This is a genomic window from Salinisphaera orenii subsp. orenii MK-B5, assembly GCF_003788635.1.
GTDB lineage: Bacteria > Pseudomonadota > Gammaproteobacteria > Nevskiales > Salinisphaeraceae > Salinisphaera > Salinisphaera orenii.
The window spans coordinates 1-56,071 of sequence record NZ_AYKH01000007.1; the positions used below are offsets into that span (position 1 = coordinate 1).

The 56,071-nt window shown below is 67.3% G+C and carries 51 protein-coding genes and 1 pseudogene (1 of these 52 cut by a window edge); 28 read left to right on the top strand and 24 right to left on the bottom strand.

Going from position 1 to position 56,071, the window contains the following annotated elements; genetic code table 11:
- Window positions 1–220 precede the first annotated feature (220 nt).
- From guaA to SAOR_RS04810, 5 genes and pseudogenes are all read left to right on the top strand, one after another.
- Complete coding sequence (gene guaA, locus SAOR_RS04790; protein ID WP_123630439.1) at window positions 221–1,798, top strand: glutamine-hydrolyzing GMP synthase; 1,578 nt, start codon at window positions 221–223, stop codon at window positions 1,796–1,798.
- A gap of 91 nt (window positions 1,799–1,889) precedes the next feature.
- A pseudogene (locus SAOR_RS17275) lies at window positions 1,890–2,192 on the top strand (hypothetical protein).
- Window positions 2,143–2,664 carry a DNA-binding protein gene (locus SAOR_RS04800; protein ID WP_123630440.1) on the top strand — a complete coding sequence of 174 codons (522 nt, stop codon included), beginning with the start codon at window positions 2,143–2,145 and terminating at the stop codon, window positions 2,662–2,664. Before SAOR_RS17275 ends, SAOR_RS04800 begins: the two are co-directional and overlap by 50 nt.
- A 184-nt stretch (window positions 2,665–2,848) precedes the next feature.
- On the top strand, window positions 2,849–3,043 hold the full coding sequence (locus SAOR_RS04805) for a hypothetical protein (protein ID WP_123630441.1): 195 nt from the start codon (window positions 2,849–2,851) through the stop codon (window positions 3,041–3,043).
- 145 nt (window positions 3,044–3,188) lie between these two features.
- Window positions 3,189–3,434, top strand: coding sequence for a DUF6364 family protein (locus tag SAOR_RS04810; RefSeq protein WP_123630442.1), 246 nt, complete (start codon window positions 3,189–3,191; stop codon window positions 3,432–3,434).
- 108 nt (window positions 3,435–3,542) lie between these two features.
- On the opposite strand, the gene SAOR_RS04815 is transcribed toward SAOR_RS04810, so the two are convergent.
- Both SAOR_RS04815 and SAOR_RS04820 read right to left on the bottom strand, forming a co-directional pair.
- Entirely contained in the window at window positions 3,543–6,965 is a 3,423-nt protein-coding gene (locus SAOR_RS04815; RefSeq protein ID WP_185015554.1) for an SIR2 family NAD-dependent protein deacylase, read from the bottom strand.
- A 417-nt stretch (window positions 6,966–7,382) separates the two neighbouring features.
- Window positions 7,383–8,132: a helix-turn-helix transcriptional regulator gene (locus tag SAOR_RS04820; protein WP_185015555.1), complete on the bottom strand. Its 750-nt coding sequence runs from the start codon at window positions 8,130–8,132 to the stop codon at window positions 7,383–7,385.
- A gap of 182 nt (window positions 8,133–8,314) precedes the next feature.
- Between SAOR_RS04820 and SAOR_RS04825 the strand changes: the two genes are divergently transcribed.
- Window positions 8,315–9,364 (top strand): MBL fold metallo-hydrolase, encoded by a 1,050-nt coding sequence (locus SAOR_RS04825; protein WP_123630444.1) that lies wholly within the window; start codon window positions 8,315–8,317, stop codon window positions 9,362–9,364.
- A gap of 315 nt (window positions 9,365–9,679) precedes the next feature.
- Window positions 9,680–10,297 (top strand): trimeric intracellular cation channel family protein, encoded by a 618-nt coding sequence (locus SAOR_RS04830; RefSeq protein WP_123630445.1) that lies wholly within the window; start codon window positions 9,680–9,682, stop codon window positions 10,295–10,297.
- A gap of 259 nt (window positions 10,298–10,556) precedes the next feature.
- Here SAOR_RS04830 and SAOR_RS04835 read toward each other — a convergent pair whose 3' ends face one another.
- The 3 genes from SAOR_RS04835 to rsgA all read right to left on the bottom strand — a co-directional run bounded on the left by SAOR_RS04835 (window position 10,557) and on the right by rsgA (window position 14,065).
- Complete coding sequence (locus SAOR_RS04835) at window positions 10,557–11,936, bottom strand: PQQ-dependent sugar dehydrogenase (RefSeq protein WP_123630446.1); 1,380 nt, start codon at window positions 11,934–11,936, stop codon at window positions 10,557–10,559.
- Window positions 11,933–12,355, bottom strand: coding sequence for a DUF2231 domain-containing protein (locus SAOR_RS04840; RefSeq protein WP_123630447.1), 423 nt, complete (start codon window positions 12,353–12,355; stop codon window positions 11,933–11,935). The genes SAOR_RS04835 and SAOR_RS04840 overlap by 4 nt, the downstream gene beginning before the upstream one ends.
- A gap of 594 nt (window positions 12,356–12,949) precedes the next feature.
- Window positions 12,950–14,065: a ribosome small subunit-dependent GTPase A gene (gene rsgA / locus SAOR_RS04845; RefSeq protein WP_221179877.1), complete on the bottom strand. Its 1,116-nt coding sequence runs from the start codon at window positions 14,063–14,065 to the stop codon at window positions 12,950–12,952.
- Between the two features lie 152 nt (window positions 14,066–14,217).
- On the opposite strand from rsgA, the gene SAOR_RS04850 reads away from it, so the two are divergent.
- The gene (locus tag SAOR_RS04850; RefSeq protein ID WP_123630449.1) at window positions 14,218–15,186 is read left to right on the top strand and encodes a zinc-binding metallopeptidase family protein; all 969 of its coding nucleotides are present in this window, start codon (window positions 14,218–14,220) and stop codon (window positions 15,184–15,186) included.
- 314 nt (window positions 15,187–15,500) lie between these two features.
- On the opposite strand, the gene SAOR_RS04855 is transcribed toward SAOR_RS04850, so the two are convergent.
- Together SAOR_RS04855 and SAOR_RS04860 are read right to left on the bottom strand one after the other, a co-directional pair.
- Complete coding sequence (locus tag SAOR_RS04855) at window positions 15,501–17,117, bottom strand: BCCT family transporter (RefSeq protein WP_123630450.1); 1,617 nt, start codon at window positions 17,115–17,117, stop codon at window positions 15,501–15,503.
- Between the two features lie 339 nt (window positions 17,118–17,456).
- A complete protein-coding gene (locus SAOR_RS04860) occupies window positions 17,457–18,167 on the bottom strand; it encodes a GGDEF domain-containing protein (protein WP_185015556.1) in 711 nt (236 codons plus the stop codon).
- 506 nt (window positions 18,168–18,673) lie between these two features.
- Between SAOR_RS04860 and SAOR_RS04865 the strand changes: the two genes are divergently transcribed.
- The 10 genes from SAOR_RS04865 to SAOR_RS04905 all read left to right on the top strand — a co-directional run bounded on the left by SAOR_RS04865 (window position 18,674) and on the right by SAOR_RS04905 (window position 28,249).
- Complete coding sequence (locus SAOR_RS04865; RefSeq protein ID WP_123630452.1) at window positions 18,674–20,167, top strand: DUF2252 domain-containing protein; 1,494 nt, start codon at window positions 18,674–18,676, stop codon at window positions 20,165–20,167.
- Between the two features lie 207 nt (window positions 20,168–20,374).
- Window positions 20,375–20,692 carry a DUF1244 domain-containing protein gene (locus SAOR_RS04870; protein WP_123591174.1) on the top strand — a complete coding sequence of 106 codons (318 nt, stop codon included), beginning with the start codon at window positions 20,375–20,377 and terminating at the stop codon, window positions 20,690–20,692.
- Window positions 20,693–21,243: 551 nt separating this feature from the next.
- Window positions 21,244–21,630, top strand: a complete 387-nt coding sequence (locus tag SAOR_RS04875) for a hypothetical protein (protein ID WP_123630453.1) — start codon at window positions 21,244–21,246, stop codon at window positions 21,628–21,630.
- A 161-nt stretch (window positions 21,631–21,791) separates the two neighbouring features.
- Window positions 21,792–22,172: a DUF2784 domain-containing protein gene (locus tag SAOR_RS04880; protein WP_123591172.1), complete on the top strand. Its 381-nt coding sequence runs from the start codon at window positions 21,792–21,794 to the stop codon at window positions 22,170–22,172.
- A 289-nt stretch (window positions 22,173–22,461) separates the two neighbouring features.
- On the top strand, window positions 22,462–22,623 hold the full coding sequence (locus SAOR_RS16765) for a hypothetical protein (RefSeq protein ID WP_185015557.1): 162 nt from the start codon (window positions 22,462–22,464) through the stop codon (window positions 22,621–22,623).
- A gap of 45 nt (window positions 22,624–22,668) precedes the next feature.
- The gene (locus SAOR_RS04885; protein ID WP_123630454.1) at window positions 22,669–23,445 is read left to right on the top strand and encodes a hypothetical protein; all 777 of its coding nucleotides are present in this window, start codon (window positions 22,669–22,671) and stop codon (window positions 23,443–23,445) included.
- A 243-nt stretch (window positions 23,446–23,688) separates the two neighbouring features.
- Window positions 23,689–24,681 (top strand): sulfotransferase, encoded by a 993-nt coding sequence (locus SAOR_RS04890; protein WP_185015558.1) that lies wholly within the window; start codon window positions 23,689–23,691, stop codon window positions 24,679–24,681.
- On the top strand, window positions 24,678–25,658 hold the full coding sequence (locus SAOR_RS04895) for a glycosyltransferase family protein (RefSeq protein ID WP_123630456.1): 981 nt from the start codon (window positions 24,678–24,680) through the stop codon (window positions 25,656–25,658). Before SAOR_RS04890 ends, SAOR_RS04895 begins: the two co-directional genes overlap by 4 nt.
- Window positions 25,655–26,821, top strand: coding sequence for a TolB-like translocation protein (locus SAOR_RS04900; RefSeq protein ID WP_123630457.1), 1,167 nt, complete (start codon window positions 25,655–25,657; stop codon window positions 26,819–26,821). The genes SAOR_RS04895 and SAOR_RS04900 overlap by 4 nt, the downstream gene beginning before the upstream one ends.
- A 216-nt stretch (window positions 26,822–27,037) precedes the next feature.
- Window positions 27,038–28,249, top strand: a complete 1,212-nt coding sequence (locus SAOR_RS04905) for a glycosyltransferase family 2 protein (RefSeq protein ID WP_123630458.1) — start codon at window positions 27,038–27,040, stop codon at window positions 28,247–28,249.
- Between the two features lie 164 nt (window positions 28,250–28,413).
- On the opposite strand, the gene SAOR_RS04910 is transcribed toward SAOR_RS04905, so the two are convergent.
- The gene (locus SAOR_RS04910) at window positions 28,414–29,688 is read right to left on the bottom strand and encodes a cytochrome b/b6 domain-containing protein (protein ID WP_123630459.1); all 1,275 of its coding nucleotides are present in this window, start codon (window positions 29,686–29,688) and stop codon (window positions 28,414–28,416) included.
- A 201-nt stretch (window positions 29,689–29,889) separates the two neighbouring features.
- Between SAOR_RS04910 and SAOR_RS04915 the strand changes: the two genes are divergently transcribed.
- Window positions 29,890–30,138 (top strand): DUF5062 family protein, encoded by a 249-nt coding sequence (locus SAOR_RS04915; protein WP_123630460.1) that lies wholly within the window; start codon window positions 29,890–29,892, stop codon window positions 30,136–30,138.
- A 59-nt stretch (window positions 30,139–30,197) separates the two neighbouring features.
- On the opposite strand, the gene SAOR_RS04920 is transcribed toward SAOR_RS04915, so the two are convergent.
- From SAOR_RS04920 to SAOR_RS04935, 4 genes are all read right to left on the bottom strand, one after another.
- Complete coding sequence (locus tag SAOR_RS04920; RefSeq protein ID WP_123630461.1) at window positions 30,198–31,184, bottom strand: calcium/sodium antiporter; 987 nt, start codon at window positions 31,182–31,184, stop codon at window positions 30,198–30,200.
- Window positions 31,185–31,305: 121 nt separating this feature from the next.
- A complete protein-coding gene (locus SAOR_RS04925; protein ID WP_123630462.1) occupies window positions 31,306–32,094 on the bottom strand; it encodes an acyl-CoA thioesterase domain-containing protein in 789 nt (262 codons plus the stop codon).
- Window positions 32,095–32,474: 380 nt separating this feature from the next.
- Entirely contained in the window at window positions 32,475–33,944 is a 1,470-nt protein-coding gene (locus SAOR_RS04930) for a hypothetical protein (protein ID WP_123630463.1), read from the bottom strand.
- Window positions 33,945–34,866: 922 nt separating this feature from the next.
- Complete coding sequence (locus tag SAOR_RS04935; protein WP_123630464.1) at window positions 34,867–35,280, bottom strand: hypothetical protein; 414 nt, start codon at window positions 35,278–35,280, stop codon at window positions 34,867–34,869.
- Window positions 35,281–35,542: 262 nt separating this feature from the next.
- Here SAOR_RS04935 and SAOR_RS04940 point away from each other — a divergent pair, with 262 nt between their 5' ends.
- Window positions 35,543–36,292, top strand: a complete 750-nt coding sequence (locus SAOR_RS04940) for an MBL fold metallo-hydrolase (protein ID WP_123630465.1) — start codon at window positions 35,543–35,545, stop codon at window positions 36,290–36,292.
- Window positions 36,293–36,405: 113 nt separating this feature from the next.
- On the opposite strand, the gene SAOR_RS04945 is transcribed toward SAOR_RS04940, so the two are convergent.
- From SAOR_RS04945 to SAOR_RS04955, 3 genes are all read right to left on the bottom strand, one after another.
- Entirely contained in the window at window positions 36,406–37,197 is a 792-nt protein-coding gene (locus SAOR_RS04945; RefSeq protein WP_123591159.1) for an OBAP family protein, read from the bottom strand.
- A 107-nt stretch (window positions 37,198–37,304) separates the two neighbouring features.
- The gene (locus tag SAOR_RS04950; protein ID WP_123630466.1) at window positions 37,305–38,534 is read right to left on the bottom strand and encodes an EAL domain-containing protein; all 1,230 of its coding nucleotides are present in this window, start codon (window positions 38,532–38,534) and stop codon (window positions 37,305–37,307) included.
- 498 nt (window positions 38,535–39,032) lie between these two features.
- Window positions 39,033–39,659, bottom strand: a complete 627-nt coding sequence (locus SAOR_RS04955) for a DUF6655 family protein (RefSeq protein WP_123630467.1) — start codon at window positions 39,657–39,659, stop codon at window positions 39,033–39,035.
- A gap of 198 nt (window positions 39,660–39,857) precedes the next feature.
- Between SAOR_RS04955 and SAOR_RS04960 the strand changes: the two genes are divergently transcribed.
- Window positions 39,858–40,451 carry a DUF421 domain-containing protein gene (locus tag SAOR_RS04960; protein WP_123630468.1) on the top strand — a complete coding sequence of 198 codons (594 nt, stop codon included), beginning with the start codon at window positions 39,858–39,860 and terminating at the stop codon, window positions 40,449–40,451.
- Between the two features lie 65 nt (window positions 40,452–40,516).
- On the top strand, window positions 40,517–41,386 hold the full coding sequence (gene htpX, locus SAOR_RS04965) for a zinc metalloprotease HtpX (RefSeq protein WP_123630469.1): 870 nt from the start codon (window positions 40,517–40,519) through the stop codon (window positions 41,384–41,386).
- Window positions 41,387–41,691: 305 nt separating this feature from the next.
- On the opposite strand, the gene SAOR_RS04970 is transcribed toward htpX, so the two are convergent.
- The 4 genes from SAOR_RS04970 to SAOR_RS04985 all read right to left on the bottom strand — a co-directional run bounded on the left by SAOR_RS04970 (window position 41,692) and on the right by SAOR_RS04985 (window position 44,760).
- Entirely contained in the window at window positions 41,692–41,997 is a 306-nt protein-coding gene (locus tag SAOR_RS04970; RefSeq protein WP_123630470.1) for a hypothetical protein, read from the bottom strand.
- A 108-nt stretch (window positions 41,998–42,105) separates the two neighbouring features.
- Entirely contained in the window at window positions 42,106–42,537 is a 432-nt protein-coding gene (locus SAOR_RS04975; RefSeq protein WP_123630471.1) for a CBS domain-containing protein, read from the bottom strand.
- Window positions 42,538–42,711: 174 nt separating this feature from the next.
- Window positions 42,712–43,392 (bottom strand): OmpA family protein, encoded by a 681-nt coding sequence (locus tag SAOR_RS04980; RefSeq protein ID WP_221179878.1) that lies wholly within the window; start codon window positions 43,390–43,392, stop codon window positions 42,712–42,714.
- A 186-nt stretch (window positions 43,393–43,578) separates the two neighbouring features.
- Entirely contained in the window at window positions 43,579–44,760 is a 1,182-nt protein-coding gene (locus SAOR_RS04985; protein WP_123630472.1) for an MFS transporter, read from the bottom strand.
- Window positions 44,761–45,021: 261 nt separating this feature from the next.
- Here SAOR_RS04985 and SAOR_RS04990 point away from each other — a divergent pair, with 261 nt between their 5' ends.
- Window positions 45,022–45,891, top strand: a complete 870-nt coding sequence (locus tag SAOR_RS04990) for a TraB/GumN family protein (RefSeq protein WP_185015559.1) — start codon at window positions 45,022–45,024, stop codon at window positions 45,889–45,891.
- Here SAOR_RS04990 and SAOR_RS17385 read toward each other — a convergent pair.
- Both SAOR_RS17385 and SAOR_RS04995 read right to left on the bottom strand, forming a co-directional pair.
- On the bottom strand, window positions 45,819–46,307 hold the full coding sequence (locus tag SAOR_RS17385) for a DUF4442 domain-containing protein (protein ID WP_425472095.1): 489 nt from the start codon (window positions 46,305–46,307) through the stop codon (window positions 45,819–45,821). The genes SAOR_RS04990 and SAOR_RS17385 overlap by 73 nt on opposite strands.
- 69 nt (window positions 46,308–46,376) lie before the next feature.
- Entirely contained in the window at window positions 46,377–47,615 is a 1,239-nt protein-coding gene (locus SAOR_RS04995; protein ID WP_123630474.1) for an MFS transporter, read from the bottom strand.
- Between the two features lie 415 nt (window positions 47,616–48,030).
- On the opposite strand from SAOR_RS04995, the gene SAOR_RS05000 reads away from it, so the two are divergent.
- The 3 genes from SAOR_RS05000 to SAOR_RS05010 all read left to right on the top strand — a co-directional run bounded on the left by SAOR_RS05000 (window position 48,031) and on the right by SAOR_RS05010 (window position 49,364).
- On the top strand, window positions 48,031–48,537 hold the full coding sequence (locus SAOR_RS05000) for a retropepsin-like aspartic protease family protein (RefSeq protein ID WP_123630475.1): 507 nt from the start codon (window positions 48,031–48,033) through the stop codon (window positions 48,535–48,537).
- Window positions 48,538–48,858: 321 nt separating this feature from the next.
- Window positions 48,859–49,128: a DksA/TraR family C4-type zinc finger protein gene (locus SAOR_RS05005; RefSeq protein WP_123630476.1), complete on the top strand. Its 270-nt coding sequence runs from the start codon at window positions 48,859–48,861 to the stop codon at window positions 49,126–49,128.
- Complete coding sequence (locus SAOR_RS05010) at window positions 49,125–49,364, top strand: hypothetical protein (protein ID WP_123630477.1); 240 nt, start codon at window positions 49,125–49,127, stop codon at window positions 49,362–49,364. Before SAOR_RS05005 ends, SAOR_RS05010 begins: the two co-directional genes overlap by 4 nt.
- A gap of 36 nt (window positions 49,365–49,400) precedes the next feature.
- On the opposite strand, the gene bhcB is transcribed toward SAOR_RS05010, so the two are convergent.
- On the bottom strand, window positions 49,401–50,345 hold the full coding sequence (gene bhcB, locus SAOR_RS05015) for a beta-hydroxyaspartate dehydratase BhcB (protein WP_123630478.1): 945 nt from the start codon (window positions 50,343–50,345) through the stop codon (window positions 49,401–49,403).
- A gap of 200 nt (window positions 50,346–50,545) precedes the next feature.
- Between bhcB and SAOR_RS05020 the strand changes: the two genes are divergently transcribed.
- Complete coding sequence (locus SAOR_RS05020; protein WP_123630479.1) at window positions 50,546–51,730, top strand: magnesium transporter; 1,185 nt, start codon at window positions 50,546–50,548, stop codon at window positions 51,728–51,730.
- Window positions 51,731–52,125: 395 nt separating this feature from the next.
- A complete protein-coding gene (locus SAOR_RS05025; protein WP_123630480.1) occupies window positions 52,126–53,184 on the top strand; it encodes an alpha/beta hydrolase in 1,059 nt (352 codons plus the stop codon).
- A 386-nt stretch (window positions 53,185–53,570) separates the two neighbouring features.
- Here SAOR_RS05025 and SAOR_RS05030 read toward each other — a convergent pair whose 3' ends face one another.
- Together SAOR_RS05030 and SAOR_RS05035 are read right to left on the bottom strand one after the other, a co-directional pair.
- Window positions 53,571–54,887, bottom strand: a complete 1,317-nt coding sequence (locus tag SAOR_RS05030) for a DUF2252 domain-containing protein (protein ID WP_123630481.1) — start codon at window positions 54,885–54,887, stop codon at window positions 53,571–53,573.
- Between the two features lie 400 nt (window positions 54,888–55,287).
- Window positions 55,288–56,071: the 3' portion of an SDR family NAD(P)-dependent oxidoreductase gene (locus tag SAOR_RS05035; protein ID WP_123630482.1), read on the bottom strand. 11 nt of this gene lie beyond the right edge of the window; 784 of the gene's 795 nt are visible here — the last part of the coding sequence; the start codon falls outside the window, past its right edge — the gene reads right to left on this strand; it ends in the stop codon at window positions 55,288–55,290.

Genomic DNA, 56,071 nt, shown 5'->3' on the forward strand with positions numbered 1-56,071 from the left:
CTAGCGGCGCGCGACCGGTGCAGGCCAACGCCTGTCGTGACAGCCGGGGCGATTCGGTATCCTTGCGCCTTCGGTTCGGCGTCGGCCGACCGTGGCCAGCGGCACCGGCCGGCCTGTATGTCGGCGCGAGCCGCGTACCGCCGGCCCCGCCCGAGCCGACGACCGCAAGCCGTCACATCGCGCCACGCGCCTCATTCCTCCCCAGAACGCCGCGAACACCATGGCCCAGGACATCCACGCCGAAAAGATCCTCATCCTCGACTTCGGCAGCCAGTACACCCAGCTCATCGCCCGCCGCGTGCGCGAGGCGAATGTCTATTGCGAGATCTACGCCTGGGACGTGGCCGATCACCACGTGCGCGACTTCGATCCCGACGGCGTCATCCTCTCCGGCGGGCCGGAATCGGTGACGGCGGAAGAGGGCCCGCGCGCACCCAAGACTGTGTTCGATCTGGGCGTGCCGGTGCTGGGCATCTGCTACGGCATGCAGACGATGGCCGCCCAGCTCGGGGGCGAAGTGGAAACCTCCGAGGTCAAGGAATTCGGTTACGCCCGCGTGCGTGCCCGCGGCCACTCGAAGCTGTTCACCGATATCCAGGACCACGTCAACGAACAAGGCCACGGCCTGCTCGACGTGTGGATGAGCCACGGCGACCGCGTGAAATCGCTGCCCGAGGGTTTCAAGGCCATCGCCACCACCGACAGCGCGCCGCTGGCCGGTATGGCCGATGAGGACCGCGGCTACTACGGCATCCAGTTCCACCCGGAAGTCACCCATACGCCGCAGGGCAAGCGCATCCTGTCGCGGTTCGTGCACGAGATCTGCGGCTGCGGCGGCCTCTGGACCAGCGAACACATCATCGAGGATCTGGTCGCGCGTATCCGCGAACAGGTGGGCGACCAGCGCGTGCTGCTCGGCCTGTCCGGTGGAGTGGACAGCTCCGTTACGGCCGCGCTCATTCACGAAGCGGTCGGCGACAATCTCATCTGCGTGTTCGTCGACAACGGCCTGCTGCGGCTCCACGAGGGCGACGAAGTCATGGCCACCTTTGCCGACCATAAGGGCCTGAACGTCATCCGCGCGGACGCGGAAGACCAATTCATGGATGCCCTCAAAGGCGAGGCGGACCCGGAGAAAAAACGCAAGATCATCGGCAACACCTTCATCGACGTCTTCGACGCCCACGCCGCCGAACTTACGAATATCGACTGGCTCGCCCAGGGCACCATCTACCCGGACGTCATCGAATCGGCGGGCTCGGCCACCGGCAAGGCGCATGTCATCAAGAGCCACCACAACGTCGGCGGCCTGCCGGCAGACATGAAGCTCGGCCTCGTCGAACCGCTACGCGAACTGTTCAAGGACGAAGTCCGCGAACTCGGCCTGGCGCTGGGCCTGCCGCGCGACATGCTCATGCGCCACCCGTTCCCCGGCCCGGGCCTGGGCGTGCGCATCCTCGGCGAGGTGAAAAAAGAGTACGCCGACAAACTCCGCAAAGCCGACGCTATCTTCATCCACGAACTGCGCGAATCCGGCTGGTACGACAAGGTCAGCCAGGCATTCGCCGTCTACCTGCCGGTTTCCAGCGTCGGCGTCACCGGCGACGGTCGCCGCTACGAACATGTTGTCGCTCTCCGTGCCGTCGAAACCATCGACTTCATGACCGCCCGCTGGGCGCATCTGCCGTACGAGCTGCTCGAACACGTGTCGTCACGGATCGTGAACGAGGTGAGCGGGATTTCGCGGGTGGTGTATGACGTGACCGGGAAGCCGCCAGGGACTATTGAGTGGGAGTAATACGATCGTAGTTGTCAATTGACAACTTTGGTTGTGGGGCCGATATTTGGCCCGCGGTATGGCGTGAGACTTCAAGCATCCGCATAAAGCGATAGAGCAGGCTGTCGCGAACGCAGAAGCGCGGCTAGCGCATCGAGAAAAGTCGCGGCCATGCTTGGGGTCGGCTGTTCTGCCCGCATAACGATGCCGATTGCCGATTGCCGATTGCCGCTGCGGCGAGTTCTGTATCGCGAGTGTCTGGAGCACGCCGAGAAATCCCGAAGCACATGCGCGCCAGATACGTCGTGTCGTCGATAAATGCACGGGCGGAGCGGGCGAGTCCGACTCACTAAGTGGAGGCGGCCATGGAATACATCTTCACGCTCAAATATCGTCTGCACGATCACGCCAGTGATCACGAGGCGCTTATCGACCGGCTGTTCGAGGCCGGTTGCGACGATGCCTTGCCGGGCATCGGCCAATCCGGACGGCTGGCATTGGAATTCGCGCGCGAGGCCGACAGTGCGACCGACGCGCTCGAAAGCGCCATCGCCGACGTGCGCAAAGCGGTCGATAACGCCCAACTGGTCGAAGCGTTGCCCGACTATGCGGGCCTGACCGATATCGCCGAGCATGTCGGCATGTCCCGCCAGAACCTACGCAAGATTGCCACCAAGAACGGCTCGACGTTCCCGGCCGCGATCCACGAAGGCAACCCATCGCTTTGGCATTTGTCGGATGCATTGTCGTGGTTTGTCGAGCATGGCTACGCCGTGGACGCCGCCACGCTCGAAATCAGCGCCGCGGCGCGTGAACTTAATACCGTGATTCAGGCGCGTCGCCTGTCGGTCGACCGCTCGCGTAAGCTGGAAGCCTTGATGGCGTAAGTGTTGCGGAAGCAAAAGTCTTGCGCAGTGGTGCGCTTGATTTGTGATGCAAACAGCTAGGCTGGGCGTTGTTACTTTGATGCAGCATTGCTGTGTCCGGTGCCTGTATGCTGACCACGTCTTTAGGGCTTTCCGAAGAATTCGGAGTCTTGAACCGCCCAGCCGCAGAAAAGCAAGCAAAATCATGCTGAAATCCGCTCAAAAAACCGTTATGGCTGCAGAGCAGAAAATCGCGTTGCTGGCCGATGCCGAGGCCGCGTACGAGCACATGTGCCAAAGCGGAGAAGGCTACGAGGCCTCGGATGTCCACCGCTATATCCACGCGCGTGTGCGTGGCGAATCAGCCGAGCGGCCGCAGCCGAAACGCTGGCGTGAATGATCCGTGCCCCCGGGCTTTGCCGATCTGAAGCGTATGCCCGAATTGCCGCTTCGGACCGCGGTTGCCCGTCCGCTTAATAGAGGAGCGTTCGCTCAGAATGCTAAATACCGTACAGTTCATTTGAATAAGACGTATCGGAATTGCGATGGCTGTAGAAACATCAAAGCTTACCATTCGCTTGCCGGTTGAGGACGTGGTCTTCGTCAAACGTTATGCGAAAGCCAATGGACTGAGCGTGACCGAAGTCATCGACCGCTATCTTCGGCGTATTCGTTTGCTGGATAGCAAAGCCCCACCGGCTGCCTTGGATGAAATCACGGGCCTGCTATCGGCAGATATGGATGCCGATGCAGAGATGCGCGAGCGTCGATCAATCAAGTACGACAAGTGATCCTGGGAACCGCGTCTGACCCCTTTTCTTTACGCATTAAAGAGCGGGTTGATTTAACTGCCATTGGAAGCGGGCTAGCTTAATCTAAGCCCACATGAACAGAGTCCATTAGTCATTTGTTAGTTCATGCGCGGCGTTGCGCACTTCAGGAAGAGGGTCGAAGGCTGCAATGTCGAGCCAGGCTTGTGTTGGCTGTCTACCTTCTTCTTTTCTTTCGATCACGGTTGCGAGGCGAACACATTCGGCGCGGATTAATGGTATCGAAACGGCTCGATCTGGCTCGATCTCCGTATCTCCGTCGGGCGGGCCGTATTCCGTCGCCGCACGTAACTCTTCGAGGACTTCGGTAATTTGATCGAGCTGCGCGCCACCGCAGTAGTCCGCCTCAATCAAGCGACGAGAGAAATAGATTAGGTGTGTCAGCACGCTTATACGACCGCGCTCCAACGCCCGCAACGCGTGATCGCGCAACGCGTCGGGTAGCGGCGACACAATATCCTGTTCGGCCAGTCGAAGCCAGCGATCAAGCGCACCGACAGCAGCATGCGAAATACGGCGGTCGTGAACTGAAAGCGATCCATAGAAAACGAATTCGATCCGGCGGTCGATGCTTTGGCTCAGCCCGTAGAACATGGGTAGCGCAGCAAGGCTTTCGGACAGTTTCGTTTCTTCTAGGAAGGTCAATGTAGCTTCGGCCCGATCAATTGTACGATCACATTTCGCGAGTGCGGGTGCGGCTACGATGCCGAGTACAGAGGCCATTGCCCGTTCTTCTCGCTCTCGTTCTGGCCCAATGAATGCGTTGCTGACTGGGTCAGGATCTGGTTCCTTCGGGCGCCAAGCTATGACGTTAGAAAACAAGCGGGCCGCATCCGCTTCGCTAGGCTGTAAATACGGCGTTCTCCCCGAAGCCGCCGCCACTAAAGCCATTGGCTCTGGTGCTTCGCCCTGCGCGAATAGGTGTGAATAAACGCGGGCGCGCGCGTTTATTTCTGGCGGTTCTGGTGTTATTAAAAAGGCGTGCGGGAAAAGTTCTAAAGCCATGGGCAGCGCGTTGTCGTCTGGCGAGACATTCTTCCAGAGTGCGTTTGCAAACGACTTGGTTTGGTAGTTAGTCAACTGGCCTTTTTCGTGCAGGTAAAGCAGGCGAATGGCAGCTTCGGGCCTCGAAGCAGTCTCACTGGTCAACTGCTCAAGAAAATCGGCAACCCGACTGTCAAAGGCGGCTTCGTTCACGCTTCTGAGAACAAAGCGATAACTATCCGCTGCAGGATCGTACCAATCTCTGGGTGTGCCAAGTATTTCGCGCTCTGCGGCGACGGGAAAGCGGAGAAGTTCAGGTGAAAGCTCACCACGCTTGTCATAAGGTACGGCGTCAAAGGAGCGCTTTAACAGATGGCCGATCGGCTCGTTCAGCCACCAGTGATTCATCGAATCGTCGCGTGCTAGGTCTACCGCTAAGCGCGCGTGCTCTTTAGCGCTCGCTGCGTCATCTCGCGCCGTAAGCCGGGATAGGGCTTCGATGTAAAGACGTAGAGTGTTAACATCATTACCTAGGTCTGCTCTCCTACGAACACGGTCACGCCAGAAAGCGATCGCTTTTTTGATCCTGGCTCGGAGGGAGGTGACTACGTCTAAACTTAGGCGGGCTACTGGAATGCGACCGAGGTGGATATCGATCGGTTCTTTGGAGTAACCCGGTTTTGTCGAAAGAAAGGCGCTATACCAAGCTGCAGTCGGCTCGAACTCCAGGCGAAGTGCGTCGGCTAGGCGGGTGCCAAGTAGATTGACGTATGGTGATCGAATCGGAAGACCGGCTCGCTCGGCGAGATAACGCAACTCGCTAAGCGGTGTGATATCCGTGGAGTTACCAATAGTTATCTTATGCCGGTTGTCGCGGTAGGTGCCGGCTTCAAAGCCAGGCTCTATCTGCTTTGCCTCTAAATTCTTGCGAAGTTCGTTACTGATTTTCGTGTCCAAAGAACGCAACTCGTCCCAAGGGTCGTAGTTTCGCAATTGTAGCCGGTCGACACCGTCCAGTTCGGCGAGTAAAACATCGTCATCCTGCCAAACCAGAGCGCGCGCCAACATCGTCGCCCAAGCTAGGCGAGAGCGGAGCGCCACACTGTCCGGATCACGTAGAACTCGACTCCGCAACGCTCGGCCGGCCGTACCGACCGCACGAGCAGCTTCATCAGATCTACCGATCCAATATAGCAGCGCCGCTCGGCGCAGGGCCCAAACAGGATCGTCGCCATCGATTTTACTTGCGTTCTCCGCTACGAATGTGAAGTTGAGTTGGTCACGCGCGAACAGACATCGTTCATGGGCAACTAGCGCGGGCAAATCGTTGGGCGCCGCGACTGCTTCCAGGCGCGTAGCGCTGTCCATGAATGCTTTTTCGTCATCGGCTGCACGTTTAGAACTTAGCAGCACCCGAGCTAGTGAGCGCACCAATGCCGGTTCGGTTTCGGCTAACGACTCAGCCGTAGCAATGCCATCTAAACGATAAATGAGGTATTGCGGTAGTGGCTGTCCTCCTTGATCGTATCGCCAGGCTAGTTCCAAAAGCGCGTCCCGGCGGTCTTTCTCGGACAAAGTATCGAGAGCGAGCTGGAGATTGTCGACGTTGCTGGTGCCCTGCCTGATCCAAAGGCGTTTTTCTCTGGGACAAATGACCCATCCCGGGTAGGCTCGACGATCTTGGCGCCAAATCTCGAGCGCTTCCCGAAGCGCTTCGACGACTTTTTCGTGGTCTTTAAAGTCACGGGACCAATTCTCGTGATCGTTTTTATTAATAGTTGGATAATTCAGCTGCGACGCTGCCGTCCAATCGTTAGGCTCCTGAGGTCTGGCGGCTTTTAAATGTTCCAGAAATAATGATATTGCGACCGCATGACGCCGGTCGGTTCGCTCATGTGTCACCGCTGAAGCCATATCAATAGGGGCAATCCCCCGCGCCTCTAGAAGGCGTCGTTTTATGGGCGGCAGGTCAAGAGCACCCACAAGGTAAATGCGCCGAGCCCGTCCAGCTAGCCGGTCACGTACCCAACCCGCCCACTGCAGAAAGTTCGGATCGTCGCCTGAGAATCCGAGTAGGCAAAGCTCATTCTCGATGAACACTTGCCTGGCGGTGTTGACGAAGGCCGCTTGGCGCTGCGGGTAAGCGCGGTAGTCCTCCTCTGAGATTACAACGTCGGCGCCATCCTGTAGAGAGCCGTGCAACTTAACTATGCGCGGCCCTCTTGCATGGGCAAGGTCGCTCTCTTTGAGAACGTGATCGTAGCCCCGCCGCGAGTCTTTCGATGCACGTTCCAGCAGCGTGTCATAGTTCGTAGTTAGTACATCAGTCCAAGGGAGAGCGAGGAGTTCGTGATGGATCGTGCCGGGCTCGAAGGCTTCGTCGCGGATGCGGCGACGGAGGAAATCTGTCAACGCGGCGTCGCCGAGGCCAGCGCGGAACTCTTCGGCCACGCGCAACGGGTCGTTTGGCGCGTTCGAGGCATGCGCACCGTAGAGTTCTTGCGCCATGTCAACTGCCAAGTGGGACCACAACGGCGGAGGTGACGCGTCGTCTGCGAGAAGTTGTGCCCCGCTTCGACTCACGCCCGCGCCTACAAGAACAGCTGCACCGTGCAATGCTCCACGTGACCACAGTGCCCGAGTGAGTTGTTCCAAAGCGGCCCTATCCGGCAGATCAATCAAGTGGTCTGCGTGAAGGCCGGGCGCGTTCTGATTGGTCATAGCAGCGCGAGTACTTAGGTTAAGGCTTCCATTTTGGGCACGATTCCCTAATGAATCTCAAACTTGATTAGGCCCGAAATTTCGCCGGGTCAAGGCAAAAGGGTCAGACCCATTCCCCTGGTCGCCAGAAGCAGCGATCGTTGCCCGCGTCGAAGCCGCGCATGCGGTCTTGGCAGCGGCAAACCCAACGGACAGCGAAGGGTTTCAGCTTCGCAGGCGCGCCAAGCTCACCGAAGGCGGCGCGCCGAACGTGCGGCGAAAATCGTGGTTGAAGTGGGGCTGGTCTGAAAAACCCGCGGTGTAAGCGGCCGCGGTAAAATTGGAACCCGACACGATCCGGTCGATCGCAACCCGCATCCGCGCCCAGGCCCGATAGCGGCGAAAGGGCACACCGACCTGTCGGCTGAAAAGATGCTGAAAACGGGAACCGGATAGGCCCGCCTCTGCTGCGAGCCGGGCCAGGCCGATCGGCTGACCCTCGTCGGACACCAGCGCCGATACGCTGGCGGCAATCCGTGGATCCATGCGCGCGCCCGCACGGGGTCTGGCGAAACGCAGCACGTCGTCCAGCAGCAGCCCCGCCGAAGCCATGGGAATACGGCCTTCCCAGAGTTCGCGGACTATCGCGTATTCGCCGGCGCTGCTGGTCAATACACCGTCGACTTCACTGGCGTGTCGCATCAATGGGAACAACGCCTGAACGCCCGCGACCGACGGCTCGATATACACGCCCGCGATCGGGTTGCCGTGCACACGTAGCTCGTGCACTACGCCCGCCGGTATCACCGCCGTACGGCAGGACTGCCATATACCGCCCTCGACGCGCAGCTCGAAACGGTCGTGGATACCGGCCAGAAAAATCGGCGCGCCGTGCTGGTGGATGCGGTTGTGCCATAGCGGCGCGATAAAGAGCATCCGCCCCGCATCCAGATACCACAGCGCCGTGGCCGTCATGTGTCAGCCGTCAGCACGTTCGTACAAGCCACCGGATATGTTCATCCGCCAATCTCCCACCCATGCGGTCGTGCCAGGCGATGCGCGTCATCGGCGATCCGGCCCACAGAGGCCGGGCGGCCGAGCCACTGACGAAGATAGCAGCTGCCGCGAATCTTGCCTTTTCGCAACGGAGATAGCCGATGTTCAACCAAAGCACGGATCCCACGCGCCGACGTATCCTGGGCGCGGGCGCCGCCTTTCTCGCGTTGCCGTCGATCGCTCGGCAGGGCGTACGCCCCGCTTACGCGGTGGCCCCATCGCTCGGCTCGACAAGACCTACCCATTACCGATTTCAACTCGGTGATTTCGAGGTGACCACACTCCTCGATGCGGGCGCGATGCTCGACGGCCCCTGGCCCGTGGTGGGCGAGGATCAGCCGCCCGAAACGGTACGGCAGCTGATGCACGACAACTTGTTGCCCGAGACGCGGTTCCGACCCGGCTTCACGCCAGCGCTGGTGAACACCGGCAAGGAATTGATCCTGTTCGACACCGGCAATGGCGCCCACGGTTTCGTGCCGCCCCCCGATGGCGGCTGGCTGGCAGGCATGCTCGGCCCCGCCGGTTACCGCCCGGAGCAGATCGATGTCGTGGTGCTCACACATGGTCATATCGATCATATCGGCGGCATGCTTCACGACGGCCGGGCCGTATTCCCGAACGCGCGCTATGTGATGGGCGCCAAGGAGTTCGCGTTCTGGGCCGCGACCGAGGACCGGCTGCGTGCGCCCGAGGGTGATATCGAGCACATGTCCGGGCGCCTGTTCGCCAGCCATGTGGTGCCCTTCGCCGAGCGGATGCGCCTGATCGAGCCCGGCGGCGAAGTCGCCTCCGGTATCCATGCCATCGAAGCCTATGGCCACACGCCGGGGCATCTGGCGTTCCATATCGAAAGCCGAGGCCAGCGACTCGTGCTCTGGGGCGACTGTGCCCATCACGAGGTGGCCTCATTGGCCCGGCCCGGCTGGCACGCACTATTCGACCGCGACAAGGCTCAAGGCGCGCGTACTCGCGAGCGTATCTATGCCATGGCGGCCCGGGAACGCATACCGGTCATCGGCTATCACACCTCGTTTCCATCCGTGGGTTTCGTAGACGCGCAGCCCGGCGGCTACCGCTGGATACCGGTCACCTACCAGCTCGACGTAGCGTCGACCGGCGCCAAAGCAGACGCCGATCGGCCCGCGTGAGCCCGGCCTTGGAAAACCCGGCGTCTATTTGACGCGTGATGCATCTGCGCATGAGGACAAAGTCTTGCAGAGTGCTTCAACAGCGGTGCATTGGACGTCTAACTCTATCGGGGAGGCCTCTTTTCCCGGACGCCAATAAGAAGGACGAGTCACGGATCGTGTCGTCGATGTGGCGCGATTATCCGCCTGCGATAACCGCGACGCGTGACCCGGCGCGTCGCCGCCTGTGATAGCCCGCCGTGGCATGCGATAGGGCCGCGCGATTAAACTGTCGCGGGCTTCGCACCCGCCATGCATCCCACCGGCTCGATTGCTATGCACCTGTTACTTTTCGCGCTGGAACTGGCGGGTACTTTCGTTTTCGCGCTTAGTGGCGCGATGGCGGCGGTCCAGAAGCGGCTCGATATTTTCGGACTCGCGGTGCTCGCCTTCGCGACTGGCACGGTGGGCGGGATCACACGTGATCTGCTCATCGGTGCCACGCCGCCGCTGGCGATCGCGGACGTGCGCTACGGGCTGACGACCATGGCGGCGGCACTCGTGGTGTTCTTCGGCCATCGTCTGGTCGATCGCATCAGCCGGCCGGTGGCGATCTTCGATGCCGCCGGGCTGTCGCTGTTCGCCGTCGGCGGCTCGATACGCGCGCTGGAGTTCGGGATCTCGCCGGTGATGGCCGCCGTGATGGGCATGATCACGGGGATCGGCGGCGGCATCATGCGCGACGTGCTCATCGACCGCCTGCCCATGGTGCTCGCGCCGACGGAGCTCTATGCGACCGCGGCGCTTCTTGGATCCACGATCACGGTCACGGGCATGACGCTCGACTGGCCGTTCGTGCCGACCGTGATCGGTGCGGCTGGCCTGTGTTTCTTTGTCCGCTACATGGCGATGCGTCGCGGCTGGCATCTGCCGGTGCCGCGTGTGGGGGAGTAAAGCGTGACCAGAGGGCCGGACGAGGAGAATGAAAATCTTTAGGGGCCGATCACGATCGGATCCTGCACGGTGCCTTCGAATAATAGCGGCCGAACATCACGCTCGACCGCTATCGTTTTAGCCGTATGCGCCGTCTCTACGGGCATCCGTTGTGTAGACGCTGGAGGACCGGCGTGGGGCAGGGCATGGTCTATCCGGTGACAGCCCCGCGCGATGACGGTTGCTCACGGTATTGGCTGGCACTTTCGCCTGCGACCGGCTATGAAGATGCCCCCGAGCCATCCTCGCTGTCACTGGATTGCGCTGCATCGGGCTGATCGGCTTCGGCGGCCTGCCCGTCGGCATCGTTCCGCGTCACCCGCCAGACGGCGTTGGTCAGGTCGTCGGCAACGAGCACCGAGCCGTCGGGCGCGACGGTGACGCCGACCGGGCGGCCGCGGGTCTTGTCGTCGCCGTCGAGAAAGCCCGTCACGAAATCCACGGGGTCGCCGGCCGGCTCACCGTTCTCGAAGGGGATGAACACGACCTTATAGCCGACCGGGTCGCCACGATTCCAGCTGCCGTGTTCGCCTACGAACACGCCGTTGGCGAATTCGCCGCCGACCTGTTGGTTGGAGAAAGCGATGCCGAGTGGGGCGTGATGCGAGCCCAGGCTGTAGTCCGGCGCGATCGCGGATTCGACTTTCTTCGGGTTCTCCGGCTTCACCCGCGGGTCGACGTGCTGGCCCCAGTAGCTGTACGGCCAGCCATAGAAGGCGCCCTCCTGCACGCGGGTGAGGTAGTCGGGCACGAGGTTGGGGCCGAGTTCGTCGCGTTCGTTGACCACCGCCCAGAGTTGGTCGGTGTCCGGCTGAAAGGTCAACGCCGTGGGGTTGCGCAGGCCGGTGGCGTAGGCGCGGTGGGCGCCGGTTTCGGCGTCGATCTCCCAGATTTCGGCACGATCGACTTCGGCTTCCATGCCGCGTTCGGTGATATTACTGTTGGAGCCGATGCCCACATACAGATACTCGCCGTCCGGACTCGCGGTCAACGCCTTGGTCCAGTGGTGGTTGATCCGCGCGGGCAGCGGCGTGACCACGTCCGGCGGACCGCTGGCCTTGCGTTGGCCCGCTTCGTAGTCGAAACGAACCAGCGCGTCTTGGTTGGCGACGTAGAGATCGTTGTCGACCAGCGCCAGGCCGTAGGGTGCGTTGAGGTCGTCGGCGAAGACCGTCCGGTCTTCGTAGGTGCCGTCGCCATCACCGTCGCGCAGCAGGGTGAGTCGGTCGCCGCTTTCGACCGACGTCGTGCCCTTCGATTTGATGATGCCGGCGATGAAGTCCTTCGGCCGTTTCTTCGGCGCCTTGCCGCCGCCCTTGCCCTCGGCGACCAGAATGTCGCCGTTGGGCAGCACGAGCGTGTGACGCGGCACTTTCAGATCGTTCGCGATCGCGGTGATCGTGTAGCCGTCGGGCACGGTCGGTTTGGCGTCGTCCCAGGGCGCCGGTTCGGGGATCGTCATGTTGGGCAACAGCCCGCGCTGCGGTTCGGGCAGGTTCGGGTTGGGGCCGAACTGTTGTTCCGAATCCGCCGCGTGGGCCGTGCCGGCCGTCAGCAGAATCGACAGGGCGGTGGCGTAGAGAATGCCTTGCGTTTTCATGACCGGCCTCCAGTGCCGAGACGGGAAAAGCCGAGCAGGGTGGCCACACAGGCCAGTACGGCAACGATGATCGAGAGCACGAAACCCGTGGGCATCGCCGCCCAGGCGTCGCGGGCATGAATCAGCGCGTTGATGAAGCCCAGGATCCAAGTGGCAAGCAGCAGCAGAAAGTAGGCGAGATACGGGCCGCGGCGCTCGGCCCGAAACAGGCCGACGAGCGCGCATACCAGGGCGAAACCGTTGAACACGAGCGCGCCGGCAATCATCCAGGATGCGAAGGTGCTCCACTGGATGTGATACGACGCCGTATAGGCATAGTCGCTCACGGCGGCGCCGAGAAACAGCGGGAAGACGCCGGAGAGCAGTAGTGCATGAAGCGGATGGATCCCGCCTGCATGCGTTCGTTGGGCAGTGGTCAAGACAAGCTCCTTTGGTCGGGCAGAACACGGGGCCCGCGGGGCGGCCGGGTGTTTCGGCAACGCAATCGTTGGCGTGCAGTGTAGTGCGCTCGGAAGGGCGTCACTAAAGTATTTATACGCACCGTATAAACCCGGTCGATGCCCGGTGCCACGCGGATTCAACGCCGTGGCGGTAGCGATCACCGGCAGCGCAAGCGACGGGCCAGCAGCCGTGGTGGGATGTTTGCAGGGAATGGGGCTGCATCCGTCAGGGCCGGCTACGGGGCCTTCTCGGACGAGCGGCCGCCAATTCGAGGAAGCGCATCGCCAGCCCGCGTGTCGCCGCCGCCGGGATGGCGTCGTTTCGCGCTCGCCGGCCGTGTCAGGGCAAGCCGCACAAGCCCGAACGGTGCGGCGCGCCGCTGCAATCGACACATGCGGTCCGTCCGATCGAACGCGGCTATCGCGTCGAACCCGTGACCGCCGGCCGGCGGTGGCCGAAAGGACATGCCGGCACGGGCGGCGTGCCTGGATCAAGCGGCGGTCGGGGATTGTGCGATCGGCGCCGCGCCATGGGGCGGTCGGATGGCCGGCTTCGCGCGCCCGGGGCCGCGGTCAGCGCCGTCGGCCGCCGGTGTGGGGTCGTCGTGGCGGCGGCTTGCCCCTGGGTTTGTCGCCGGGTTTGTCGCCGGCGCGGTGCAGGCGCCGGTCGGCCGCGCCGGCGATCTCGCCGTGCAGCTTGAGATAATGCGCCAGACGCGCGGCGTCGACCGTGCCCGCGGTCGCCGCTGCGCGCAGTGCACAGCCCGGGTCTTGCCGATGCCGGCAATCGCGAAAGCGACAGCGCCGGGCGAGCGCGTCCAGGTCGGCGAAGTGGGTCTCGGCGAGGTCTTCCTCGCCGGTCGGCTTGAGCTCGCGCATGCCGGGTGTGTCGATCAGGCAGGCGCCGGAGGGCAGGGCGATCAGGGCGCGGTGCGTCGTGGTGTGGCGCCCGCGCGCGTCCTTTTGTCGGACCGTCCCGGTCTGCATGCGCTCGTGCCCGACGAGTGTGTTGGTCAGCGTGGATTTGCCGGCCCCGGAACTGCCGACCAGGACCGCGGTTCGGCCCGCCGCCAGCCAGGGCGCCAGGACGGCTGCGCTTTCCGGCCGCCTGGCGTTGATGGCGAATACGGGCAGATCGCGCGCGGCGAGTTCGGTCGCCAGGGCCCGGGCCGCGGTCGCGGTCGGGCCGTCGCGCCCGCCTTCGGTATCGGCCTTGGTCAGCACGATCACCGGCCGCGCGCCGCCGTGCACCAACAGCAGATAGCGCTCGATCCGGCGCGGATTGAAGTCGCCGTCCAGTCCGCAGACGATGAACACCGTATCGATATTGGCGGCGATCACCTGCTGCGCATAACGTTCGCCGGCGACGGCGCGCTTGATCGCGCTGTGCCGCGGGAGCAATGCGACGGCGCTGGGCTTGCCACCGGCGTTTCCGTTGATCAGAAGCCAGTCGCCCACGGCCGGGCGCGCCTCGGGCCCCGTGACCGGCCGCTGCCACTCGGGCAGGGATTCGATGCGGAAGCCGTCGCCGCGGCCCTCGGACACGATGTAGCCGGAGCGATGCTGCTCCACAACGCGCGCCGGACGGGCGTCGGGATGGCCGGCGATCGTCGTTGCCCAGCTGCCGGCCGGCGGTGCGCCCTCGTGGGGCCAGCCGATGGCACGGAGCGCTGCGAAATCGGGGCTCAAGCGGCGAGGCGAATGGGGTTCATGGCGGCATTCTATCCCGCGGCCGACGATGCCCGGTCGAGAATAAAGATCGAACGATGATTCAGGCGGCCCGAACGCGTGTAGAGTCGTCGGCCTGATCCCAATGACGCGTCTTTCGGAGTACTCGCTGCATGCGTGTTTTCAATAATCCGGTCGGATCCGGGTCGCTCTGGTTCGATAACCTGGCCACCGCCGAGGGGACGCCGGTCGCCTACGATCCGCAGGCCCGGGCGTTCGTGCCCATGCCGCCGTTCTGCGCCAATCGCGAACGTATCGGCTGCAACTGGATCGCGCCCGAGCAGGGCGCCTTCTGCCGCTCCTGTGCGATGACCGCGCTGGCGCCGGATCCGTCCATCGAGAACGTGATGTCCGACTGGGCGGAGACCGAGGCGGCCAAGCGCTGGGTTCTGGACAACCTGGGGCGCTGGCACTGGTTCCGGCCCGAGGACCCGGGCACCCGGCCCGTGTTTCATATGCTGGGCGAATACGGCGACACGCCGGCGCCCATGGGGCACGCCGACGGAGTGGTCACCATCAGCGTGGCCGAGGCGGACCCGGTGGTGCGCACGAAACGCCGGCAGGCCCTGGGCGAGCCGTATCGCACCATGGTCGGTCACATGCGCCACGAGATCGCGCATATGCTCTGGTGGCGGCTGAGTCTTCGCAACGATTTTCTGGATGCCTTCCGCGACATGTTCGGCGACGAGCGCGAGGATTACGGGGCGGCGCTCAAGCGGCACTACGGCAACGGCCCGCCGGCGGACTGGAATCAGCGTTTCCTGACGACCTACGCCTCGGCCCATCCCCATGAGGACTGGGCCGAGACCACGGCGCACCTGCTGCACCTGACCGACCTCACCGACAGCTTCGCCGCGGCCGAGCTCTCATCGCCGGATCTGCCCAGCCCGGGCTGGGATCCGTACACCGAGACCGACTCGGAGCGCCTGATCTACGTCGCGGCCGCGGTCGCCGTGGGCATCAACCACGTGAATCGCTCGATGGGCCTGGCCGATCTCTATCCGTTCATGCTGGCGGAGTCGACCCATCGCAAGCTGGCCTTCGTGCACGACTGGCTGCGGCGGGGCGCCCAAGGGCTCTGACACGATCGAGTCCTGGCCGGGGTAGTCTCTTCGGCCGGGCCGGACCGGGGCCCGGTCGGGTCGGGCGGATGGCGCACGCGCACGCGTTGGCCGGTGGACGCCGATGTCGCGGCGATCACCGGATCCCGGCGCGTACGGCCAGCGTGCGTCAAAACTCCGGGTCGGGATGCATCCGCTAGCGAGCGTGGTTGATCATCGATCACTGCGGCCAGGATGATGCCTGGCGCTCGCGGCCCGAGCCGATCTCCGCGGGCAGGACCGGGGCGGGCGCATCTTTCGCGCCCGCCCCCTCGACGCCGCGGCCGTGGACGCCTCTATGCGGCGCCGGCCGCCTGCCGGTCCTGCAGCTTGAGCAGCGCGTACTCGTGCCGGATGCCCTTGAGCAGCGAATAGCACATGAGCAGCAGCACGAAGGTGAACGGCAGGCCGGTCGTGACCGAGGCCGCCTGCAGGGCCGACAGCGCGTCGGCGCCGCCGACCACCAGGAGGGCCGCGGCGATGAAGCCCTCGGCGGCGCACCAGAACACACGCTGGGCGGCCGGCGCCTCGGTCTTGCCGCCGGCGGTGATGGTATCGATCACCAGCGAGCCGGAGTCCGACGAGGTGATGAAGAACACCAGCACCAGCACGATCGCCAGGAACGAGGTGACGCTGGTCAGCGGCATGTTCTCGAGCATGCGGAACAGCGTGAGCGACGAATCCTGAATGCCGCCGGCCAGCGAGCCGACACCGCCCATCGCCTGATCGACCCCGGCACCGCCGAAGGCCGTCATCCAGATGCCGGTCACGACCATCGGCACGATCAGCACCGCGGTGAGGAATTCACGGACGGTTCGACCGCGTGAGACGCGGGCGATGAACATGCCCACGAACGGCGACCAGGAGATCCACCAGGCCCAGTAGAAGATGGTCCAGGAGTGGTAGAAGCTCTGGTCCTCGCGGCCGATCGGGTTGCTCAGCGGCAGCAGGTACTCGGCATAGCCGCCGAAAGTGGTCAGCAGGTTGCCCGCGAACGCGAACACCGAGCCGGCGATGATCACGAACAGCAGCAGCAGACCGGCCAGGCCCATGTTGATGTTGCTGAGCAGCTTCACGCCACCGTCGATGCCGCGCAGGACCGATACGAGTGCGACCGCGGTCACGCCGGCGATGATGCCGATTTCCAGCGGCAGGTTGGCGGGCACACCGAACAGGAATTCGATGCCGCCGGCGGCCTGCTGGGCGCCGAAGCCCAGCGACGTCGCCAGCCCGAAGATCGTGGCGAGCACGGCCATCGTGTCGATGACGTTGCCGAGCGTGCCCCAGACACGATCGCCGAACAGGGGATAGAAGGTCGAGCGGATCGACAGCGGCATATCCTTGTTGTAGGCGAAAAACGCCAGCGACAGCGCCACCACGCCGTAGATCGCCCACGGATGCAGCGCCCAGTGATACATCACCGCGCCCATGGCGGCGGTCTTGGAGGCCTGGTCGCCGCCGGCCACGTTCAAAGGCGTGCCGGCCCATTCGGTGAAGTACCCGACCGGCTCGGCCACGCTCCAGAACATCAGCCCGATGCCCATGCCGGCGGCGAACAGCATCGCGAACCACGACAGGAGCGAGAACTCGGGCTTGGCGTCCTGACCGCCCAGGCGAACGCGGCCGTAGGGCAGGCAGATCATCAGCAGGCAGAACAACACGAAGATGTTGCCCGAGAGCAGGAACAGCCAGTCGAAGCTGTTGATCACCCAGTCGCGGGTGCTGGACAGCCCGGACTTCGAGGCCTCGGGGAAGATCATCGAGCCGACGACGAAGACCACGATGAGCACCGCGCTCCAGATGAAGACCGGATTGTGGAGATCCAGTCCGAATGGATGGATGTTGTCCTCGCCGATCTCGTAGTCGAAATCGTAGCGTTGTTCGAGTTCGTCGACTCGCTGGTTCGTGTTCATCGAATGAAGCCCTCCCCTGGACAAATGGCCGCGGCCGACAGCGAACGGTGCGCGAGTGCGTGCACTCGGGATGCTGTAATCGCGGTTTCTGTCGGCTAGAGCCTAGGCAGCCGGGTACGTGGTGTCAAAACAGCCGACGGCCGGATCGGTCGACTCGGCCGGGGCCGAACGCCGGGCGGCCACCGACTGACGGCGCGCGATGGCCGGTAGCACTAGAGCCGGGATCGGCAGCATTCGCGCATATCGGCGCCTTCTCGAACCCGGCCGCCGGCTATTCTTCGGTTGCCGAATCAGGTGCTCGAGTGGTGAAGGAATGTGACTGTACGACGCACAGCCGGGTCAGGCCTGCCGCGTGCAGTTGCGCCCGGCGTGCTTGGCGCGATAGACGGCGCGGTCGGCCCGGTCGATCAGCCGATGGATACGGGCGGTATCGACATCATGAGTGGTGGCGATGCCGATGCTCAGGGTGACGCTCACCCGGTCGTCGTTGTCCAGAACGATCGACGTCCGCGCCAGATGGCGGCGTATACGCTCGGCCAGGTCATGGGCGGTCGCGGCGTCGGTGGCGGGCAGGAGGGCCGCGAATTCCTCGCCGCCGTAGCGACAGAGCTGGTCGCCGTGGCGCAGTCGGTTCGCGATCTCCGCGCTGACGTATTGCAGGATCTCGTCACCCGTCTGGTGGCCGTGGGCATCGTTGACCCGCTTGAAATGATCGATATCGATGAATAGCAGCGCCGTCGGACCGTCGCCGGAATGCGCGGGGGCCGCGGCCTGGAGCAGCGCGCGGCGGTTGGGCAGGCCGGTGAGCTCGTCGGTGCGGGCCAGCCGGTGCAGGGCGCGTTCCGCCCGGTCCAGCCGCTGGATGAGCGCCAGCAGGCCGGCGATCAGCGGCGGCATTATCGTGATCGAACAGGTCAGCGCGATGGTGTAGCCGAGCAGCCGGTGCTCGAGCCCCGCGAGGCGCATCGCCACGCCGGTGATCGTCAGTGCGAGGGCGATGTTGGCGAGGGTGAATACCGCGACTCCGCGCCAGACGCCGACGTGCCGCACGAAACGACGCAGCCGGCCGGCGGTGTCGGGAGGCGTAGTGGATGACTGTCGTTTCGCGGGGTTCATGGGCCTCGGCGTGGCTCGCGCTGTGTCGGGCGGTCGGCATGTCTTGCGGCCGCCGGGGTCTGGCCGCCGCTCGACGCGCACGCGGTACGGATGCGAATGCCGTCGGGCGCGTGCCGTCGCGGGAAGCGCTTGTCGGTGCCACATGTTATCGGCGTGCGTCGGCCCGGCATTAATGCCGGCTGGTCGAAGGACGAGATTCGGCGTGCGGAATACGCCACGGCGAATCCAGGCGTGGACCGGCAGGCCGAGACCTGCCGGCGCCGACCACGACGGGTTGGCCCGTGCGATGCCGGGCTCGGGCCGGGGTGCGGGCGCGGTGTCGGTGCCGTACTGCTTCTCGGAGCCTTGCTGACGCCCGTTTCACGTTGTGCAATGCTGCCCGTCGAACGAATGGCACACCGTCGGCGCAGCGATCCGCCGGCTCGAAGGAAGCGCATCACATGACCGATGAGACGGGCGAAACGCGCAAGGCCCTGTACGAGCGGGCCCAGGAGCGCGAGATCGCCGGCCGTTCCCGCATGAGCAAGCCGGAGCTGGCGGCGGCGCTGGAGCGCGAGTCCCACGAGGATGCGCGGCCGGTGGTCGCGAGTCGCGTCGATGCCTTCCGCCGGCTCGCCGAGGCGGTTGCGGCCGGGGAGTTCGTGCTGCGCCCGCGTGTGCTGACCGGCCACGACCGGCGTCTGCACGTGCGCCAGTGTCTGCGCGAGGACCACGAGACGCGCATCGCGGCATCGTCCGAGGAGGCCGAGGTCAAGTTCGACAAGCTGTCGGATTCGCTGTTCTCGTTCTTTCGCGGTACGGCGCTGCTGTTCTATCGCGACATGGCCGGCGACGATGCCTGGATGCCCACGGTGCTCACGCTCGGCGATGTGCACCCCGAGAATTTCGGCGTGATGCCCAACGTGAACAACGTGCCGATCTTTTCGGTCAACGATTTCGACGAGGCCTACTACGCGCCCTTCACCTGGGATATCAAGCGCGGCGCGGTCGGCTTCATGATCGCCGCCGAGACCGAAGGCGAACTCAAGCGCAAGCACCAGGTCAGGATCGTGCGGCATTTCGTGCGCGGCTACGTCGAAGCCATGCAGCGGCTGGCACGCGAGGGCACGGAGCAGGACGAGGAAATGCGCTACGACAACGCGCCGAAGCTCATCCGCAAGCTCATCGAGGACGCCGACGAGGAGCGCGCCGAGTGGCTGGCGGACGACTACCTCAACGAGACCGGCACCGGCTTTCAATCCAACGAGGAGCTGGTGCCGATCTCCTCGCGCCGGGACGAGTTCCAGAAGATCACCGACCGGCTGGTCAGCGAGAATGATATTGAGGTGCCGGCCCGAGCGGATCGCATGCGCGTCAAGGACGTGGCGATACGTCAGGGCCAGGGCACGGCGTCGCTCGGACTCAACCGCTACTACGTGCTCATCGAGGGTCCGCAGCGTGACGGCAGCGACGATCTGATCATCGAATACAAGCAGGCACGGCGCTCGGCGCTGTCGGGCCTGGTGCCGCCCTCGGCCTACGAGATGGACTCGCGGGCCGAGCGCATCAGCCACGCGCAGGCGGTGCAGCTGGTGCGCGGGGATGTCTTCTACGGCCATATCGAGTTCGACGGTCTGAGCTACATGTCGCGCGAGCGCGCCCCGTTTCGCGACGATATCGATCTGGACGATCTGTCCAAGGGCGAGTGGAAGGACTACGCCGGCATCTGCGGGCGTATGCTCGCGCGCGTGCACGCGCTGTCCGATGAGTCCGGCAATATCGATTACGACATCGAGCCGGCCATCGTGAACGCCATCGGGCCGCCGGAGGTGTTCGTCGAAGACATGGTGGAGTTCGCGGGCGAATCCGCGGAACGCGTGCGCCGCGACCATCGGCTGTTCCGTGCCGACCATGCGCTCGGCGCCTTCAAGCAGCTCGATATCGTGCACCGTTGACGTGGCGGGTCGCCCGGGCGGCGGCCCGGGCACGTCTCGCCGGCCGCATCTCTAGGGCCCGATCGGGCCGTATCGCGACGTCGCCGGGCGGCCGTTCGGGCGATCGTCGAGCACGCATGGCCGGCGCGCCGGGCGAGACCATCTGCGTTTACCCATACGTCAGGCGCGCCGCCGGCGCGCTGGCGAGATTCGTCGAGGACAATGCCCATGGATGAACAGACCCGCATCGAAGCCGAAGCGGCCGCGTTTCGCGACTTGATCAAGCACCTACAGCAGCGCACGGACGTGCAGAACATCGACCTGATGAACCTGGCCGGTTTCTGCCGCAACTGCCTCGCCAAGTGGTACCGCGCCGAGGCGGAACGCCGCGGCGTGACGATGGATTACGACGAGGCCCGCGAGCACGTCTACGGCATGCCCTACGACGAGTGGAAAACGCGCCACCAGGCCGAGGCCAGCCCCGAGCAGAAGCAGCGGTTCGAGGCCACGCAGTCGATGCACGCCGATACGCGCGGCGGCAATTAGCGCTCGCTGACACGTCGTGCGAACGCCGCGTTGGGCGATCGCATATCGTGTGAGGCAAGGCACGAGTCGCCGATCCGGCGCGCCACGATCGGGACGTGAAAGGCCGCAGACGTCGATGCTCATCGGTCCATACGGAGCCCGACCCGAAGGGCCAAGGCTCCGAGACATTCACGACGTGCGGCAATTCGGTGTGATCGCACGCGGTCGCGAAAGTCGCTGCGCGGCGTGCGTTACGTCTCGTCACGTCGCATGACGGTGTTCAGCGCGCTCGCATGACGATTGACCCGGCACTGGGCGACGTGCACCGCAGCCTCGGCGGCGCCCGACGGCGCCCGACGGCGCCTGATGGGCCGGGCATCCCGGGTGGGGGGTCGAAGACCGCTCGGCCGAGTGGACGCGGCGGCTGCCTGTCGTGACCGCTCCGGCTTTCGGGGCGGCTCGGCGGGAGCCTGCGACCGGGCCGATACGACTGTTCGGCCGCTTCGGCCACGGCTTGTCTTCGACCGGTTGGTTCGCTATAGCTCTTGCATCATTTCGCCACCGGTCGCCCCATGCGCACAATGGCTTTGAAATACCTGTCGATCACGCTTGTGCTGGCCGGACTCGCCGGCTGCTCCGACGCGCCCGAAGCGGCCGATGTGCAGCCGCTGGTGGAGGACTCGTTGCGCAGCGGCATCGTCCATGCGCGGTCGATGGCCGAGACGCTCGGCGGTGCCGACGGTGTCGCATTCATCGAGTCGCTCGGCGCGCCGGAGCCGGCGGACGTGCAGGTCGAACATGTCCAGATCCTGGACAGTCGCGAACTCGACCACGGCGACTACGATTTGGACGTGCGCTACGACGTGGTCGTCGGCGACGAGCGGGAGGTCGTCAGCCGGCGCCTTCGGCTCAACGAGACCGCCGATGGCTGGCGTCTGGTGCCGGCGCCATCCCGGTGATGCGTCGGTGCCACGGGGGGTGCCGATGAAACCCACGCCACGCGTGACGGTTCGTCCATGACCGGCCGCCGGCGCTGCGTCCGGCGTATCGGCCGTGTGGCTCGGGGCGAATGCGGCCGAGGCTCGTCGCGACGCCGTCCGAGTGCCGGGGTCTGAGCGGCATGTGGTATGCGCTGACCGCCGATGCGGTGCTTCTTATCCACCTGGCATTCATCCTGCTCGTGGCCTGCGGCGGCGTGCTGGCTCTGGCCTGGCCGCGACTGGCCTTCGTGCACGTGCCGGCCGCCTGCTGGGCGGCGTATGTGTCGTTTTCGGGGCGCCTCTGTCCGTTGACGCCGCTCGAGCAGGCGCTCAGGCGAGCGGCCGGGCAGGCGGGTTATAGCGGTGGTTTCATCGATCATTATCTGATGGCGCTGATCTACCCGGCCGGGCTGACACGATCAGCACAAATGTTCATCGGCGCGACCGTGATCGGTGTCAATGTCGTGCTCTATGCGTGGCTGGTCTACCGCGCCCGGCGCTCGTGCGACGGCAAGCGTTGACGCGATTCGCTTCGGGCCGGGCGCGACTGCGCGGTTTCGGGCGGGGGGATCGCTTGCGCCTATGACGGCTCCAGGTCGGCGCCGGCTGTTACGTATGCTACAGCGGTCATCGGTGCCCCTGACGTCACATGATGCGCGTGGGTACCGGCGCATGCCGGTTTCATCCCATCACGCCTACGGCGGTCGAACCGGGGTGACTCCACGACGGGATCGGGCCGAGGACGGTCATGATAAGTAATGCACAAGCCGCCGCGCGGTGCGGCGAATCGAGACGTTTTTCGGGGTGACGATGAATCGACTCGATGTCAGCGGCATACGCTGGGATCTGGTCATGGCGCTGGCGGCCGTGGTGGTATTGTGCTTCATCGGCCGTGACTGGCTCAACGGCCTGACGCTGGATGTGCTGCATTACTTCGAAGCACCCGCGCATGTGCCGACGGGCAAGCCGTAAGGCGAGTACCGACTCTTCGAGGTCGTCTCCCACTGGTTTCCGCTGGTGGCGATGATGCTCTTCGTGGACGTCTATCTGCATGGCACGTCCCGCCACCAGATATGGCTCGCGCTGGTGGCCGGCTTCTTCGCGCTGGCGATGTACGCCGCCGAGGTTAACTTCGTGATCGGGCGTCACCCGATGTGGATCGGTACGTTCTTCGGCGGCTGTCTGCTTCTGCTGCTGTGGCCGCGGCGGCAGTGGCTGCTGCTGGGGGTGCTCGCCGCCGCGGGCGTGGCGATGCAGGCCGGACACATCGGCGACTGGTGCTCCAACCATTGCAACGAGATCGGCGGACTGAGCGATGATGTCGCCTATAACTTCCGCATGGTCGAGGAAGAGCTCGAGATGCTGGGGGCGGCCCTGTATCTGCTGTTCGCGCTGATGTGCTGGGCGGCTGCCGGCCGGGCGCCCTCCGGCCGGCATCTGCTGGCACGCGCGGCGTGGCTCGTGCCGCCGATGCTGGTCGCCTACGGCAACAGTCTGCAGCACTATCAGCGCGATCCCGGCCATCTCGTGCTCAAGTTCGCACTGTTCACGGTGCTGGCCGGCGCCGCGGCGCTGCTCTGGCGGCTGCGCGGCGGCCGGCGCGAGCTGGATGCGCCACGTGCTGCCCTGTCCTTTGTATTTGCCTTCATATTCATCGTGATGCCCGCGATCTACGGTAACTACAGCGCCAAGATATGGACGGTCCATGTCTATATCTGGGTGCCGCTGCTCATCTGTCTGTATCGCTATCTGGTGCACCGCCCGCCGATGGTGTCGGCAGATACGCGTGCATGAAGCGTCGCTCGCGGCGCCTGTCGTGGACGCTGACCTGTCGCGAGGCGCCCGCCGGCCGGCGATGAAGCGTGCCGGCCTTGCCATGGTCGCTGGCGCCGGCGCGGCGCGCGCTCTGGCAACGTCTGCCCTGAGCGTATCGAATCGCGCCCGCGGCCTGCCCCGATGCCGCGGGAAGCGTTTATCCTGTGCGCTTTTACGCGGACCGGGCGCAGCGCGGGCAGACCGCGAACCGGGAATTACACGATGAAGGCGAAGACCATCTATCACGGGCTGCGAAGACGCGCCCAGGCCACCCATACCGTGCCTCGCTTCGAGGGGCGGGAATCCCGGCATCACGAGAGCGTACCCCTATGGCGACTGCTCGCCGAGGCTTCGGCGCACGCGCTCAAGGCGCGCCGGCGTCTCACCGATGTCGAGACGTTCGTTCAGTTCGCGGGGTTTCCGCGCTCCGGTCATTCGTTGATCGGCTCGATTCTGGATGCGCATCCGCAGGCCCGGGTCTCCCACGAACTGGACGCCATGGGGCTGCTGCTCCAGGGCGTGCCCTTGGCCGCGATCTTTTCGCTGATTGACCGCAGGGCGCTCGAATTCACGCGTCACGGTCGCTGCTGGAACGGATTCTCCTATCTCGTGCCGGGCGGCGCGCACACGCGCGTCGATCCGCTGCGGGTGCTGGGCGACAAGAAGGGCGATCAGGCGGTGCGCCGCGTGGCCCAGGACCCGGGATTGCTGGAGCGGCTGAACCGGCGGCCGCGGCCCGCGAAGAAATGGATTCTGGTGCTGCGCAATCCGTTCGACAACATCGCCACCATGTCGCTGCGCAAGGGCCGGGCCTACGATGAACTGCGCACGTCGGTGGCGGCCGAGGATTTCGACGCGGCGCTGCGCGCCTATCAGGCCGATGGCCGCATTGCCGATGTCGCGCTGGATTCCCAGATCGAGGACTACGCCGCGCTGTGCCGGACGGTCGCCGACATCAAGCACCGGACGGCGCCGGCCCACTGGTTCGAGTTGAGCCACGAGGCCCTCACGGCCGATCCCGAAGCCACCATCCGTTCGATGCTCGCCTTCCTCGATCTGCCGGTCGATGAAGCCTACGTTCGGGCCTGCAGTGGTCTGGTCCAGCGGACGCCGAACCGCAGCCGCGATCGGCTCGACTGGCCCCAGGACCGGCAGGCGCGCGTGGCGGCACTGACGCGCGAATTCTCGTTTCTCAATCGCTATGATGAGACATGAGCGCGGTCGATGATCGATCCATCCATCTCGTCAGCTGTATCGGGGTCGATACGGAATTCGCGCATCTGCCGCATTTCCTCGATCACTATCTTGCGCTCGGCGTCCGGCGCGAGAACGTCCATCTGATACTCAATACCGACGATGCGGATTCACCGAACCTGGCGCGGGCTCGCGCGCTGCTCGAGAGCCGGCATCTGCCTGCCCCCGATGTCTGGATCGGGCCCTACACCAGTGACGCCATGTGGGCGCGACGGCGCGACCTGCAGACAGAACGCGTGCCCGCCGACGCTTGGGTGGTCAGCGCCGACGTGGACGAGTTCCACGAATATCCCGCGCCACTGGGCGAGATCATCGCGCACTGCGAGGCACTCGGCGTCAACTGCGTGCAGGGCGTGTTCATCGATCGCATCGCCGCCGACGGTCGCCTGGTCGACGTCGACCCGGACCAGCCGATCGGGCAGACGTTCGCCCTGCAGGGCGATGTGCAGTGCTCGGTCGGCCGGACCGGGCGGCATCACGACTGGTTCGGCACGATCAAGGTCATGCTGCTGAAGGCCGAGCTTCTGCCGAGCCGGGGTGGGCATCATCCGCAGAACGGCGACGTACCCGTGCGTTATCTGTTCGACCGGCATCTGGCGCGCTTTCCCGCGATCGGCCGCGCGCGCTTCAGGTTCTTCATCCCGTTCCGGGTGCATCACTTCAAATGGACCGCGTCGATGGCGCAGACGCTGCGCCGCCGGCTCGCGACGCCGGGCGTCAGCGCCGCGGGCGCCGAGTACGGCCGCAAGCTGGTCGACTACGTGGAGGCCGAGGGCGGCATCCGCCTGGCCGACATTCCGCTGCGCTCGCGCCACCGGGTCGATCCGCTCGGCTGGCGTCGGCGCGTGCGGATGCTCCGCCTGATGGCGTCCGCGCTGGCGCGGGGCGACGACGCGCGCTATATCGCTCGACGAATCCGACAGAGATTGTCCACATGACCGACTGGCAGTTGCAGCAACTTACCCACGGCACCGACGAAGGGCGTTTCCATACGCACAGCTATTACGATATCAACGTCTTCGATTCGACCAGCCGCTATGTCGCCGCGCACTGCGTGACGTTTGCCGAACGCCAGCCCACGGCCGACGATTCGGTCGAGGTCGGGGTCATCGATCTGGACGACGACGCCCGCTGGATCCCAGTGGGCACGAGCTATGCGTGGAGCTGGCAGCAGGGGCCGATGGCGCAGTGGGTGCCCGGTCGAACGACGCTCATCTGGAACGACCGCGACGACGATACCTTCGTCACCCGCGTGCACGACCTGGCGAGCGGCACCACGCGCACGCTGGGCCGCCCCAGCTACGCCGTCGACCCGAACGGGCGCTTCACGCTGTCTCTGAACATGGCGCGGCTCCAGGCGGTGCGCCCCGGCTACGGCTACGCCGGCGGTCGCGGCGCGCGGCTGTCCCAGCGCGCGCCCCGCGGCGACGGCGTCTGGCGCCAGTCGCTGGACGACGGCGGCGATACGCTCGTGCTGTCGGTCCGGCGCGCCGTGCGCTTTCTCATGTCGCGGATCGGCTGGCGCGCCTATCTGCGCCACACCCGGTCGCGCTATCGCTACTGGTTCAACCACGTCAAGCTCTCGCCCGACGGCCGCCGTTTCACCGTGAAGCTGCGCTTTCGCACCCGCGGCGGCGGCTGGAACGACCGCATGGGCGTCAGTCTGACCTGCAACGTCGACGGCAGCGATCTGCGTCTGCTCGCGAGCGCGACCTCGCACGTGATCTGGCTCGACAACCGTTCGCTGTATTTCTGGCAGCGCGACGGTTTCTATCTGTACGCGGACGAAGCGCCCGAAGGCCGGCGCATTCGTCAGATCGCGCCCGAAGCGCTGGGTGCCAACGCGCACGTGCGCTATTTCCCGGGGTCGACGCGGCGGTTCGTCTTCGATACGCCCTACGCCGAGGAGATCGATCTCTGCGTCTACGACGAGACGGACGCGAGCGCCCGCCGCATCGCGCGCTTCGGCAACCATCGCCCGAGCCGCGGTCCGTTCCGCTGCGACCTGCACCCCTGTCCGAGCCCGGACGGCCGCAGAATCGTGGTGACGTCGCTCGATGACGGTGGACGCCAGCTGTATCTGCTGCACGGTTCGGATTGAGAACGACTCGCGGCGAGCGGATCGGGCGACCGGGGCGCGTGCCCGGCGTCTGCCGCGGCATCTGCGCCCCCGGATTGCCGCGGCTTCGCCCGTCGTTTGGCGGTGCGGGCTTGAATCACGGCGGGTCGACCGTGATCCATCGATTCCGGCTGGGTGGAGTCCGCGTGGTGGGCCCACTGGCCGCGGCCGAGCGAACTGACTCTTGAAAGGAATGGCATGAGCGAAAGGCGTCCGACGGTCGCGGTGGTCATGGCGACCTACAATCGCGCCCACTTCATCGGTGCGGCACTGGACAGTCTGCTGGGCCAGACCCGGGTGCCGGACGAGATCCACGTGATCGACGACGGCTCGACCGACGATACGGCGGCGACCGTCGCCGCCTACGGCGATCGCGTCAATCTGGCCCGGCAGCCGAACCAGGGGCGTCCGGCCGCGTTCAATCGCGTCATCCCGGAGATTCGGACCGATTACATCTGGCTGTTCGACGATGACGATCTCGCGCTGCCCGACGCGCTGGCACGGCATCTGGATTTCCTCGGCAGGAATCCGCAGTACGACTTCAGCTACAGCCCGCACTATTTCTTCGAGCACACGCTGACGACCGACGGCGCGCAGGCCAATCCCGTGATGGAATGGCCGGCCGACCCGCCCGAGTCCTTCCTGCTGTGGCTGATGGAGTCGCATTTCGTGCCCGCCCAGCTGCAGGGCATGCTGATCCCGACCCGTTGTTTTCGACAGGTGGGATCGTTCGACGAAACCCTGCTGAGATCCCAGGATCACGATTTTCTGCTACGACTGGCACGCCACTGCCGGGCGGGGCGCATCGATGCGCCGACCTGGGCATTCCGCCAGCACTGCGGTCAGCGGGGCGCCGGCGGCGCGGCCCACGACGAAGCCAGCCGATATCATGTCTGGCGGCAGTATCAGCAAACGATCTATCGGCGTGTCCGGGCCACGCTCGATCTCGCCGAGTACCTGCCGCCGTCGCAGCGCGCTGACGTAGGCGGTCCGGCCGAGGCGTCGCCGCTGCCTGGCGAGCGACGACTCGCCCTACTGCGGCGCGGTGCGATCATGTCGATTCACGGCCTGCCCGAGGCCGCGGTCGAGGATTTCCGGCTCTACGGTGCGGTCCATGACCCGGCCGACGCCCGTATCACTGAGGAAGAGCGGACGCATATCTCCAGACTCGGCAACGTGGATAACCGCGAAACCCGACCGCCGCTGGCGTATTTCCGGACTCTCGGCGGTCTGGCCCATGCGCGCCGGGGCGCGTTGTCGGCGCTGCTGCGCGGGGCCTACTGGAGCGTGCGTCGGGAATGGCGGGCCGGCCGTTACGGGGATGTCGTGGTTCTCGCGCCGACGCTGATGAGCCTGTGTCTCGGCTACGGCGTCGGCTGGATCTGTCGGCCCTCGACTCCAGGCGGCTGAGTCCGGCGAGTCGCGGCGTGTTCCGGTGGCGGACGCCGCTGCGAATCCGATGCTCGAGGGTGGCGAGGGGCGCACTGCGACCGGTATCCGGTCGCGCCGGGCCTTTTGTCGCCCACGCGATGATTCCGTCCGGCGTCTCCGGCGGCGGTGGCTCGCGCCGCGATTCAGTCGTCCGTGCCGGATGCGGCGTCCCCGGCGGCACGGCGGCTGAGCACCGCGCGTACCCGGATCTCGATATCGCGCGATACCCATTCGCCCTCCGGATCGGAGGCCATGCCCAGATCGGCCTCGGCCCGGTCCAGCGCGAGTCGGCCGGTGACGGTCGCGGTGTTGTCGTCCAGGCTCAGTGTCAGGGGCGGGATGTCGATGGCGTTGCCCTTGATCGTCAGCACGCCGTCGACCGCGTAACGATCGGCCTCGAGCGGTCGGATCGCGCGGCTCTCGAAGGTGGCGACCGGGTGATTGGCGACGTCGAACCATTCCTTCTCGTGCAGGGTGCGATCGTGCATGGCCACGCCGTCGGTCGCCGAGGCGGTCTCGATGGTGGCGTTGATCGACGACTCCGGCACGGCGTCACTGTCGATGCGGACATCGACGCCCCAGCGCTCGAAGCGGCCGTTGAAGGCACTGCCGCCCTGCTCGCCGGCGAACCGGATCGCGCTTGCCGACCGCAGGAGCCGCCATTCGCCGGGGGCACCGCCGCTGTCGGCGGTATCGGCACCCTCGCTGATGTCGCTGTCGCGCGGCGCGTCGGCCTGACGCGTCGTATCCGGGCGCAGCAGCGCCGCGCCGACGCCCACCAGCAGGATCAGGCCGATGCCGGAGGCGAGTGCGACGCGCCAGCCGGGCCGCGGCAGCATGTGGGTGAGCACGGCATCGCGGTCGATCCACTGGTGCTTGAGCGCGGCGCCGACGTGCAGTGCGGCCAGCGCCGCCGTGCTCCAGGCCAGCCACGTGTGCAGGTCGACGGTGGTCGCGGCCCAGGTCTCGCGAAACGCGCGTGTTTGTTCGTTGAGCCCGAACAGATGCGGGACCTCGAACAGCCCGAACCAGAGCGTGGGCACCTGCAGGGGCGTGTCGCCGCGCCACTGGGCGGAGACATACAGCCAGCCGGTCAGCGGCAGCGCGATCATCAGCACATAGAACAGTGCGTGCGTCGCCCGCGCGGCCGCGCGTTCCCAGAGCGGCATGGCCGCGGGCAGCGCCGGTGGCGGATGCCCCAGCCGCCACGCGAGCCGGAGCAGGCTGAGAATCAGCACCGTCAGCCCGATGGATTTATGCAGCTGGAACGCCTCCACCGCAAGGGCGCGGGTCGCGGATGCCTCCACGGCCCGGCGCATCCACCAGCCGAGCGCGATGTTGCCGAGGATTGCGGCCGCGATCAGCCAGTGCAGGACGATGGCGACGGCGGTATAGCGTTCGGCCCGTTGCATGCTCATGCGTTACTGTCGGCCGACCGGCCCGATCCGCGCAAGCCATGCCGCGTTTGTGCTTGCGGCGATCGAAGCGGCTGCCCGGCCGGTGGCGATGATCGCCGCTGTCGGCGGGGCTCGCCGTCGCGGCCGGCGCTCGCATCGGGGCATCCGGCCCCAATGTGGGTGGTCGCGACGGGGCGGTCCCAAACGCTTCGGGAGATGACGATGAAAAAGCTCAAGAACGAGAAGGCGTTGACCAAGAAGGCGTTGGCGCTGGGCATGGACTACGGCGAGCGCCGCGGCGCGGTCGAGTTCGAGGCCACCGACTCCGCGGCCGACCGGCTCGAGTACATCTATCGGCTGCTGGTGCACGACGGCATCATCCAGCCGCTGCCGGAGGATCAGGTCTCGCAGAAATCGATCCAGCACAAGCTGGCGATCTGGGCCTCCAAACAGCCGGACCCGGCAGGCTGACTCGGCATCTCGGTCGCGGCGGGTTCCGCTTCTGCCTTCGACCGCGCGACGCAGCGGCTTCAGCCCGCCGGAGCGGCCAGGGCGCCGAGCACGAGCCAGGTCGTGTAGCCCACGAAGATCGCCAGCAGCACGCCGCCCTCCAGGCGGCTGAGACGCGCACGCGGCGCGCGCCAGCGCATCGCGAAGAGCAGCAGCAGGACCGTCATCGCCATCATCACCGGCCAGTCCCGTTGCACGACGAGCGGCTCGATGTCGATCGGCGCGATCAGCCCGGCGACACCGACCACGCCCAGCGTGTTGAACAGATTGGAGCCGAGTACGTTGCCCAGCACGAGGTCATGGGCGTTGCGGCGCAGCGCGCTGATGGACGAGGCCAGTTCGGGTAGCGACGTGCCCACCGCCACGACGGTCAGGCCGATGACGAGATCGCTCACGCCGAGCGTGGTCGCGATGGTCACTGCGCCCCAGACCAGCAGGCGCGAACTCGCTACGAGCAGGATCAGACCCACGATCAGCCACGCCACCGCGCCCCGCAGGCCGAGCGTCGGCGGCTCGGTTTCGACGCCGGCCGTGGCGGGCCCGCTCACGTGCTCGGTCGGCCGCCGCGCCTGGCGGACGCACAGGCCGAGATAGCCGATCAGCGGCACCAGCAGGAGAGCGGCGTCGAGCCGCCCGATGGTGCCGTCGAGCAGCAACAGCAGCGATCCCAGCGTGACCGCGGCCAGCAGGGCGAGCTCGCGGCGAACGACGCCGCTGGCCACGATTATCGGCGACAGCAGGAGCGTGAGGCCCAGGATCAGCCCGATGTTGGCGATGTTCGAGCCGTAGGCGTTGCCGATCGCCAGCCCCGGTTGGCCCGACCACGCGGCCAGTCCCGACACCACGAATTCCGGCGCCGAGGTCCCGATGCCGACGATCACGGTGCCGATGATCAGCCCGGGCAGTCGGAAGTGGTGGGCGGTGGCCACCGCGCCGTCGACGAAGCGCTCCGCGCTCCAGATGAGCACCGCCAGGCCGGCGATCAGGGCGAGCCCGGCCATCAGCATGACGGGAACCGATGGGGGCGACGATTCATGGATTCAGTCCCGGATGACGTTCGGTGTCGGCACTCTAGCAGCCGCCGCGCGAACCATCATCGACTCCGCCGGCGGCCCTCGTGCCCGGTGGTCACCGCGGGCGGATTAGCAGGTTCTGGTGGGCGACCCCGATCCGGCCGTGGCTGTCGTAAAGCGTCGAACTGTTCAGACCGATGCCGTCGGCGCCGGTGATGGTTTCGCTGTCGAGGCCGATCCATTCCCCCTCCGGCGCCCGGTGAAGGTAGACGGTGAGATCGGTGTTGGCGAAGAGGAAATCGTCGGCCGGGAGTACCCAGCTGATGCCGTTGCCGAAGTCGGCGGCGGCAACTGCGCGCACGGTCGCCGTGTTCTCAATACCGGCGAGCAGCGGCATGCGCAGGCGAAACCAGGCCGCGGCCGGCCCGGCCGCTCGCGTGCTGCCCCGTGCAACCCGGATCTCCATGGCTTCGTGGTGAAAGGATTCGCCCGCCGGCATGCCCGGTGTCTCGAAGCCGGCACGGCATTGCGCGGGCGCCGGCGTGAGCCGGCGATCGGGCGTGGCCGGCACCTCGACCGCGGTGCGCCGGATCATGAGGGCGACCGCACGGCCGATGACGAGGCCCTCGTGCTCGATCTCCAGGCGCAGGCGTCGGGCCGTGCGTGCCCGCCCGCTGTCGATGCGCACCGTCAGCGGCGCGATCGGCACCGGCCGCGTGAGCTCGAAGGTCAGCCGGGCGAGGGCGAACGCCGGACCGGTCGCCTCTTCGGCCAGATGGGCGAGGAGGGCGGCCGGCGCGCCGCCGTGCTGGGCGCGTTCATCCCAGGGGCCGCGCGCCAGGCCGCTGGGCTGGAATAGGGCACCGTCGCGCTCGTAGACGGCGGTCGGACGGGGCGATGTCATGAGGGCTGGCGTCGGCGAATGGGCAGGGACAGGCTGTCACGGTTTTCGGCCGCACACGAAGCACGGCGTCAGCCTTGGGCCTGTCAACACTTCCTGCGAACGCCGCGTCGGAGACCGCACATCGTGTTCTGCAAGGCGCGAGTCGCGGGTCGTGGCGCGCCACGATCAAGACTGGCAACGCCGCAGAATGCCCATGGTTGTTTCATGGGCGGCCCAACCCGTCGGGACAAGCGCCCCACGAAACGACCAGGGTGCGGCAATCCAGCGTTGTCGCGCGCTGGCGCAGAATGATTGCGCGGCACGCGCTACGCCGCGACTTGCCGCCAATGGTCGATTTTCAGGACGCGCTTGGCGCGGGCTCGTATGAAGTGTTGGCAGCCCTAGCCGACACCCGTGGCCACGGCGGCGGAGAAGATCGTCGGCGAGCTCGGCAGCATATCGCCGAGCGCGGCGGGTGCCCAGTGGGGCAGCGACAGGGCCAGCAGCGCCAGAATCAGGGCGGCGGCCATGCTGGCCCGGCTGGCGGTATAGCAGGAGAGCGCCTCGGCCACCGGGCCGCTGCAGGTGTGTCGGCGCGCCGTGCGACGACTGCTGCGGTGTTCCAGTGCTGCGGCGCACAGCTCGATCGCGGCGATGCTCAGGAAAAACATCGCGGCGGTGATCGACCAGTGCGCTCCCAGCCTGGCGAGCAGCCGTCGTCCGGTCTCCGGCCACGGCCCGCTGAACCACGGTGGCAGCGTCGCGGCCTGGGCCGGTGCGGTGAGCACGAGACCGGCGACCAGCATGCCTCCGAGCAGGAGTACGCCGCTGAACAGGCCGGTCGCCAGGCGCTGGCCGTGGCGTCGACGCTGTCGGCGAATCAAGGCGGCGAGACGGCTGCGCAGGCCGTCGACGCGTGCCGGCGATGCATGCGCTTCGGGCCACGGCATGAGCCCGTCGCGCGCGACTCGCGCGCCGGTGATGCCCCGGCCCGTGGCGCTGGCGTTCACGTCTGCCAGAATTCGCCGCGGATGCACGAACCGGCGCCGGCGTTCCATTCGGTCGAGCATCGTCTCGATGCGTTCGATCTCGACGCGTGCGGTCGCCGTGGCGATCTCGTCCACGAGTTCAGCGCCGGTCAGGAGCGTATCGTCGGCCTCGTTGCTCACGAGACGCATGCGCCGGTCATCGAAAGTGACGTCGATGATGTGGATGTGCTCCGGGCGGTATGTCGACTCCAGTCGCCAGCGCCCCGGTTGCAGCAGTTCGATCGCCGTGAACACGAAGCGATCGCCGTCGCTCAGTTCGCGCTCCACGGCGGGGCCGACGAGAGTCTCGTGATCGCCGCAGTAGATGTCCTGCGTGCGTTCGGCGCAGGCCAGCACGGCCTGCAGGCGGGCGCCGCGGCTGTAACGGCCGGTGCCACGGCAGACCGCGCAGCGGTCGGTGCCGGTATCGGCCGTGTTCGGATCGCTCGTGGTGCCGGCGCAGTCCGGGCAGGCGACCGTGCTCATCACCGTGTGGCCGATGCGGGCGGTGAGGGCCGCCCATGGCAGGTGGCCGTGCTCTGCGATGGTGGCGCGATGGTCGGTCAGTGCCGCGTCCAGCGCCATGCCGACGCGGCGTCGATGGAGCTCGATGCGGGCCGGCAACTGCGCCTCGGGCACGATCTCCAGCCGGGGCAGCGCGGGATCGGGATCGCCCGCACAACACAGCGCCTCGCGGGTGACCCGGACTACGCCGATATCGTGTCGATGCACGGCCACCGGCACGGGGTCGACCGCGTGGATCGTCAGATCGGCGCGCAGCATTGGGTCCACGCCGCGTGCGCGCAGCCGGGAGACGAATGCGTTGTGCGCGACATCGGTCATCGTCGTCATCCTGTCGGGCGGCCGGTTCCGCGCGGCGCGCCGCCGTCGCAGTAGTGGCCGGGCGATCCGGTGCCGGGTCGGCGCGCGTTTCGTCGGGGGCTATTGCGGTTGTGCACCCTTGATCGCCGTTGCTCCGTCGCGCCGTCGCGCCGTCGCGCGGCGTCGTTTCGCTACGGTGCCGTCGGTCTTCCGGAAAGCGGATCGCGAATCCGTGTTCGGGCATTCCCAGCAAGAAGCGGGCCGATGCGACAAAGGCCCGTATTCGCGGCGTGGGTGGGGCTGAGAAGTGACAGGGGTGTCATGTTTATCGACACCGGAACGGCCCGGGTCGATCGCGAGATCATGGTGAAACCGACGCTCAGCCCTCGGCGTTGATCGGTGGGCGCCCCGTTCGGGTGTCGTTCGGGCCGACACCACGCGGATGCGGGCGACCGCCATGGGCGAGTGCATGTCCGGAACGCGTCGGGGAGCGCCGTGCCGGACGGGCGTGCTCGTATCGGCGTGGTCGATGGCGCGCACGGCCGGCTTTCGCCGGCCGCCCGTCGCGGCAGGGGACGCGCTTCAGGCGTGGGGCTGTATTGGCCGCAGCTCGCCGCTCGTCGCCGATGTGCAGTCGTATGCCGGCCGCCCGGCGCGTGATTCGGCGCTCGACCGGCTGTGCGACCGGCCGAGCCGCCTCGCGCGTGGGCGGCTGTCATGGCGACAGGAGCGGACTGTAGCCGCTGCCGGCCGCGCGTCGGGGCAGCGTCCGGCGATGTGGTCAAGCCCCGGCATTCGTGCCGAGGGGAGCCGAGGGTCGCGGCCCCCCGTTGTTCCGCCGGCCTGTCCGTTACGGCGCCCCTGTCACGCGTGTCGAGACGTCGGCCGATTCCGGCGCGGCTCGCCGATCGGTCGCGGCATCCGCCGCCGCGGCATGCAGACGCTAGTCGCTCGAATCGATGCCGCTGTCGTCGATTCGCTCCCGCGAACCGTCGGGGTAGACGAGATACGTCTCGCCGCCGGAGGCAGCGGGGCCGACCGTGCCCTTGCCTTCGCGATCGGCGGTCATGCCGGCTTCGAACTGATTGAAGTTGATGCCCTCGGCCGGCGCGTTGGTCGACGGGTTCTCGATGTTCTCCCGAGTGTCCAGCGAGTCGTAGATCTCGGCCACGCGCGGATTGGCCTCGGCCTCGGCGCGGGTCAGCGTGCCGTCGTCGTCGCTGTCCAGCCGCTCGAACAGCGTCTGCAGCGAGATGGTGTCGCCGGCGGCGTCCGCCTCCGTTTCGGCGGCGTGAACCGACGCGGCGGCGCCAGCCGCGAGCGCGCCGGCGGCGATGAGCGGTGCGAGTCGATACATGGCAATCTCCCGGACTTTGTTGCGTGGCGTTGGCGCCGCGGTTCGGATGGGGCGCCGACGCCTCGACAACATCGCCGATTCGGCGTTTCGGTGCAATGCAGGCCGGCCGCAGGTACTTCAATGTGGCCGGCGTGCGGGTCGATCGCACGGCGGGGCCGTGCGCCACCACGCCCCAAGCTGTCGCCACGCGGAAGCCGCGGGCCGCATTGTTCACTCGGAGCGCATGCTATGTTGCGGACAGAGTCCGATTCACCGAGCCGCCATGAAGACGCCCCTGCTGTCAGTGCACGCCTTGATTTTTCTCGCCTGCGCCCTCGCGATGTCGGCCGCGGCCGCCGAGCCGGCGCTCGACACGCGGGCCGGCCCGGTCCAGCTGCATCCGGTCGAGCATGCGAGCTTCGTCATGGAGTGGAACGATCGCACGATCTACGTCGATCCGGTCGGGCCGGTCTCGGCCTACGCCGAGCACGGCGCCGCGGACGTGCTGTTGCTCACTCATCCGCACGGCGATCATCTGGACACCGAGACGCTGGCCGGACTCGATCTGGATGGGGCGACCGTCATCATGCCGCAGTCGGTGGCCGACGAGATCGACGGCGACTTCGGTGCCGACCAGCGGATCATGGCCAACGGCGATACGCTCTCCGTGGCCGGCATGGAGGTCCGGGCGATGCCGGCCTACAACCTGCCGCCCTCGGAGGACGCCTATCATCCGAAGGGCTGGGGCAACGGCTACGTGCTGACGCTCGCCGACAAGCGCGTCTACATTTCCGGCGACACCGAGGGCATCCCGGCGATGCGCGCCCTCGAGGATATCGATCTCGCCTTCGTCTGCATGAATCTGCCCTACACCATGGATGTGGACCAGGCGGCCGATGCGGTGGCCGATTTCGAGCCGGCCATCGTCTATCCGTATCACTACCGCGGTCAGGACGTGGCCGACTTCAAGCGCCAGGTCAACGAGCGGACCGACGCCGTCGAGGTGCGCCTCGGCGACTGGTATCCGGAATAGGGGCAGCGCCGGGCCGTTCGGGCCGCTCGTAGAGGCGCGGCCCGGCCGCGTCCATCCCGGCGCGCTCGCCCGCGGGGCGGCGGATGGCCGCCCCGCGGGCAACGACGGCGAGGCTACTTGCGGCGGAAATCGACCTGTTCGATCCGCGTCTGCACGCTCTGGCCGCACTCCCAGCAGTTGGCGTGCGGGTCCACGTTCGGGGTGGGGATATCGGCACGGTGCGCCCGGCATTCGGGCGTCGAAACGCCCAGACGCTGATCGCGGGCCTCGACCCGGTCGGGATCCACCTGGCCGTCCTCTGTGAAGGCCATCATCAGCTGCGGTACGCCGTAGGGAAAATCGTCGCGATCGATCTGCCAGGTGTGGAAGGTCTTGCCGTAGGTCGTGATCAGGTCCTCGAAATAGGCGTGTTCGGCCATTTTGGGGATCCCGGGTGCGACCAGCTGCCCGGATTTGATCTCGTAGTGATGGCTGTGCCAGAGCCGCTTCTCCTCGGCCGGCAGGCGCTGGTAGCGCTCGGCGCTGATGATGTATTCGATGCCGATCAGACGCGCGTCCGCGCGATTGGAGTCGAATATCACGCACTGGTGCAGATCCGGCTCGAGGTGGATGCAGAAATGCGTGGCCTCGACCTGCCGACCCATGTCGTCGGCGTACATGTGGAAGCCGTTGAGATAGGTGTTCATCGACTCCAGCGGGATCTTGCGTTGCAGTGCGCCGGAAGCGCTGTCGAGCAGGCGGTGCTTGAGCGGATGCCCGCGCCCGGGCACACCGTTGCCGCTGGCGCGGCGGCCGAGCATCAGGCCGGCCGCGGCGGCCACGCCGGTGGCCAGGCCGAGACCGAGGGCGGCCAGGCCCGAGTCGGGCTGGGACCGGCGGGCGATCGGTTTGCTGCGTCGTGACATGGGACCTCCATTGGCGTCGGAACGCGCGTGCGACGGGAACGCCGCATCAAGTCGCAGTGTGGGTCGCCCGCGCGGGGCTGTCTCTCAGGAAAACTCCCGAGACCGGCTCAGCACATCACGTCGCAGCAGAAGACGCGGTGGGGCGTGTCCGGGCTGCAGACCGAGAGCGTGACGCAGAGTGCGGTGCCCGTGCTCGAGCGGTAGGGCCGCGAGATTTGCACGCGACGCGGCTCGTTGACGGCGCTGCGGAAATAGCCGCGGCGGAACCAGGTGCCGCCGCTGGTATCGGCCACGGGGTCGAAACGCCGGGCGCGCGCGTCCCGGTCCTCGACGCCGCGGTAGTGCCCGATCTCCTCGCCCCATTCGTTGAGCAGATAAACGCGTGCCGTACGCGGCAGCGCCAGCAGCGAAGCGACGGCGTCGTCGAAACCGGTGCCCTGCTCGATGGCTTCGGCGACGGCCCGAAAGACGTCCAGATGGGGCGCCAGCGACTGACGGCTCGCCTGCTGCTCCTGGCTGGCGGTCTCGGCGAAGTTTTGGGTCAGCGCGGCCAGTGCCGCCGTTGCCTCGGCCGTTTCCTCGGCGTTGATTGCGCCGGTGGGATAACCGAAGTGAAAGCCCTGGACGAAATCGATATCGGCGTCGAGCGCGATCAGGCCCTGATCGTGGGTTTCGACCCCTTCGGCCAGCACGAAGCTGCCGGCCTCGTGCATGAGCGCGACCAGGTTCGGCAGTATGCGTCGCAGCCGGTCGCTGTGGTGGGCCTCGGCCTGGGCCATCAGGGAACCGTCGAGCTTGATGATGTCCGGGGCCAGCCGCCATACCCGATCGAAATTCGAGTGCCCGGTGCCGAAATCGTCGAGCGCGACCAGCGCGCCGAGAGAGCGGAAATAATCCACCGCCTCCAGCAGCAGGCCCTCGTCGCGGATGCGGCCTTCGAGTATCTCGATGACCAGCCGATGGGGGCCCAGCGAGGCCTGTTCGAGGATGCCCGCGAGCAGGCCGTCGTCGAAGCCACGGCTCGTGATGGTCTGCGCGTCGACGTTGAGAAACAGCCAGCGTGCCGGCGGCGCGATCGCGGCGAAATTGCGCACATGGAGGCGCTGGCAGGCGGCATCGAGGGCCCGCAGCTCGCCGTGATCGGACGCCCAGCCGAACAGTCCGGCCGGGCTCACCGGGATCTTTGCGCCCAGCTGCGGCCGCACGAGGGCTTCGAAGCCTACCGCGCGGCGATGGCTGAGACTGAAGATCGTCTGGAAGACGCTGTGTAGGCGATAGGCGCCGAAGGTCGCCGTGTGCGGTGCGACACGCTGCCGGCTGACATCGGACGAGCTCATCGGCCGGCCATGATGCCGTCTGCCCGCATCGTTCTCACCGGCGCAAGGCGCTCCGCTGTCGGTAGCGGGGCGCGCTGGCCGGATCGGTGGATGCAGTCATATGTCGGCATGGCGCGCCTCCACTGGTACTCGGAACCCCGTGCAATCGCTATCGGCGGGGCGGGCCCGAACTGAAAGCCATATTCAGCTTCGACGCATGCCGATGCAAGCATCGCGATCATTCGCAGCCAAGTCGTGCCGGGCGTTTGCGGCAACGTGGCGGCTGCGATGGCCGCTACGAACGCGGATACCGGGGCCTATGACCGATGCGGGCCGCGACGCCGGAAGACCGTATCGACGGTGTCCGTTACCGCCCCCTCTCAGTAAGGCGGCCGGTCGCCTCGGCGTGCGGGTGGCCGGCGCGATTCAGGCCGAGTCGAGTGTCGACGCGGGCAGCAGGCCGCGGCGCCCGCTCCGGCGCCCGGCGACGAATCGCCGGACAGGTCCGGAAGCGGTGACTCAGTCCTGGGTCCCGGCGTTGCTCTCGCGGCGTTCCTCGACCTCCGGCGGCATGAGATTGCTGTCCGTGCTGCCGAAGAACAGGATCGACGAGCGGTCGAAGTGCGAGAACCCGTAGACCGGATCGCTGGCGTCCTGCAGCGCGCCGGTCTCGGCGTCGTAGAAGGTCAGCCGGAACTTGGCCACGCCGGTGCGCTCCTTGCTCTTCCAGAACGAGATCTCGGGGGTTTTGAACGGCCCGGCCAGCGGGATGGGCACGGAAGCGCTCGGAACGCCGAGGAGTCGTTCGCGGCGATCGATCGACAGCGCGCCGCTGCTGACCTCGGCGATGGTGTCGGCCTCGTCGGCGCTGGCTGCGAGGTTGTATCCCTGCTTGAGAATCGCCGCCCGGATCGCGCCGATGGCATAGCTGGACTGATAGTCGTCCGACGAGCCGAAGTGGTCGGTGTTGACGAACACGGACGTGCCCGCCGGCAGATTGGGCGAGATCCGCTGGCTGGCTTCGTCGGCCGCGGTGGACAACAGCAGCTGGTGGCGTGCCGTCTGGCCGGGTTCGGTCTCGCGGAGGGTCGTGCAGCCGCCGAGGAGGACGGCAATGGCCAGGAGGAGCAGCGGATAGCGGATCATGGGCGTTTCTCGTGCGTGGTTGGGTGCCACACTAGCAAATACGCGCGGCAGGGCGCGGTCGGCGGTGGCAGGGATCGCCCCGCCGCGCCGGATCGACCGTGGGTTCGGCGCTGTCGCAGCGCGGGTGCTACGGATTGCCGGCTCGCCGGGCGGCAGGCATCGTGCCGCGTATCATTTCCTCCGTCGCCGTGTCCGCCCATGAACCAATCCAGCTGGCTCGCCGGCGACCTCGGATCGCTTATCGGCGTGGTCGTGTCGGGCCTGGTCATCTACGCCGCGCTGATGCTGTTCACCCGGTTGGTGGGCCTGCGCAGCTTTTCCAAGATGTCGGGGTTCGACTTCGCCATCACGGTCGCGCTCGGTTCGGTGATCGCATCGACGCTGCTCAACGACAAGCCGCCGCTGGTCACCGGCATCGTGGGACTGGCGGTGCTGTACGGCATTCAGTATACGATCGCGCGGCTGCGGCGCTCCTGGCCGGCTTTCGCCCGGCTGATCGACAACGAGCCGCTCCTGCTCATGGTCGGCGAGCGCATCCTCGACGATCATCTCACCATGGCCCGGGTCACCCGGGACGACCTGCGCGCCAAGCTTCGGCTGGCCGGTGTCACCCATCCGAGTCAGGTGCTGGCGGTGGTCATGGAGACGACCGGCGACGTGGCGGTCATCGAACGGCGCGAATCGGTGGACCCGGACCTGTTCTCGGGCGTGCGCGGTCGTGAACTGCTGGCCGGCGTGCTCGCCGAACAGCCGACCTTCGACGCCCGTCGACAGACGTCGCGCAGCGCTTGATTCCGGACGCGCCGACGCCATTTAAGAGGTTGAGCGATGGGCTCGTTATCAGAGAGGGCATCTCGATGAATGCACTGCGCACGACCTTCCTGCTGGCCGGGTTGACCGTGCTTCTCGTGCTGGTCGGCAACGCGCTCGGCGGCACCGGCGGCATGGTCATCGCACTGGGCTTCGCCGTGGCGATGAACTTCGGCAGCTACTGGTTCTCCGACCGTCTGGTGCTGAAGATGCACGGTGCGCGCGAGGCGGGCGCCGACGAAGCGCCGGAGCTGCACGGCATCGTCCGAGAGCTATCGCAGCGCGCCGGTCTGCCGATGCCGAAGGTCTACCTGATGGAATCGGCCACGCCCAACGCGTTCGCCACCGGTCGCAATCCGACGCACGCCGCGGTTGCGGCCACCACGGGCCTGATGCGGTTGATGAACCGCGAGGAACTGCGCGGCGTGCTCGCGCACGAGCTGGCGCATGTGCGTCACCGGGATACGCTGATCAGCGCGATCGCGGCGACCTTCGCCGGCGCGATCGCCATGATCGCCAACATGGCGCAGTGGGCCATGCTGTTCGGCGGTTTTCGCGGCAACGACAATCAGGGCGGCGGCATGCTGGGCGGCCTGGCGATGATGATCCTGGCGCCGATCGCCGCGACGCTGATCCAGCTGGCCGTATCGCGTTCGCGTGAATATGCCGCCGACGCGGGGGGCGCCGAAATCGCGGGTAGCCCGCGGGGCCTGGCCAGCGCGCTGCGCAAGCTGGAACAGGCCAATCACGCCCAGCCGATGCAGTCGGCCGAGCGTAACCCGGCCAGCGCGCATCTGTTCATCGTCAACCCGCTGAGCGGGGCGAGCGTGTCGAAGCTGTTCTCGACCCATCCGGCCACGGAGGAGCGGGTCCGTCGCCTGGAGTCGATGGCCCCGGGCACGCGGGCGCGGATGTAGCCGCGGCCGGCTGACGAAGCCGGTGGCTGTTTGGTCAGCATGTCGTTCGAACGCCGCGCTGGACGCCGCATGTCGCGTTCAGCGCGGTGCGGCTCGGATTGCGAGGGCTGCCGATCGGAATGTGCGGGGCGACAGGGCGGTCGTGGCGGATGACTCATCGACCGCCCGTCGACGGACCAGACGCCCCGTAAAATTCGCTGGACGCGGCAACCGAGCCTTGCCGCAAGCGGGCGAGCGGGGCGCTGCCACAACGCTTCGTCCGGGTGCGCAACAGTGTCGGCGCGGGCTCGGATGCAGTCGACGGTCTAATACGGCCCCGCGCCGGTCGCGTTCCGGCGTTCTCGGCGCAGACGCTCACTCAGATCGTCGGCGTTGCGGTCCAGCCGGCGCGCCTCCGATGCGCTGTCGAGTCGCTCGCGGTTCTGCTCCAGCTGCCGGGACAGGTTGTCGCGCTGCCGGCTGCGCGAATCCAGGCCGCGATCGAGGCTGTCCGACCCCGCGCGCCCGGCGGGCGTGCGGTGGTCGTTCAACCCGGCGGCCAGCGCCGGCGCCGTCACGACGCCGGCGAGCGACAGGATCAGGATCAGGCTCGTGCGGCCTCGGTAGCGCATTGGGACCTCCCGCGATATCGGCGTCCGTCCGGGCGGTTACGTCGGCGTGCGCCGGCGCGATGCGGCGCGGCCGCCGGCCGCCAGCGGCGAGCTGCCCGCTGACGGGCTTCAGCCGCCGCTGATGTAGTGCTCGAGCTGTTTGATGAGAAAGCGCTGTTCAGCAATCACGGCCTTGACGAGGTCGCCGATGGACAAGACTCCGATCAGCGTGTCGTCCTCCATGACCGGCAGATGGCGGAAGCGCTTGTCGGTCATCAGGGCCATGCATTCCTCGAGGGTTTCCGAAGGCTCCGCGTAGGCGACGTGCGTGGTCATGACGTCGCGGACCGCGGTCTCGCGGGACCGCCGGTTCTCGAGGGTGATCTTGCGCGCGTAGTCGCGCTCGGACAGCAGGCCGACCAACCGCCCGCCGTCGAGCACCAGGACGGCGCCGATGTTCTTGTCGGCCATGAGCTTGATGGCGTCGTAGACCGTGTCGTCCGGGGCCACCGACCACATGTCGGTGTCCTTCTCCCGCAGCAGATCCCTGACCCGTTTCATTTATCTCTCCAGCGCAGTTCGGTTGTCGGCTCGAGTCTAGAAGGTCCGCGCCCGACGGTATAGCGCGGCCCACCGGACGGGACAGCGCTGCGCGCGTATCGGCGGCGTTCGGGGCACGATCTCCGAGCGCACCCGAGGCTCGTCCGGGCCCCGGGTGCGTCGGTCACACCGGATCTAGTCGGAAACGACGCTGAGTTCCACGCGCCGGTTCTGGGCGCGCCCGGCGGCGGTCTCGTTGGTCGCCACCGGCTCGGACTCGCCGTGGCCTTCGGTCGCCGTGATGCGGCGCGTGTCGATGCCGGCATCCATCAGATACGTGCGCACCGATTCCACGCGGCGCTGCGACAGGTCGAGGTTGTAGGACTCGGAACCGATGCTGTCGGTGTGGCCGTCGATGCGGAACCGCACGTCGGGACTGGCCTCCAGCGCGTCGACGACGTTGTCGAGGCGGTTCTCGGCGGACATCGTCAGATTCGACGAATCGAACTCGAAGGTCACGCCCTTGAGCACGATCGGCGACTGCTTCTCGATCGGGCAGCCGCGGGCATCGACTTCCACCCCGCGCGGGGTGCCCGGGCATTCGTCGCGGCTGTCGGGTACCCCGTCGCCGTCCGAATCGCCGTCGGTCTGGGCGATCTGGTCGCCGCACTCGGCCCGCATTTCCTTCTTGGGCGCGTTGGGCGTCTGCCAACAGTTGCCCTCGGCATCCTTGTAGACGTTGCCGTCCGGGTCGACGACATAGGCGCCGCCGTCGTTGTCGGCATCTGCGGAAGGCGGTGCGGCGGTACAGCCGGCGAGTGCGATCGCCGCCGTCGCCGCCAGGGCCAGGCCGCGCCAGTCGAAAATGGTTTTCATCGCTCGTTCTCCCTTTATCGCTTGTTGTTCGTCGAGAGCGGCCGCCGCGCGATAGATCCGCCGGCGTCCGATGTTCCCTCTCTTGTTTTTCGTGTCGTTCTGCCCGAGGGCAGCACACGATCGAATACCATGTTTCGTAGGGTCGCGGCAATCGTCGGGATGGGCGCGGCCGCGCTTCGGTCCGGGTCAGTCGGGCGCGATCGGTCCGGGGCGGCGGCCGGCCCGCCATGCGATCGCCCAGATCGCCAGGCCGCCGAGCGCGAGCACGCAGCCGACGATGCCCGTCGAGCGCAGGCCGAAGCCGGCCGCCAGCGCCAGACCGGCCAGCCAGGGGCCGAGCGCGTTCGCGGTGTTGAAGGCCACGTGGTTGAGCGCGGCGGCGAGATTCTGGGCGTCGCCGGCGACATCCATCAGCCGGGTCTGCAGCACGGTGCCGAGCGCGCCGCCGATGCCGATGCAGAACACGTCGACACTCAGCAGCCAGACGTTGCCGGCGACCAACGGAAACGCCGCCAGTGCCAGCGCGCTCCATACCAGCAGCCCGCCGGCGGTGGGCATGAGCGCGCGATCGGCCAGCCGGGGCAGCACGATATTGCCCAGCGTCATGCCGACGCCGAAGATCGCGAGCACGGGCGGCATCCAGCGCTGGCCGACACCGGTGACAGCGTCGAGCGTAGCGGTGAGATAGGTGTAGACAGAGAACATGCCGCCGAAGCCGATCGCACCGATCGCCAGCGTCAGCCAGACGGCCGGCCGCGCCAGCGCGCCCAGCTCGCGCAGGGGACTGGCCTGGGCCGCAGCCCGATCGTGCGGTGCGAACAGCAGAATCAGGGCCGCGGCGAGCAGCGCCAGAGCGGCGATGACCCAGTAGCCGGGCCGCCAGCCGGCAAGCCCGCCCAGCCAGGTCGCCAGCGGCACGCCGACGATGGTCGCGGCGGTCAGGCCGAGCATCACGTAGCCGACCGCCTGCGTCCGGCGCGCCGGCGCGACCACGTCTGCGGCCACAAGCGAGGCCAGACCGAAATACGCGCCGTGCGGCAGGCCGCTGAGAAAGCGGAAGCACACCAGCCAGCCGTAGTTCGGCGCCAGCGCGCTCAGCGCGTTGCCGGCTGCGAACAGCAGCATGAGGATGAGCAGGAGCGGCTTGCGGGCCATGCGCGCGCCCAGCACGGTGATCACCGGCGCGCCGAAGACGACCCCGAGGGCGTAGGCGCTGATGATGTGACTCGCCGTGGACGGATCGATATCCAGACTGGCCTGAATGAACGGCAGCAGGCTCATCGTCGCGAATTCGGTCGTTCCGATGGCGAAGCCGCCGGTTGCCAGGGCGATGAGCACGAAAAGCGGATTGGTGGGCGTCTGGGACATGGCGCAGGGCTCGGCGGGAGCGAACTGGGAGTGGCGCGATCGATTCGGCGGGGCGCGGCGCCGGCCTGTGCGAGCACGGCACGATCGCCGCGACGGGGGCGCATCGATGCGCACCCCGGCCGGCCGTCCAGTCTAGCCCGGCCATTGTTGCGTTGCGGTAAATGCGGTCGTGACGCCGCGGCATGGGTCGGCATCGCCGCCGGGGTGACGCGCACGCCGCGGGCAGCGATGATGAGGGCACCACGACACACTGGGCTGGCCATGCGCTGCGCCGGAATCGCTCTACTCGCCGTAATCTGGCTGACCACCGGATCCGCGCTCGCCAGCCCGGTTGGTCTGGTCTGGCGGGTCGAAGGTGCCGAGAACCATGTGTATCTCGCCGGCTCGATGCACATGCTGCCGCCGCGGGCGTATCCGCTGCCGCCGCCCTACGAACGCGCCTATGAGGCGTCTGAACGGCTCGTGCTGGAGGCCGATCAGGCGGCGCTTCAGCGGCCGCAGGCGCGCGACGCCCTGCTGGCGGCCGCCCGCTACGACGCGGGCGACCTGCGCTCGCACGTCGGCGAGGAGTTGTATCGGCGCACGCGGGCCGTGGCGCGCGATCAGGGGCTGTCGATGCGGCGGCTGGACGGCTATCGGCCCTGGTTCGTGGCCATGGCGATCGAGATGCAGTCCTACCGGGCGGCCGGCTTTCGCCCGGACCTCGGCCTCGACGGCCATTTCCACGAACGCGCGCTCGCCGACGCCCGCCCGGTCCAGCCGCTGCAGGCCATCGACGCGCACCTCGCCATCGTCACCGACATGCCGGCATCGCTGTCGCGCGACCAGCTCGCCATAACCCTCGACAGCGCCGACGAACTCGCACAGGCGCCGGCCGACATCTATGCCTACTGGCGCAACGGCGACGCGGCAGGGCTGGCGGCCTCCGTCGCCGAACAGGCCGACGCCTACCCGGCGCTCTACGACCGCCTGATCTACGATCGCAACGAGGCCTGGCTGCCGACCATAGAGCGCCTGCTCTCGCGATCCGGCAACGCCCTCGTGCTGGTGGGCGCGGTTCATCTCGTCGGCCCGCGTGGTCTGGTCGAGCGGCTGCGCGCGAGCGGACACACGGTCACCCGCGTGGAGTGACGCCGCTCTCGGCGGCGGCGCGGCGTTAGACCCGCGTGGCGATAGTGGCCCGATCTGTCGATCACCGCGACGCCCGCGGCCCGTCTAAGCCCCCCTCCACGCCATGACCGGCCGGGCGTCGCGGTCGGATCGGAGCCCGTCCTGGCGCGATCGTCCAACGTCATCCCTTTCGGTCTCCAGCGATGCGGGGCCGGGACCGTGGCTTCGGTGAGCACGCCGGCCGCGGCCTCGGCGGATTGCAGAGGGCGATGGCATGCATGGCCCGGACGGGGTTGTGCCGCCGCCGGCGCTTGCGCATCGATATGGGCACGCGTTACGGCGCCGCGTCGACGTAGGGTGCGCGCAGGCACCGCGGCCTCAGAACAGGCGCCGACCGCCCGGTCTGCCGGACAGGTGACGTCCGAGACGAACCACATCCCTGTCAGCTGTCGTCACGATCCCGATCCGAAGCTGATTATTACGTGCTTATAAGCCGTTCGGTCCGGCTAGCCCCGGGTCGGATCGTGGGCGGAAAACACCCGCTGATAGGCGTAGATATAGGCGCCGAAGAAACCGGCGGCGATGTAGAACGGGGCCGCGAGCATGCCGCCGCCGAACAGCAGACCCGCGAACAGGGGGCCGATAGCCCGCGGCAGCTGGATGGCCACGCTGCCGGTGCTGACGGCGGCGCCGCGCCGGTGCGGGCGCACGAGGCTCACGGTCAGCGCCTGCCGGGCCCCGGCGGTGCCACGGTTGAGCGCCGAACGCGCGACGTGCAGTGCGGCGGCCATCCAGAAGCTCGGCACCAGCGGCAGCACGAGCAGGATCGCGAGCCCCAGACTGCGCATCCAGACCACAGCACGGACCACGCCGATCCGATCCACCAGCCGGCCGGCGAACAGCGACGAGACCGCGGTGACACCATAGGCGAGCGCCATGACCGGGCCGATGTCGGCCGGTCCGCGCCCGAAACGCACCGCGAACCAGTAGGTCATCAACGGCCCGACCAGGCCGATGGCGATGCCGTTGAGCGCGTTGACGCCGAACAGCCAGCGCATGAGCGCGTTCTCGCTTCGCCGGGTCGCGCGGTCGGCTTCTGCGTCCGCGGCCGTTCTCGCTGTTGTAGCTTGTAGCGCCGCTGCCGGTGCGTCACGCGCGAGCGCGATCAGGACCAGACAGACGAGCGAGCCGGCCAGCACCAGCGCGAACAGGGGTCGGTAGGCCAGAGGGCCCGGCAGCAGCTCGCCCAGCAGGGCCGGGCCGGCCCCGAGCAGCGCGCCGATGCCCATGCCCGAGAACCCGATGGCCATGTTCAGGCTGTACACGCGGCCGCGCTCGCGCCGGGGGAGGGCCTGCGACAGCCATGACAGCTCGATCGGTGCGAAGGGGCCGCTGCTGCCGTTGGCGCCGCGCCCGAAGCCGCCCACCACGGCGGCGATCGCGAGTGCGGCGGGCGCGGCCGTGCACAGGGCGGTGACCGCCGCCGCGGCCTGTGCCGCCTCGTAGGCGAGCAGAAAGCCGCGGCGGCCCAGACGGTCACTGGCCGGGCCCAGGGCGACGATCAGCGCGGTATCGATCAGCAGGCCGGCCGTGAACAGCGCCCCGATCGCCGGCGCCGACCAGCCGAGTGCGTCCAGATAGAGCGCGAAGGCGACGATCAGCGCACCCTGGCCGACGCTTCGCGCCGCGCGCGCAGCCAGAAGCAGACGGGTATCGCGGGGCAGGGTCGTCCAGCGGCGGCGCATGCGGTGTCGGTGGCCGGGCAAGGACGAAAGCCTAGCACCTGCACCGGCCGCCCGGCCCCGGCCGCAATTGCGTAGGGCCTGTTAACACCTCATGCGAACACCGCGTTGGGGACCGCAAATCGTGTTCTACAAGGCGCGAGTCGACGATCCGAGTTCGCCACGATCTAGACTGGCAACGCCGCAGAGCGCCCCTGGTCGATTGTTCATGGGAGGACCAGCGCTTCGGGCCAAGCGCCCATGAAATGAACAAGATGCGGCCATCCCGCGTTGTCGCACGCGGGCGCAGAGTGACCGCGCGGCGCGCACGACGTCCCGTCTTGCCGCCCATGGTCGATTGTCAGGAAGCGCTTGGCGTGGGGTCGTGTGAAGTGGTGACAGGCGCTAGAGTGGCGCGGTCTCCACCGGTTGCATTTCCATGTCCGACGCCTTACGCGCCCTGCGGCCCATGATTGCCGTGTTCGCGCTGCTCCTGCTGCTGTGGTGGGGGTTCGATACGCTGCTCGATCGGCGCGCCCGGCCCAACAGCGGCCTCGTGACCGGCGCCGGCGCGCCGGCGCGGTTGGTGCTGGAGGCCGGCCCGGGCGGCCATTATCGGGTGCCCGGCGAAATCAACGGCCAATCGGTGCAGCTGCTCGTGGATACCGGCGCGAGCCACGTCGCCGTGCCCGGTCATATCGCCGACCGTCTCGGCCTGGAGCGCGGGCCGGGTATGCGCGTCCAGACCGCGGCCGGGACCGTGCGCGCCTATGCCACGACGCTCGACCGGATCGAGATCGGCGGCCTGGCCGTGCGCGACGTGCGCGGTTCGATCAATCCGTCGATGGACGCGGACTTCGTGCTGCTGGGCATGACCTTCCTGCGGCATGTGGATCTGCGCCAGGAGAACGGGCGGCTGATCCTGCAGGCGCCGGGTGACGCCTGAGGGCAGGCCCGGTCCCAGACGACGCTCGCAACGCCGGCCGCGACCGGGGCGAAGGCTGTCGAGGCCGCCGGGATATGGGCTGCAAAAGCCCGGGCCGAACGACGTGACCGCTCGACGCGCGCCCCGGGCAGCGGCTCCGGATCGCGCCGTGCGGTCGCCGCGGTCGCCGCGGTCGCGCGGCCGTGTCGCTGCCTCGGGCGCCGCGGCAATGCAGGCACCGGCTCGGGCAGCGCTTCGGGCCCGAGCCCGCCCCTGTGCGGCGCTTGAAACAGGCTTCGGCTTGGGTAATGCTGAACGACTGGAACGAACCGGAGCGAGACCATGGCGACCGGCTGGGCGCGCGAAGGCGCGGTACAGGAACAGATCGACAGCACCGTCGCGGAAGGCGTGGAACTGGCACGCAGCCGGCTGGGGCAGACCGGCGAGAGCCTGAGCGAGTGCGAGGAATGCGGCGATGCGATTCCCGAACGCCGGCGCGAGGCGATCCCGGGCGTGCGCCTGTGCGTGGCCTGTCAGGAGGCGGCCGACGCCGAGTCGCGCGACAGCTCCGGCTTCAACCGTCGGGCGAGCAAGGACAGCCAGCTTCGATGACTGATCTGCCGTTGATGCGATTCGTCTGCGAGATCGACGGCGAGGAGCACCTGATCGATGCCGACAGTCCCGAGGTCGCGGCCTGCCGCGTCGCCGAGGCCCATGGCGGACAGGCGGCGCCGGGCGGGCGAGTGGTCGTCAACGTGGCCGAGGCCAACGAGGCCGACGTACCGCTCATCGCCGGCACCGACTACACGGTAGCGCTCGACGCCGACGGCGCCCGGGTCGAGGAATGAGCGCCCGCGCGTGAGCGCGCGCTCACCGTCGCACGCCTACCAGGGCAGCCGGTCGAGATCGACGTTGCCGCCGGTCAGGATCACACCGACGCGACGCCCGGCGAAGACTTCGGCATGGCGCAGGATGGTCGCCAGCGGGACCGCGCAGGACGGTTCCACGACGAGCTTCATGCGCTGCCAGATCAGCCGCATGGCCGCGACGATCTCGTCTTCCTCGGCGAGCAGTATGTCGTCGACCTCCCGGGAAACGAATTGCCAGGTCAGCTCGCCGAGCGAGGCCTTGAGGCCGTCGGCGATGGTATCCGGCGCGTCCTCGATCAGGCGTCGGCCGGCATCGAGCGAGCGCCGAGCGTCGTCGGCGTTGGCGGGTTCTGCGGCGATCACGCGGGTCGCCGGCGACAGCGCGCGGCAGCTCAGCACGGTGCCGCTGATCAGTCCGCCGCCGCCGATCGGCGCGATGACGATGTCAAGATCGGCCACATCCTCCAGCAGTTCCGCCGCACAGCTGCCCTGACCGGCGATCACACGGGCGTCGTCGTAGGGCGGCACGACGTTGGCGCCGCTGTCGGCCACCACGGCGTCGAGTGTGTCCTGGCGTGCCGCGTTGCGCGGCTCGCAGAACACGATGTGCCCGCCGTAGCCGCGCACCGCCTCGATCTTGGCCCGTGGTGCGGTGTCGGGCATGACCACCGTGGCCTCGATGCCGCGGCAGGCCGCCGCGCGCGCAAGTGCCATGCCGTGATTGCCGCTGGAGTGGGTGGCCACGCCGTGCGCGGCCTCGGCATCGCTCAGCCCGAAGACCGCGTTGACCGCGCCGCGAGATTTGAATGCGCCGGCCTTCTGGAGGTTCTCGCATTTGAAGAACAGCCGCGCGCCGCTCATCGCATCGAAGGTCGCACTGGTGAGTACCGGCGTATGGTGGGTCCAGGTCGCGATCCGTTCCCGGGCGCGGCGGACGTCGTCGAACGTGGGCGGGGTCATGGCGAACTCGAATGCGATCGGCCGCGCCATTCTGCCCGAGCCGTCGCGCCTCGGGTGGAGGCGGGGCTATCGATCACGCGCGGACCGCCTGCGGCAGGGCGCCGGTTGCGTGCCATCACATCGCGCTTGAATTGCTGGACTCGGGCGCTCTAATAATGGCTTATCGCCCATGCACCGGCAGCGCGCTGCCCGAGGATTTCATGAACGACCCATCGAGGATGTCGCCCGCGAGCGAGGACATCGACGGCCAGACGCCGGCGGACGCGGCGCGCACGCTCAGCGGCCGATCGCCCGAAGAGATCCGCGCGCTGCTGGCGCAGATGCCGCACGAGGAGGCGCTGGCCGTGGCCGCGCAGTTGTCCGGCGCGGCGAAAGAGCAGGCGGCCGGCGCCAGTACGCAGGCCGCCGCCTCGGATATCGATGCGCGTATCGACGAGTTGGTGGTGCCGGCGCCGGCGATTCTCGAGTCGACGAAGACCGCGGCCGAGGCCGTGGCGTTCCTGGTCGCCAGCGAGTCGGTGGCCGAGATCACCTACATCTTCGTGGTCGACGCCGGCCGGCTGGTGGGCGTGGTCGGCATGCGCGATATCGTCCTGGCCAAGCCCGGTCAGCGTCTGGCGGAAATCATGGTCGGCGAGCCGTTCGCATTCAAGAGTGGCACCGATATCGATGCCGCGGTGCGCGCCGCACTCGCCCGGCATTATCCGGTCTACCCGGTGGTCGACGACGAGGGGCGTCTGCTCGGCAGCGTGCGCGGCTGGCAGCTGTTCGAACGCGTGGTCGTCGAGGTCTCCGGCCAGGCCGGCGCCCAGGTCGGTGTGTCGCGCGAGGAACAGGTCACCACACCGATTCTCAGCGCGTTCCGAATGCGCCATCCGTGGCTTCAGGTGAACCTGCTCACGGCCTTCGTCGCCGCCTTCGTGGTCGGCATGTTCGAGGATACGATCACTCAGATCGTGGCCCTGGCGGCGTTCCTGCCGGTGCTCGCCGGTCAGAGCGGCAATACCGGCTGTCAGGCGCTGGCGATCACCCTGCGCGGGCTCACGCTCGGTCAGCTGGACGAATACCCCGTGGGCAAGCTGCTGCGCAAGGAGATTCTGCTGGGCGCGCTCAACGGCTTCGTGGTCGGCATCGTCGCCGGTGTCGCCATGTGGCTCTATGCCTCGATGTCGGGCGAGGCGAACGCGGTCATGCTCGGCGTGGTGATTCTGGTCGCCATGCTCGGCGCCTGCACCGGCAGCGGCATCTTCGGCGTGGTCGTGCCGCTCACACTCAAGCGCTTCGGCGCCGATCCGGCCATGGCCAGCAGCATCTTTCTGACCACATTCACCGATATTCTCGGCATGGGTCTGATGCTGTTCCTGGCCAGCTGGGTGCTGCTGTGACGAACGCGGGCGAGGGTATGACACGCCATCGTCCGTGACATCGCTGCCGGTGGGCCACGCGTCCGGGCGAGATCGCGCCGACGGTTGCCGAGGTCGCGCTGCCGTGGGACTTCACGCGGGCTCGCGGCGGTATCCAAGCTAGGTGGTGTCGCCGCCTGGTGGGGCGGGACGCGCCGCGCCTGCGGGCACGCGGGTCGCAGGTCAGCTCCGCCGTGCGCGGTTCCGGATTCGCCGCTGCGCGGCATTGCGTTCGCAGGGTCGGCGGTATCGCGCTACCCGCGCATCGCTTGCCGCTGGCCGGCCGCTCCGGTCCGGCGGACGTGTGACGTAAGTCGCATGGGCGCGACGACGGCGTGCTGCTAGCGTCGATCTGCACGTCCGCACGGGGAGATCCCATGACCGATATCGCTATCCGACGTCTGCATCTGCGTCGGTGTCTGCTGTCCGCGATGACGGCGCTGGCCTTGACCGCGCCCGCGCATGCGGCCACGACCTCGACCACGCATATGATTCAGAGCAGCGCCGACGCTGACGTGCGACTGCACGTGCGTGAACGCGCCCCGGCGGACGACGCAGCGGCCAACGGCGAGGCGGTGCTTTTCGTCCATGGGGCGACCTATCCCGGCCATACCTTCGACACGGCGCTGGCCGACGGACCCAGTTGGATGGCACGGCTGGCGGAGGCGGGCTATCGCGTCTACGCGATGGACCAGCGCGGTTACGGCCGTTCCACGCGGCCGGCGGCGATGCAGGCGCCCGCCGAGGACAATCCGCCGTTCGCCCGTGCCGAGGATGTCATCTCCGACATGGGCGACGTCATCGACTTCATCCGCAAGGACAGCGGCGATGAGCGCGTGGATCTCGTTGGCTGGTCCTGGGGCACGGTCACCGGCGGCATGTTCACCGCCCGGCACGGTGACCGGATCGACCGCCTCGTTCTCTATGCGCCGGTCTACCGGCACGACAATCCGGCCTGGACGGAAAAACTCGCCGATCCCGAAGCGCCGTCGAAGCTGGCCGACGTCGGTGCCTATCGCACCGTCACCCGGACGCAGGCCGACGAGCGCTGGGCCGCACAGATCGACGCCGACGATCCGGCCGCGTGGCGCGATCCGGCGGTCTTCTCTCGCTGGTACGACGCGATGATCGACATGGCGCCGGGCGAAGCCGAGGACGACGTCATCAAGGCGCCGAACGGCGTTCTGGTGGATCTGTGGGAGATATTCAACGGCCGTGCGGTCTACGACGCCTCGAAGATCGAGGTGCCGACGCTGGTCATACGGGGCGATGACGATCCGACGGCCACGGACGCCGACGCGCGCGGGCTGTACGCGGCGCTCGGTGCGTCGATCAAGCGTTACGTGGTGATCGGCGACGGCACCCATTTCCTCAATCTCGAGAAGCACGCGCCCCAGCTGTACGCGGAGACGCAGCTGTTCCTCGACAGCGACTAGATGCGGTCGATGCGGGCCGTGCGGGCGGGGCCGGGGGTCCCTCGCAACGTTCGAGTTGTCGCCGCCCGCGGCCTCGGCCGCGCCACGTGGCGATACGAGCGTGGGCCATGCGGGATTGCGGCTCGGGCCTATCGAGCGTGGATATCGTTCGACGTGCGCCGACCGTCCGGATCAGTACACTATCCAACCGTGTCGCGCGATGCGGCTCTCGAATCCGAGCCAACCACGCTGCGGGCCGAGCAGGCTCACGGGCGCGCGGCGCAGCAGGGTCGGCGAGGCTGTGCTCCCGCGATGCGGCCCGATAGCCTCCGTCGCCGCCCACGTCTAGGCGGCCGGAATCGGCGGCCACGCGGCTCGCGTTGCGCGGGGTGCCGAACGGCCGTGATTCAGCCGGATTCGGCCGCGCGTTCGGCGACGAACACCGCGTGGTCCCGACGCACGCAGTCGGCGTAGGTGAAGGCCAGGTCCACGATCATCTGCTTGAACGACTCGCGGCGCGTGTCGCAGCGGTCGAGCACCGCGCGCGAAAAATAGGCCGGATCGTCCGGCCGCAGGGCCTCGGCGCCCTGGAGATGTTCCCGGGCCATGATCCGGCCCCACTGACGCGCCAGTCGCCGATACTGCTTGAAGTCGCGGATTTTGTGGGTCGGGAAATCCTTCTTGTAGGGCGAGCGTTCGCGCACGGAGAAGACGGTATCGTCGAGCGTCAGCCAGCCGATGTACTCGTCCGGATGATTGGCCAGTGCCTGGAAGGCCAGCGCGTGACGGTGCGCCTCGTGATCGAAGCTGCGCCGCCACAGGCGTTTCTCGCGGGCGTTCATCACGCGGTAGGCCGGCGGCGGCGTCTGCTGTTTGATGTCGAGGATGAGGTCGTCCTCGAGGCGGTCGCTGGCGCCGGCGATCAACGCGTAGTAGCGCGACAGGCCGAGGGAGCCGGTGCCGGCGTTCAGACGTCGGGCGACGTCCTTGACGCGCAGATGCGCGGCGGAGAGTTCCCGGCCGCCGTTGCGCAGCGTCTCGGGATATTGTTCGCGCAGCGCCTTGAGCAGCTGGCTGCGCTCGGCCGCGGACACGGCGCCCATTTTCTTCGTGTCCAGATTGAAGCGGCGCTCGCCGTCCTCGACCACCGTCCACTTCGCCAGATAGCGCTTCGGCCCCCGCTTGTCGAGCACCTTTTGCATGAAGGGCCCGAGGGGCTTGTTGATGTAGGTGACGTGGATGTCCTCCGGGCCCGTGCCGGCGGTGTAGGCGGCCAGCGTGTCCAGATACACGCCCAGCAGATGACGGATGGCGCGGCGGGCCTGCCCGGCGGACAGGCCCGCGTTTTCCTCGGCGTCGAGCACCATGCTCGCGGCATGGCGCCACAGGTCGTACTGATAGTCGCCGATGACCGCGTCGTCGAAGTCGTCCATGCCGTAGTGCACGCCCTGTCGATCATCGCCGTAGGCGCCGTGGTTGTAGACGTGGGCGTCGCCCTGCAGCCAGGTCTGGGTGTCCCGCAGGCCGCCGAACATATAGATGCGCCAGTCCTGCCAGACGTCGCGCCAGAACAGGTGGTTGGTGCCGCGGAAGAAGCGGTAGGGCGTGCGTTCCATCTTGCGGTACTTGCGCTCGCGATCCGCATCGGACAGGTGGCGATTCTGGGTACGGAGCTCGTCGAGCACGAGTTCGCTGCGCGCGGGCCGCATGAAATGAAACGTCATGAAAGCGTGTCCTGTGGCATGGGGCGTGTTCCGGCGCGTGCGCGAACGCGCGTGGGCAGGCGAGCTGCCGGAATGGCTCGGTAATCACGATACTTGAATCGTGTGGTGGATGCAGCGAGTGCGTCCAGTCATGCAGCCGAGCGTCTGACGGCCGTGGAACGAACCGGCGCTTTTTCGTTTCGAGGGCGTGTGCTCGGGTGCGCGGGCGGCGGCACGCCGAGACCGCACGGGCCGACGTGGCCGCGGGTCCGGCCAGGGCAGCGGGATCCGGGCGTGGCCACGAGCCGGTGGAGCGTACGTCGCGGCGCTCACTCCGCCCGTCGATGGCGCCACCCGAAAGCGCCCGATCGGCGACGGCCGCCGGCGCCCCCGTGCCCGGGGCGCCGGCGTTCGCCGGTCCTCAGGCGATGGTGTCGACCACGCCGCCGTCGACGCGCAGCGCCGCGCCGGTCGTCGCCGAGGCCTGGGGCGAGGCGGCGTAGACCACCATGTTGGCGACCTCGTCCACCGTGGCCGCGCGCTGGATGATCGAGCTCGGCCGCTCCTTCTTGACGAAATCCGCGGCGACCGCCTCGATCGACCGGCCCGACTCCGCCTGGCTGTCGGCCAGCATCGACTGCACGCCCTCGGACAGCGTCGGGCCCGGCAGCACGGCGTTGACGGTGACGCCGGTGCCGGCCAGCCGCTTGGCGAGCCCGCGGGAGACCGAGAGATTGGCGGTCTTGGAAAAGCCGTAGTGGATCATGTCGGCGGGGATGTTCAGACCGGATTCGGAGGAGATGAAGATCACCCGGCCCCAGCCGGCCTCGACCATGGCCGGCGTGTAGGCGCGCGACAGGCGCACGCCCGACATCACGTTGACGTCGAAGAAGCGCTGCCATTCCTCGTCGGGAATGTCGTAGAAATCGTGGGGGCCGAACAGCCCGACGTTATTGACCAGAATGTCCACGCGCGGCTCGGCCGCGACCAGCGCGTCGCAGCCCTCGGCGCTGCCCAGATCGGCGGCGGCCCCGCGGGCGTCGGCCTCCGGCACGGTCTGCTTCAGGTCGGCCAGGGCGGCATCGACGCGCTCCTGTGCGCGGCCGTTGACGATCACCGTCGCCCCGGCCGTCGCCAGCCCCTTGGCGATGGCCAGGCCGATGCCGCCGGTCGAGCCGGTCACGAGTGCGGTCTTGCCGTTCAGA

Excerpts from the sequence above, each read along its gene's own strand:
- SAOR_RS04915 (WP_123630460.1), top strand. The coding sequence starts at position 29,890 with ATGAAAAAGCTCAAGAACGAGAAGGCGTTGACCAAGAAGGCGTTGGCG.
- SAOR_RS04925 (WP_123630462.1), bottom strand. The coding sequence starts at position 32,094 with ATGACATCGCCCCGTCCGACCGCCGTCTACGAGCGCGACGGTGCCCTA.
- SAOR_RS04805 (WP_123630441.1), top strand. The coding sequence starts at position 2,849 with ATGCTGAAATCCGCTCAAAAAACCGTTATGGCTGCAGAGCAGAAAATC.
- SAOR_RS04970 (WP_123630470.1), bottom strand. The coding sequence starts at position 41,997 with ATGCGCTACCGAGGCCGCACGAGCCTGATCCTGATCCTGTCGCTCGCC.
- SAOR_RS04865 (WP_123630452.1), top strand. The coding sequence starts at position 18,674 with ATGACCGATGAGACGGGCGAAACGCGCAAGGCCCTGTACGAGCGGGCC.
- SAOR_RS05000 (WP_123630475.1), top strand. The coding sequence starts at position 48,031 with ATGTCCGACGCCTTACGCGCCCTGCGGCCCATGATTGCCGTGTTCGCG.
- SAOR_RS04900 (WP_123630457.1), top strand. The coding sequence starts at position 25,655 with ATGACCGACTGGCAGTTGCAGCAACTTACCCACGGCACCGACGAAGGG.
- SAOR_RS04815 (WP_185015554.1), bottom strand. The coding sequence starts at position 6,965 with ATGGCGCAAGAACTCTACGGTGCGCATGCCTCGAACGCGCCAAACGAC.
- SAOR_RS04830 (WP_123630445.1), top strand. The coding sequence starts at position 9,680 with ATGCACCTGTTACTTTTCGCGCTGGAACTGGCGGGTACTTTCGTTTTC.
- SAOR_RS05025 (WP_123630480.1), top strand. The coding sequence starts at position 52,126 with ATGACCGATATCGCTATCCGACGTCTGCATCTGCGTCGGTGTCTGCTG.
- SAOR_RS04905 (WP_123630458.1), top strand. The coding sequence starts at position 27,038 with ATGAGCGAAAGGCGTCCGACGGTCGCGGTGGTCATGGCGACCTACAAT.
- SAOR_RS04995 (WP_123630474.1), bottom strand. The coding sequence starts at position 47,615 with ATGCGCCGCCGCTGGACGACCCTGCCCCGCGATACCCGTCTGCTTCTG.
- SAOR_RS04945 (WP_123591159.1), bottom strand. The coding sequence starts at position 37,197 with ATGTCACGACGCAGCAAACCGATCGCCCGCCGGTCCCAGCCCGACTCG.
- SAOR_RS04975 (WP_123630471.1), bottom strand. The coding sequence starts at position 42,537 with ATGAAACGGGTCAGGGATCTGCTGCGGGAGAAGGACACCGACATGTGG.
- SAOR_RS04825 (WP_123630444.1), top strand. The coding sequence starts at position 8,315 with ATGTTCAACCAAAGCACGGATCCCACGCGCCGACGTATCCTGGGCGCG.
- SAOR_RS04850 (WP_123630449.1), top strand. The coding sequence starts at position 14,218 with ATGCGTGTTTTCAATAATCCGGTCGGATCCGGGTCGCTCTGGTTCGAT.
- htpX (WP_123630469.1), top strand. The coding sequence starts at position 40,517 with ATGAATGCACTGCGCACGACCTTCCTGCTGGCCGGGTTGACCGTGCTT.
- SAOR_RS05020 (WP_123630479.1), top strand. The coding sequence starts at position 50,546 with ATGAACGACCCATCGAGGATGTCGCCCGCGAGCGAGGACATCGACGGC.
- SAOR_RS04980 (WP_221179878.1), bottom strand. The coding sequence starts at position 43,392 with ATGAAAACCATTTTCGACTGGCGCGGCCTGGCCCTGGCGGCGACGGCG.
- SAOR_RS04955 (WP_123630467.1), bottom strand. The coding sequence starts at position 39,659 with ATGATCCGCTATCCGCTGCTCCTCCTGGCCATTGCCGTCCTCCTCGGC.
- SAOR_RS04930 (WP_123630463.1), bottom strand. The coding sequence starts at position 33,944 with ATGACCGATGTCGCGCACAACGCATTCGTCTCCCGGCTGCGCGCACGC.
- SAOR_RS04950 (WP_123630466.1), bottom strand. The coding sequence starts at position 38,534 with ATGAGCTCGTCCGATGTCAGCCGGCAGCGTGTCGCACCGCACACGGCG.
- SAOR_RS04920 (WP_123630461.1), bottom strand. The coding sequence starts at position 31,184 with ATGCTGATGGCCGGGCTCGCCCTGATCGCCGGCCTGGCGGTGCTCATC.
- SAOR_RS04870 (WP_123591174.1), top strand. The coding sequence starts at position 20,375 with ATGGATGAACAGACCCGCATCGAAGCCGAAGCGGCCGCGTTTCGCGAC.
- SAOR_RS04940 (WP_123630465.1), top strand. The coding sequence starts at position 35,543 with ATGAAGACGCCCCTGCTGTCAGTGCACGCCTTGATTTTTCTCGCCTGC.
- SAOR_RS04960 (WP_123630468.1), top strand. The coding sequence starts at position 39,858 with ATGAACCAATCCAGCTGGCTCGCCGGCGACCTCGGATCGCTTATCGGC.
- SAOR_RS04875 (WP_123630453.1), top strand. The coding sequence starts at position 21,244 with ATGCGCACAATGGCTTTGAAATACCTGTCGATCACGCTTGTGCTGGCC.
- SAOR_RS17385 (WP_425472095.1), bottom strand. The coding sequence starts at position 46,307 with ATGTGGTTCGTCTCGGACGTCACCTGTCCGGCAGACCGGGCGGTCGGC.
- SAOR_RS04990 (WP_185015559.1), top strand. The coding sequence starts at position 45,022 with ATGCGCTGCGCCGGAATCGCTCTACTCGCCGTAATCTGGCTGACCACC.
- SAOR_RS05005 (WP_123630476.1), top strand. The coding sequence starts at position 48,859 with ATGGCGACCGGCTGGGCGCGCGAAGGCGCGGTACAGGAACAGATCGAC.
- SAOR_RS04835 (WP_123630446.1), bottom strand. The coding sequence starts at position 11,936 with ATGAAAACGCAAGGCATTCTCTACGCCACCGCCCTGTCGATTCTGCTG.
- SAOR_RS05030 (WP_123630481.1), bottom strand. The coding sequence starts at position 54,887 with ATGACGTTTCATTTCATGCGGCCCGCGCGCAGCGAACTCGTGCTCGAC.
- SAOR_RS04880 (WP_123591172.1), top strand. The coding sequence starts at position 21,792 with ATGTGGTATGCGCTGACCGCCGATGCGGTGCTTCTTATCCACCTGGCA.
- SAOR_RS04855 (WP_123630450.1), bottom strand. The coding sequence starts at position 17,117 with ATGAACACGAACCAGCGAGTCGACGAACTCGAACAACGCTACGATTTC.
- SAOR_RS04810 (WP_123630442.1), top strand. The coding sequence starts at position 3,189 with ATGGCTGTAGAAACATCAAAGCTTACCATTCGCTTGCCGGTTGAGGAC.
- guaA (WP_123630439.1), top strand. The coding sequence starts at position 221 with ATGGCCCAGGACATCCACGCCGAAAAGATCCTCATCCTCGACTTCGGC.
- SAOR_RS04820 (WP_185015555.1), bottom strand. The coding sequence starts at position 8,132 with ATGACGGCCACGGCGCTGTGGTATCTGGATGCGGGGCGGATGCTCTTT.
- SAOR_RS05010 (WP_123630477.1), top strand. The coding sequence starts at position 49,125 with ATGACTGATCTGCCGTTGATGCGATTCGTCTGCGAGATCGACGGCGAG.
- SAOR_RS04890 (WP_185015558.1), top strand. The coding sequence starts at position 23,689 with ATGAAGGCGAAGACCATCTATCACGGGCTGCGAAGACGCGCCCAGGCC.
- SAOR_RS04800 (WP_123630440.1), top strand. The coding sequence starts at position 2,143 with ATGGAATACATCTTCACGCTCAAATATCGTCTGCACGATCACGCCAGT.
- SAOR_RS16765 (WP_185015557.1), top strand. The coding sequence starts at position 22,462 with ATGAATCGACTCGATGTCAGCGGCATACGCTGGGATCTGGTCATGGCG.
- SAOR_RS04935 (WP_123630464.1), bottom strand. The coding sequence starts at position 35,280 with ATGTATCGACTCGCACCGCTCATCGCCGCCGGCGCGCTCGCGGCTGGC.
- bhcB (WP_123630478.1), bottom strand. The coding sequence starts at position 50,345 with ATGACCCCGCCCACGTTCGACGACGTCCGCCGCGCCCGGGAACGGATC.
- SAOR_RS04895 (WP_123630456.1), top strand. The coding sequence starts at position 24,678 with ATGAGCGCGGTCGATGATCGATCCATCCATCTCGTCAGCTGTATCGGG.
- SAOR_RS04985 (WP_123630472.1), bottom strand. The coding sequence starts at position 44,760 with ATGTCCCAGACGCCCACCAATCCGCTTTTCGTGCTCATCGCCCTGGCA.
- SAOR_RS04910 (WP_123630459.1), bottom strand. The coding sequence starts at position 29,688 with ATGAGCATGCAACGGGCCGAACGCTATACCGCCGTCGCCATCGTCCTG.